52 protein-coding genes and 2 riboswitches are annotated in these 51452 nt (G+C 63.9%); of the genes, 28 read left to right on the top strand and 24 right to left on the bottom strand.

The features are described from left to right. The 10 genes from ABFC66_RS12005 to ABFC66_RS12050 form a co-directional block, all read left to right on the top strand. A partial coding sequence (locus ABFC66_RS12005; RefSeq protein WP_346741201.1) for a heme o synthase occupies nt 1-710 on the top strand: 710 nt, incomplete at its 5' end. A 5-nt stretch (nt 711-715) separates the two neighbouring features. Beyond that, a complete protein-coding gene (locus tag ABFC66_RS12010) occupies nt 716-928 on the top strand; it encodes a hypothetical protein (protein ID WP_346741202.1) in 213 nt (70 codons plus the stop codon). Between the two features lie 47 nt (nt 929-975). Then, nucleotides 976-1815 carry a cytochrome c oxidase subunit 3 gene (locus ABFC66_RS12015; RefSeq protein ID WP_346741203.1) on the top strand — a complete coding sequence of 280 codons (840 nt, stop codon included), beginning with the start codon at nt 976-978 and terminating at the stop codon, nt 1813-1815. A 72-nt stretch (nt 1816-1887) separates the two neighbouring features. Next, the gene (locus ABFC66_RS12020) at nt 1888-2262 is read left to right on the top strand and encodes a DUF983 domain-containing protein (RefSeq protein WP_346741204.1); all 375 of its coding nucleotides are present in this window, start codon (nt 1888-1890) and stop codon (nt 2260-2262) included. Continuing rightward, nucleotides 2262-3008 carry an SURF1 family protein gene (locus ABFC66_RS12025; RefSeq protein WP_346741205.1) on the top strand — a complete coding sequence of 249 codons (747 nt, stop codon included), beginning with the start codon at nt 2262-2264 and terminating at the stop codon, nt 3006-3008. Before ABFC66_RS12020 ends, ABFC66_RS12025 begins: the two co-directional genes overlap by 1 nt. Beyond that, nucleotides 3005-4516 (top strand): carboxypeptidase M32, encoded by a 1512-nt coding sequence (locus ABFC66_RS12030; protein WP_346741206.1) that lies wholly within the window; start codon nt 3005-3007, stop codon nt 4514-4516. The genes ABFC66_RS12025 and ABFC66_RS12030 overlap by 4 nt, the downstream gene beginning before the upstream one ends. 99 nt (nt 4517-4615) lie before the next feature. After that, nucleotides 4616-6022 carry a threonine synthase gene (thrC, locus tag ABFC66_RS12035; protein WP_346741207.1) on the top strand — a complete coding sequence of 469 codons (1407 nt, stop codon included), beginning with the start codon at nt 4616-4618 and terminating at the stop codon, nt 6020-6022. An 18-nt stretch (nt 6023-6040) separates the two neighbouring features. Further along, nucleotides 6041-7312 (top strand): pitrilysin family protein, encoded by a 1272-nt coding sequence (locus ABFC66_RS12040; protein ID WP_346741208.1) that lies wholly within the window; start codon nt 6041-6043, stop codon nt 7310-7312. Between the two features lie 65 nt (nt 7313-7377). Then, a complete protein-coding gene (locus ABFC66_RS12045; RefSeq protein WP_346741209.1) occupies nt 7378-7965 on the top strand; it encodes a GNAT family protein in 588 nt (195 codons plus the stop codon). Between the two features lie 20 nt (nt 7966-7985). After that, entirely contained in the window at nt 7986-10982 is a 2997-nt protein-coding gene (locus ABFC66_RS12050; RefSeq protein ID WP_346741210.1) for an EAL domain-containing protein, read from the top strand. Nucleotides 10983-10988: 6 nt separating this feature from the next. Here the strand turns inward: ABFC66_RS12050 and ABFC66_RS12055 are convergent, their stop codons facing one another. Further along, entirely contained in the window at nt 10989-11609 is a 621-nt protein-coding gene (locus ABFC66_RS12055) for a YqgE/AlgH family protein (RefSeq protein ID WP_346741211.1), read from the bottom strand. A gap of 173 nt (nt 11610-11782) precedes the next feature. Between ABFC66_RS12055 and ABFC66_RS12060 the strand changes: the two genes are divergently transcribed. After that, nucleotides 11783-12568, top strand: a complete 786-nt coding sequence (locus ABFC66_RS12060; RefSeq protein WP_346741212.1) for a protein-disulfide reductase DsbD domain-containing protein — start codon at nt 11783-11785, stop codon at nt 12566-12568. Between the two features lie 123 nt (nt 12569-12691). Continuing rightward, complete coding sequence (locus ABFC66_RS12065) at nt 12692-13177, top strand: peroxiredoxin (RefSeq protein WP_346741213.1); 486 nt, start codon at nt 12692-12694, stop codon at nt 13175-13177. A gap of 57 nt (nt 13178-13234) precedes the next feature. On the opposite strand, the gene rnhA is transcribed toward ABFC66_RS12065, so the two are convergent. Genes rnhA through ispH form a run of 3 tightly spaced genes read right to left on the bottom strand, consistent with a single transcriptional unit; the run spans nt 13235 to nt 15638 of the window. Then, entirely contained in the window at nt 13235-13687 is a 453-nt protein-coding gene (rnhA, locus tag ABFC66_RS12070; protein ID WP_346741214.1) for a ribonuclease HI, read from the bottom strand. Beyond that, nucleotides 13687-14649 (bottom strand): homoserine kinase, encoded by a 963-nt coding sequence (locus ABFC66_RS12075; RefSeq protein ID WP_346741215.1) that lies wholly within the window; start codon nt 14647-14649, stop codon nt 13687-13689. The genes rnhA and ABFC66_RS12075 overlap by 1 nt, the downstream gene beginning before the upstream one ends. A gap of 14 nt (nt 14650-14663) precedes the next feature. Then, a complete protein-coding gene (gene ispH / locus ABFC66_RS12080) occupies nt 14664-15638 on the bottom strand; it encodes a 4-hydroxy-3-methylbut-2-enyl diphosphate reductase (protein ID WP_346741216.1) in 975 nt (324 codons plus the stop codon). Nucleotides 15639-15892: 254 nt separating this feature from the next. Between ispH and ABFC66_RS12085 the strand changes: the two genes are divergently transcribed. From ABFC66_RS12085 to ABFC66_RS12110, 6 genes are all read left to right on the top strand, one after another. After that, nucleotides 15893-16513: a hypothetical protein gene (locus tag ABFC66_RS12085; protein ID WP_346741217.1), complete on the top strand. Its 621-nt coding sequence runs from the start codon at nt 15893-15895 to the stop codon at nt 16511-16513. 133 nt (nt 16514-16646) lie between these two features. After that, nucleotides 16647-16738, top strand: a riboswitch (glycine riboswitch). A 3-nt stretch (nt 16739-16741) separates the two neighbouring features. Beyond that, a riboswitch (glycine riboswitch) is annotated at nt 16742-16844 on the top strand. 65 nt (nt 16845-16909) lie between these two features. Then, nucleotides 16910-18052 carry a glycine cleavage system aminomethyltransferase GcvT gene (gene gcvT / locus ABFC66_RS12090; RefSeq protein WP_346741218.1) on the top strand — a complete coding sequence of 381 codons (1143 nt, stop codon included), beginning with the start codon at nt 16910-16912 and terminating at the stop codon, nt 18050-18052. Nucleotides 18053-18068: 16 nt separating this feature from the next. Next, a complete protein-coding gene (gene gcvH, locus ABFC66_RS12095) occupies nt 18069-18446 on the top strand; it encodes a glycine cleavage system protein GcvH (protein ID WP_346741219.1) in 378 nt (125 codons plus the stop codon). Between the two features lie 24 nt (nt 18447-18470). Beyond that, nucleotides 18471-19817, top strand: a complete 1347-nt coding sequence (gcvPA, locus tag ABFC66_RS12100) for an aminomethyl-transferring glycine dehydrogenase subunit GcvPA (protein ID WP_346741220.1) — start codon at nt 18471-18473, stop codon at nt 19815-19817. Between the two features lie 8 nt (nt 19818-19825). Continuing rightward, nucleotides 19826-21394 (top strand): aminomethyl-transferring glycine dehydrogenase subunit GcvPB, encoded by a 1569-nt coding sequence (gene gcvPB / locus ABFC66_RS12105; protein WP_346741250.1) that lies wholly within the window; start codon nt 19826-19828, stop codon nt 21392-21394. Then, nucleotides 21394-21951, top strand: coding sequence for a nucleotidyltransferase family protein (locus tag ABFC66_RS12110; RefSeq protein ID WP_346741251.1), 558 nt, complete (start codon nt 21394-21396; stop codon nt 21949-21951). Before gcvPB ends, ABFC66_RS12110 begins: the two co-directional genes overlap by 1 nt. 2 nt (nt 21952-21953) lie before the next feature. Here the strand turns inward: ABFC66_RS12110 and ABFC66_RS12115 are convergent, their stop codons facing one another. The 7 genes from ABFC66_RS12115 to ABFC66_RS12145 all read right to left on the bottom strand — a co-directional run bounded on the left by ABFC66_RS12115 (nt 21954) and on the right by ABFC66_RS12145 (nt 27142). Next, on the bottom strand, nt 21954-22736 hold the full coding sequence (locus tag ABFC66_RS12115) for a dienelactone hydrolase family protein (RefSeq protein ID WP_346741221.1): 783 nt from the start codon (nt 22734-22736) through the stop codon (nt 21954-21956). Between the two features lie 110 nt (nt 22737-22846). Beyond that, nucleotides 22847-23338 carry an ATP F0F1 synthase subunit B gene (locus ABFC66_RS12120; RefSeq protein WP_346741222.1) on the bottom strand — a complete coding sequence of 164 codons (492 nt, stop codon included), beginning with the start codon at nt 23336-23338 and terminating at the stop codon, nt 22847-22849. A 4-nt stretch (nt 23339-23342) separates the two neighbouring features. Next, entirely contained in the window at nt 23343-23984 is a 642-nt protein-coding gene (locus ABFC66_RS12125; RefSeq protein WP_346741223.1) for a F0F1 ATP synthase subunit B, read from the bottom strand. An 80-nt stretch (nt 23985-24064) separates the two neighbouring features. Then, nucleotides 24065-24289: a F0F1 ATP synthase subunit C gene (locus tag ABFC66_RS12130; protein WP_346741224.1), complete on the bottom strand. Its 225-nt coding sequence runs from the start codon at nt 24287-24289 to the stop codon at nt 24065-24067. An 89-nt stretch (nt 24290-24378) separates the two neighbouring features. Continuing rightward, nucleotides 24379-25161: a F0F1 ATP synthase subunit A gene (locus tag ABFC66_RS12135; RefSeq protein WP_346741225.1), complete on the bottom strand. Its 783-nt coding sequence runs from the start codon at nt 25159-25161 to the stop codon at nt 24379-24381. An 11-nt stretch (nt 25162-25172) separates the two neighbouring features. Beyond that, nucleotides 25173-25415, bottom strand: a complete 243-nt coding sequence (locus ABFC66_RS12140; RefSeq protein ID WP_346741226.1) for an AtpZ/AtpI family protein — start codon at nt 25413-25415, stop codon at nt 25173-25175. A 419-nt stretch (nt 25416-25834) separates the two neighbouring features. Next, nucleotides 25835-27142 (bottom strand): NtaA/DmoA family FMN-dependent monooxygenase, encoded by a 1308-nt coding sequence (locus tag ABFC66_RS12145; protein ID WP_346741227.1) that lies wholly within the window; start codon nt 27140-27142, stop codon nt 25835-25837. A gap of 121 nt (nt 27143-27263) precedes the next feature. On the opposite strand from ABFC66_RS12145, the gene ABFC66_RS12150 reads away from it, so the two are divergent. Then, nucleotides 27264-28160: a LysR family transcriptional regulator gene (locus ABFC66_RS12150; protein ID WP_346741228.1), complete on the top strand. Its 897-nt coding sequence runs from the start codon at nt 27264-27266 to the stop codon at nt 28158-28160. A 22-nt stretch (nt 28161-28182) separates the two neighbouring features. Here ABFC66_RS12150 and ABFC66_RS12155 read toward each other — a convergent pair whose 3' ends face one another. The 3 genes from ABFC66_RS12155 to ABFC66_RS12165 form a co-directional block, all read right to left on the bottom strand. Next, on the bottom strand, nt 28183-31641 hold the full coding sequence (locus ABFC66_RS12155) for an AAA family ATPase (RefSeq protein WP_346741229.1): 3459 nt from the start codon (nt 31639-31641) through the stop codon (nt 28183-28185). Between the two features lie 63 nt (nt 31642-31704). Next, a complete protein-coding gene (locus ABFC66_RS12160; RefSeq protein ID WP_346741230.1) occupies nt 31705-32418 on the bottom strand; it encodes a DsbA family protein in 714 nt (237 codons plus the stop codon). Nucleotides 32419-32505: 87 nt separating this feature from the next. Then, entirely contained in the window at nt 32506-33063 is a 558-nt protein-coding gene (locus ABFC66_RS12165) for a DciA family protein (protein WP_346741231.1), read from the bottom strand. A gap of 71 nt (nt 33064-33134) precedes the next feature. Here ABFC66_RS12165 and mutY point away from each other — a divergent pair, with 71 nt between their 5' ends. After that, nucleotides 33135-34241, top strand: coding sequence for an A/G-specific adenine glycosylase (gene mutY / locus ABFC66_RS12170; RefSeq protein WP_346741232.1), 1107 nt, complete (start codon nt 33135-33137; stop codon nt 34239-34241). A 43-nt stretch (nt 34242-34284) separates the two neighbouring features. On the opposite strand, the gene ABFC66_RS12175 is transcribed toward mutY, so the two are convergent. From ABFC66_RS12175 to ABFC66_RS12195, 5 genes are all read right to left on the bottom strand, one after another. Further along, on the bottom strand, nt 34285-34500 hold the full coding sequence (locus ABFC66_RS12175; RefSeq protein ID WP_346741233.1) for a DUF4287 domain-containing protein: 216 nt from the start codon (nt 34498-34500) through the stop codon (nt 34285-34287). Between the two features lie 67 nt (nt 34501-34567). After that, nucleotides 34568-35632 carry a site-specific DNA-methyltransferase gene (locus tag ABFC66_RS12180; protein ID WP_346741252.1) on the bottom strand — a complete coding sequence of 355 codons (1065 nt, stop codon included), beginning with the start codon at nt 35630-35632 and terminating at the stop codon, nt 34568-34570. A gap of 139 nt (nt 35633-35771) precedes the next feature. Then, entirely contained in the window at nt 35772-36443 is a 672-nt protein-coding gene (locus ABFC66_RS12185) for a ribonuclease HII (protein ID WP_346741234.1), read from the bottom strand. A 111-nt stretch (nt 36444-36554) separates the two neighbouring features. Then, nucleotides 36555-36842 carry a GIY-YIG nuclease family protein gene (locus ABFC66_RS12190; protein ID WP_346741235.1) on the bottom strand — a complete coding sequence of 96 codons (288 nt, stop codon included), beginning with the start codon at nt 36840-36842 and terminating at the stop codon, nt 36555-36557. A 55-nt stretch (nt 36843-36897) separates the two neighbouring features. Beyond that, nucleotides 36898-37983: a PA0069 family radical SAM protein gene (locus ABFC66_RS12195; RefSeq protein ID WP_346741236.1), complete on the bottom strand. Its 1086-nt coding sequence runs from the start codon at nt 37981-37983 to the stop codon at nt 36898-36900. Between the two features lie 195 nt (nt 37984-38178). Between ABFC66_RS12195 and ABFC66_RS12200 the strand changes: the two genes are divergently transcribed. Genes ABFC66_RS12200 through ABFC66_RS12210 form a run of 3 tightly spaced genes read left to right on the top strand, consistent with a single transcriptional unit; the run spans nt 38179 to nt 40342 of the window. After that, nucleotides 38179-38874, top strand: a complete 696-nt coding sequence (locus ABFC66_RS12200) for a TIGR04283 family arsenosugar biosynthesis glycosyltransferase (protein ID WP_346741237.1) — start codon at nt 38179-38181, stop codon at nt 38872-38874. Continuing rightward, nucleotides 38875-39483 (top strand): TIGR04282 family arsenosugar biosynthesis glycosyltransferase, encoded by a 609-nt coding sequence (locus ABFC66_RS12205; RefSeq protein ID WP_346741238.1) that lies wholly within the window; start codon nt 38875-38877, stop codon nt 39481-39483. After that, on the top strand, nt 39464-40342 hold the full coding sequence (locus ABFC66_RS12210; protein WP_346741239.1) for a class I SAM-dependent methyltransferase: 879 nt from the start codon (nt 39464-39466) through the stop codon (nt 40340-40342). Before ABFC66_RS12205 ends, ABFC66_RS12210 begins: the two co-directional genes overlap by 20 nt. Before the next feature lie 120 nt (nt 40343-40462). On the opposite strand, the gene mscL is transcribed toward ABFC66_RS12210, so the two are convergent. From mscL to ABFC66_RS12230, 4 genes are all read right to left on the bottom strand, one after another. Continuing rightward, the gene (gene mscL, locus ABFC66_RS12215; RefSeq protein ID WP_346741240.1) at nt 40463-40891 is read right to left on the bottom strand and encodes a large conductance mechanosensitive channel protein MscL; all 429 of its coding nucleotides are present in this window, start codon (nt 40889-40891) and stop codon (nt 40463-40465) included. Nucleotides 40892-40973: 82 nt separating this feature from the next. Further along, nucleotides 40974-41507: a molybdenum cofactor biosynthesis protein B gene (moaB, locus tag ABFC66_RS12220; protein WP_346741241.1), complete on the bottom strand. Its 534-nt coding sequence runs from the start codon at nt 41505-41507 to the stop codon at nt 40974-40976. 50 nt (nt 41508-41557) lie between these two features. After that, on the bottom strand, nt 41558-43447 hold the full coding sequence (locus ABFC66_RS12225; protein ID WP_346741242.1) for a lytic transglycosylase domain-containing protein: 1890 nt from the start codon (nt 43445-43447) through the stop codon (nt 41558-41560). 93 nt (nt 43448-43540) lie between these two features. Continuing rightward, nucleotides 43541-44425: a uracil-DNA glycosylase gene (locus ABFC66_RS12230; protein ID WP_346741243.1), complete on the bottom strand. Its 885-nt coding sequence runs from the start codon at nt 44423-44425 to the stop codon at nt 43541-43543. A 141-nt stretch (nt 44426-44566) separates the two neighbouring features. Here ABFC66_RS12230 and ABFC66_RS12235 point away from each other — a divergent pair, with 141 nt between their 5' ends. From ABFC66_RS12235 to ABFC66_RS12245, 3 genes are all read left to right on the top strand, one after another. Next, complete coding sequence (locus ABFC66_RS12235) at nt 44567-46237, top strand: electron transfer flavoprotein-ubiquinone oxidoreductase (protein WP_346741244.1); 1671 nt, start codon at nt 44567-44569, stop codon at nt 46235-46237. A gap of 262 nt (nt 46238-46499) precedes the next feature. Next, nucleotides 46500-48188, top strand: a complete 1689-nt coding sequence (locus ABFC66_RS12240) for a tetratricopeptide repeat protein (protein ID WP_346741245.1) — start codon at nt 46500-46502, stop codon at nt 48186-48188. A 4-nt stretch (nt 48189-48192) separates the two neighbouring features. After that, on the top strand, nt 48193-49053 hold the full coding sequence (locus ABFC66_RS12245; protein ID WP_346741246.1) for a 4-(cytidine 5'-diphospho)-2-C-methyl-D-erythritol kinase: 861 nt from the start codon (nt 48193-48195) through the stop codon (nt 49051-49053). Between the two features lie 10 nt (nt 49054-49063). Here ABFC66_RS12245 and ABFC66_RS12250 read toward each other — a convergent pair whose 3' ends face one another. Then, the gene (locus ABFC66_RS12250) at nt 49064-50083 is read right to left on the bottom strand and encodes a polyprenyl synthetase family protein (protein ID WP_346741247.1); all 1020 of its coding nucleotides are present in this window, start codon (nt 50081-50083) and stop codon (nt 49064-49066) included. Between the two features lie 151 nt (nt 50084-50234). Between ABFC66_RS12250 and ABFC66_RS12255 the strand changes: the two genes are divergently transcribed. Continuing rightward, entirely contained in the window at nt 50235-50444 is a 210-nt protein-coding gene (locus ABFC66_RS12255) for a DUF2007 domain-containing protein (protein WP_346741248.1), read from the top strand. Further along, nucleotides 50441-51289 (top strand): methyltransferase, encoded by an 849-nt coding sequence (locus ABFC66_RS12260; RefSeq protein WP_346741249.1) that lies wholly within the window; start codon nt 50441-50443, stop codon nt 51287-51289. The genes ABFC66_RS12255 and ABFC66_RS12260 overlap by 4 nt, the downstream gene beginning before the upstream one ends. Nucleotides 51290-51452 lie beyond the last annotated feature (163 nt).

Below are 51452 nucleotides of genomic sequence, written 5' to 3' on the forward strand. Positions count from 1 at the left end.
TGGCGCGTACCGCCGGCAGGCCCATTCCGGCCGGCCGGGTCACTCCGGGCGAGGCCTTCGCCTGGGGCATCACTCTTTCGGTCGGCTCGGTGCTGACGATGGCGCTGGCCGTCAATAACACGGCCGCCTTCCTGCTTGCCTTCACGATCTTCTTCTACGCCGTCATCTATACGATGGGGCTCAAGCGTCGTACGCCGCAGAACATCGTCATCGGTGGCGCGGCGGGCGCCTTCCCGCCCATGATCGGCTGGGCGGCGGTGACGGACAGCGTCACGATCCCCTCGATCGTGCTCTTCCTCATCATCTTCATGTGGACGCCGCCGCATTTCTGGGCGCTCGCCCTTTTCCGCTCGAAGGATTACGAGGATGCCGGCGTGCCGATGCTTCCCGTGGTCGCGGGCGAGGCGGAAACGCGGCGCCAGATCCTGATCTATTCGGCGCTTCTCGTGCCCGTGACGCTGGCGCCGGGCTTCCTCGGCTTTGCCGGGCTCATCTATACGGGTGTGACGGCGGTTCTCGGTATGGTCTTCCTGGTCTTCGCGTGGCGCGTCTTTGTTACGCGCGCCGACACGACGGAGGCGAAGGCCGCGCAGGACAAGGCAGCGAAGCATCTCTTCGCCTATTCGATCCTCTACCTCTTCCTCTTGTTCAGCACCTTGCTCGTCGAGCAGGCCTTCGGTCTGTCCATTCCGCTTGGGCTTGGAGCGTGAAACTGATGAGCGATGACAAGAGCCATGAAGCGCCGCATGTGCCGCATCAGTGGACGGAAGAACAGTTGAAGCGCCGCCGCCAGCGTAATCTGGCGTTGGCATGGGTACTCGGCGCGCTGGTGACGCTGTTTTTCGTCATCACCATCGCGAAGCTCGGCGGCAATGTCGCGAAGCGGCCTGTCGTCGGAGCTGCGGACAGATTTGAACTAGTTGGTTAAGAGCATTCGGCGGGATCTCGCCGGACGGGAAGTGGAGAACAGGGGAAATGGCTGACGCTCACGCCAAACATCACGACTACCATCTCGTAGACCCGAGCCCGTGGCCGTTCGTCGGCTCGGTCGGCGCCTTCGTTCTCGCCGTGGGTGCCGTGCTTTACATGCATGGCGATCCGCTGTGGTACATGGCGCCCGGCTTCGCCATCGTCATCTATACGATGATCGGCTGGTGGGCCGACGTCGTGCGCGAAGGCCAGCGCGGCGATCATACGCCGGTGGTGCAGCTTCACCTTCGCTACGGCATGCTCCTCTTCATCGCATCCGAAGTGATGTTCTTCGTCGCCTGGTTCTGGGCCTTCTTCGACGCGAGCCTCTTTACCGGCGAAGTGAAACAGGCCGCTCGCGCTGCCTTCACCGGCGGTCATTGGCCGCCCCAGGGCATCGAAGTCTTCGATCCGTGGCACATTCCGCTGCTGAACACGCTGATCCTGCTCACCTCGGGCACGACCGTCACCTGGGCGCACCATGCGCTGCTGCATGACGATCGCAAGGGCCTCATTCAGGGCCTGGCGCTTACGGTGATCCTCGGTCTGATCTTCACCTCGCTGCAGGCTTTCGAGTACTACCACGCGGAATTCTCCTTCGCGGGCAACATCTATGGCTCGACGTTCTTCATGGCGACCGGCTTCCACGGCTTCCATGTCATCGTCGGCACGATCTTCCTGATCGTCTGCCTGTTCCGCGCGATCAAGGGCCAGTTCACGTCGAAGGCGCATTTCGGCTTCGAGGCGGCTGCCTGGTACTGGCACTTCGTCGACGTGGTGTGGCTCTTCCTCTTCGCCAGCATCTACATCTGGGGATCGCATGGCGCTGTCGTTCACGGCGGTTAACGTCGCGAACGCTAAATGAACAAGGCGGCTCCGTTCGATACGGGGCCGCCTTTCTACTTTCTGGAGGTTGATATGGACGACCGCTTTTATCCGCCGCAATCCTCGCTGAAAGTGGGCCTCAGGAATTGCTGTCCGCGATGCGGCGAGGGAAAGCTCTTCACCGGCTTTCTCACCATTCCGCCGAAATGCGGCAAATGCGGGCTCGACTATAACTTCGCCGATGCCGGAGACGGTCCCGCGGTCTTCATCATGATGATCGCCGGCTTCATCGTTGTCGGCCTCGCGCTCTATGTCGAATTCACCTACCAACCGCCTTACTGGGTTCACGCGGTCTTGTGGATTCCGCTTACGCTGCTGCTGACCGTCGGCCTGTTGCGCCCGCTCAAGGGCTGGCTCATCGCCCAGCAATACAAGCACAGGGCCAGCGAGGGACGGCTCGAGAATTGATGGCGCGCGGTAACCCATACTTTCGGCCGCTGCTCTGGCCAACCGTCGCGACCGTCATCGCGTTGGCCATGCTTGTCGGCCTGGGTCTCTGGCAGATCGAGCGGCTCCATTGGAAGCTCGATCTCATTGCCACGATCAACACACGCATGGCCGCTCCGGCGGCGCTACCGCCTGCGCAGTCGGAATGGGCGAGCCTCGATCCGGCGGCGCTCGAATATCACCATCTGCGGTTGATCGGCACGTTCCGTCACGACAAGGAGCTCTACTACTTCGCGCAAGGCGAAGAGGGCGCCGCAGGCTATGACGTGATCACGCCGCTCGTTCTCAAGGATGGCGGCGGCATCGTGCTCGTCGATCGCGGCTTTGTGCCCGAGGAAATGAAGGACCCTGCGTTGCGCAAGGCGGGGCAGGTCGAGGGCGAGGTGACGGTGATCGGCGTCGCCCGCGCGCCGCAGGCCCGCGGCCAGTTCACGGCCGCCGACGATCCCGTGCGCAACATCTGGTTCACGCGCGATCCGAAGACGATGAGTGAGGCTGTCGGGCTCGGCAAGCTGGCGCCCTTCTATGTGGAAGCGGATGCGACGGCCAATCCGGGCGGCTGGCCCAAGGGCGGGCGCACGCGCGTCGACATACGCAACGAGCATTTCCATTACGCGCTGACATGGTTCGGCCTCGCGCTGGGGCTGCTCGCCGTCTATCTCTTCTATCATCGCTCGCAGGGGCGCATCGGACGGCCGAAGGCATGAACGCGCTCAACTCGATTTCCGCCTATGAGACATTGAAGGCGCGCTTCCACCGTCTCGCCGCCCTGCAGGGCGCGCAGTCGGTGTTGCATTGGGATCGCGCGACCATGATGCCGGAGGGCGGCGCCAAGGCGCGTGCAGAACAGCAGGCGGCGCTGGCGATGATCTGCCACGACATGTTGACCTCACCGCAGATGGCGGAGCTTGTCGCGAGCGCGGAAGAGACGGCGTCGTCGCTTGCCGAATGGGATCGCGCCAATCTCGCCGAGATGCGGCGGCTTCTCGTCCATGCCAATGCGACGCCTGCCGATCTGGTCGAGCGGCTGGCGCGGCAGCGCGCCGAAACGGAAATGGTGTGGCGTCATGCGCGCGCCGCAAATGACTATGCGTCGCTTGCCCCCGGTCTCGACAAGCTCATCTCGCTCGCCCGCGAGCAGGCGGCGGCAAAGGCCGAGGCGCTTGGCCTCGATCCATATGATGCGCTGCTCGACGGCTACGATCCGGGCCGCCGCTCTGCAGAGATCGACAGGCTCTTCAGCGAACTTGAAGGCTTCCTGCCATCGCTTCTGCAGGACGTCATGGAGGCGCAGAAATCCGCACCGCAGGCGCTGCCGATCGCGGGGCCGTTCCCCATTGCGCTCCAGGAGAAGCTCGGCCGCGAGATCATGGGCGTGCTCGGCTTCGACTTCCATCACGGGCGGCTCGACGTCAGCCACCACCCGTTCAGCGGCGGAGTGCCCGACGACAGCCGCATCACGACGCGCTACGACGAGGACGACTTCACCGAGAGCCTCATGGGCATCATCCATGAGACTGGCCATTCGCTTTATGAGCGCGGCCTTCCCGAGGAATGGCGGCACCAGCCGGTTGGCCGCTCGCGCGGCATGACGATTCACGAGAGCCAGTCGCTGCTGTTCGAAATGCAGGCGGCTCGGTGCGAGGCCTTCATCGGCTGGCTGACGCCGCGCCTCCGCACGGCGTTCGGCGGCGAGGGCGAGGCCTGGTCGGCTGAAAATATCCTCCGCCATTATCGCAAGGTCGGGCCGAGCTTCATTCGGGTGCAGGCCGATGAGGTGACCTATCCCTTGCATGTGATCCTGCGCTACCGCCTCGAACGCGCGATGATTGCGGGCGAGCTCGACGCGGCGGAGCTGCCTGCCGCCTGGAACGAGGGCATGGAGCGCTATCTCGGCATCACGCCGCCCGACGACGCCTCGGGCTGCATGCAGGACATTCACTGGCCTTCGGGGTCGTTCGGTTATTTTCCCACTTATACGCTTGGCGCGCTGGCTGCGGCGCAGCTCTTTGCGGCGGCCCGGACGGCGGTTCCCGGCCTTGAACGGGCGCTGGGGCAGGGCGAGTTTGCGCCGCTGCTCGGCTGGATCAGGGAAAATGTCCATGGGCGCGGCTCGTCGCTCACGCCCGATGAAATCATCATTTCTGCGACGGGCGGTCCTCTTGGAACGGGGGCCTTCCGGCGCCATATCGAGGCCCGGTACCTGGGCCGATGAGCCGGCCGGAGCCTCTTCACGCTCGCCCGTTTGCCTCCGTCCGTCCGGGGGGCTAGGTTACGGGCTGTCCGGCCCCCGGGTCAGGCTATCCTGGAGATTATGGTGAAGTACGTCAGCACAAGGGGCCAATCCCCCGAGCTTGAGTTCGAGGACGTATTGCTTGCGGGCCTGGCCCGCGACGGCGGCCTTTATGTGCCTGTGGAGTGGCCTCAACTGAGCGAGCGCAAGATCAGGGCGCTGGCCGGGCTCTCCTATCAGGAGGTCGCTTTCCGCGTCATGCGGCCCTTCATCGGGCCGTCTATCACGGACGCCGAGCTTTCGGCGATGATCGGCGAGGCCTATGCGAGCTTCGGCCACAAGGCCGTGGTGCCGCTGGTTCAGACCGGGTCGAACGACTGGCTGCTCGAGCTTTTCCACGGGCCGACGCTCGCCTTCAAGGACGTGGCGATGCAGATTCTCGCCCGGCTTTTCGACCATGTGCTGGCCAAGCGCGGCCAGCGGATCACGGTCGTCGGCGCGACCTCGGGCGACACGGGCTCCGCGGCGATCGAGGCCTTCCGCGGTCGCGACACGACCGACATTTTCATCATGCATCCCAAGGGCCGGGTCAGCGAAGTGCAGCGCCGCCAGATGACGACGGTGCTCGACGCGAACGTCCACAACATCGCCATCGAGGGCTCCTTCGACGATTGCCAGGCGCTGGTAAAGGCGATGTTCAACGACCACGCCTTCCGCGACGAGATTTCGCTGGCGGGCGTGAACTCGATCAACTGGGGCCGCGTCATGGCCCAGATCGTCTATTTCTTCACGAGCGCCGTGGCGCTCGGCGCGCCTGCGCGGCCGGTTTCCTTCTCCGTGCCCACGGGCAATTTCGGCGACATCTTTGCCGGCTATGTGGCGAGCCGCATGGGCCTGCCGATTTCGCGGCTCCTCGTTGCGACGAACCAGAACGACATCCTGGCGCGCACGCTGCACACCGGGCGCTATGAGGTCGGGCAGGTCCTGCCGAGCATGAGCCCGAGCATGGACATTCAGGTCTCGTCGAATTTCGAGCGTCTCGTTTACGACGCCTATGGCCGCGACGGCGCCGCCGTGCGCCGCCTGATGGAGAGCCTCGCGCAATCGGGCGCCTTCGAGATCGATGCGCTGCGGCTCGAAACGATCCGCGCGCTCTTCGCCGCGAAGCGCGTGGGCGAAGACGAGACCGCGCGGACCATTGCCGAGACGCTGGCGGAAACGGGCGAGCTCGTCGATCCGCATACGGCGGTGGGACTTGCCGCGGCGAAGGCCGAGCGCGGCGACCTTGCAACGCCGATGGTGACATTGGCGACGGCGCATCCGGCGAAGTTCCCCGATGCGGTCAAACAGGCGACGGGCGTTCATGCCGAACTTCCGCCGCGCATGAAGGATCTTTTCGAGCGTCGGGAGCGCCTCGATGTGCTGCCCAACGATCTGCAGGCAGTGGAGGGGTTCATTCGGGAGCGGGCACGGGCGGTTGTTGCGTAGCGGAGTCTGGAGTTTCTAATGGCTGTCAGTGTGACGAAGCTGGAGAGCGGTCTCACCGTTGTGACCGATCACATGCCGCATCTCGAAACCGCGTCGGTCGGCGTCTGGGTCGATACCGGCGCGCGCAACGAACGCGCCGATCAGCATGGCGTGTCGCATCTTCTCGAACACATGGCTTTCAAGGGGACGCAGCGCCGCTCCGCCCGCGCCATCGCGGAAGAGATCGAGAATGTCGGCGGGCATCTCAATGCCCACACGACGCATGAATCGACGGCCTATTACGCGCGCATCTTGAAGAACGACACGCCGCTCGCCGTCGATCTGATCTCCGACATTCTTCAGCATTCCGTTTTCGAGGCAGGCGAACTCGAACGCGAGCGCGGCGTCGTCATTCAGGAAATCGGTCAGGCGCTCGATACGCCGGACGACCTCGTCTTCGATCATCTGCTCGAAGCGGCCTATCCCGGACAGGCGCTCGGCCGCACCATTCTCGGCACCGTCGATACCGTGAAGAGTTTCGGCCGCGAGGCCTTGCAGGGCTACATGGACGAGCGTTATCAGGCGCCGCGCATGGTGCTCGCGGCGGCGGGCGGCGTCGATCACGACGAACTCGTGTCACTGGCGCAGGAAGGCTTCGCGGCGCTTCCCAGCGGGAAGGGCGAAGCGGCCGAGGCCGCAATATTCCGTGGCGGCGAGCGGAGGGAGACGCGCGATCTGGAGCAGGCGCATGTCGCTCTCGCATTCGAGGGACCGGCCTATGGCGATCCCGACTATTACACGGCGCAGATCTTTGCGAGCGTGCTTGGCGGCGGCATGTCCTCGCGCCTCTTCCAGGAAGTGCGCGAGAAGCGCGGCCTCTGCTACTCGGTCTTTGCGTATTCCTGGTCGTTCGTCGACACGGGCGTGCTCGGCGTCTATGCGGGCACCTCGCCCGACGACCTTGCGGAATTGATGCCCGTTCTTGCCGGCGAGATCGCGCGGCTTGGCGAAGACGCGACGGAAGAGGAAACGGCCCGCGCCAAGGCGCAGATGAAGGCCGGGCTTCTGATGAACCTTGAATCCTCGTCCACGCGCGCCGAGCAGATCGCACGGCAATACACGATCTATGGCCGGGTGCTGCCGCTCGACGAGATGATTGCCAAAGTGGATGCAGTTGATGCCGCGTCGCTCAGGCGCTTTGCGGGCCGCTTCCTTTCGAAGGCGGCGCCGGCTCTTGCCGCCGTCGGGCCCCTCGAAGGCGCGGGCGGCGGGCTTGAATCCTACGAGCGTCTCGCGGCAAGATTTGCGTAAGATCGTGTGAGGGCGCCGGCTCGATTGTGAGGCCCGACGGCTTCACACATCTGGAATCGGTGCGCATGGCCTTTCTGAGATCCATATCGAAAGCGGAGACCGCGCCGGTGATTCTCGGCGACGGCGTGTTTCTGCGCGGGCCCCAGATGGGCGATTATGCCGAGTGGGCGTTGCTGCGCGATCGCAGCCGCGACTTCCTCAGCCCCTGGGAGCCGACATGGCCGGTCGACGATCTCACACGCTCCGCATTTCGCAGGCGGATCAGGCGCTATCTGCGCAGCGTCAGAGAGGATCAGGCCTACCCATTCTTCATCTTTCGCGAGCAGGATGAGGCGCTGGTGGGCGGCTGCACGCTTTCCAACGTGCAGCGTGGCGTGCAGCAATCCTGCACGCTGGGCTATTGGGCGGGCGAGACCTTTGCCGGGAAGGGCTATGTCACCCAGGCGGTGCGGGCGCTCATCCCCTATGTGTTCGAGGAGTTGAAGCTCCACAGGCTTCAGGCGGCCTGCCTGCCGGAAAACGAGCGATCCAAGGCGGTCCTGCGCAAATGCGGCTTTCACGAAGAAGGCTATGCGCGCGGCTATTTGAGAATTAATGGGATGTGGCGCGATCACGTCGTCTTTGCCATTCTGCGAGATGATCCGCGGCGGTGATTGTGTAAGAAGGGGAAGCGATGCTGAGAGGCCAAAGGGGCATGCGCGCGCTTGGCGCGGCTGCCGCGTTGCTGTGCGCGTTGGTGCCCGGCACTTCCCATGCGCTTGACGCGGTGGCGCTCGACGATCCCCGGGCCGTGGTCGACCTGACACCCTTCACCGAACGCTATGAGGAGCATGGGCAGAAGCTGACCATCGAGGCGCCCGATAGCGGCGTCAGCGACGGACAGACACCGCCGCAACCGAAGGCTGCGGCACCTGCACCCTCCGCGGCGCCGGCGGGGCCGGCCGATGGCGAGAGCGCCGATGCCGAGGGCGAGGACAACGGTACCGTCACTCTTTCGGACGGGTCGCCCGAGGCCAATGGCGTGTGGCTCGCGACGGCGTTGCGCAACCGGGCGCAGGACCCGGTGACGCGCTATCTCGTCGCCGACCGCCGCGGCGAGGGCTTCCTCAATTTTCTCTGGCCTCATCCCGCCCCCGAAGTCGATCGCGCCTATGCCGCCGGCGCCGAAGACCCGATTCCGTTGCCGACAGAGGGGCGGGCGGGCTTTTCGGTTCTGTCGCTCACCGTCGATCCGGTGACGAGCGTGACGGTGGCGCTCCATTCCGAGAAGCCGGCGCCCGCCTCGCTCTATATGTGGAATCCCAATGCCTGGCAGGCGTTCAACCGGCGCCTCTCGCTGATCGAGGGAGGCATGCTGGGCGTCGTCGCAGCGCTCGCCATCTATCTGGCGGCGCTTGCCGTTCTGACGCGCGTGCCGGCGGCGCGGGCGACCGCGGCTCTTCTCGGCACGGGCTTTCTCGTCGAGCTCGCGGAGTTTGGCTATCTCTCGATGATGGTCGGCGCGTCGGGCAAGTGGGATCTCATATTCAGAAGCTCGACGCTCGCGCTGTTCGCCAGCGCGGTCTTCGCGCTGGAGCGGTTCTTTCTCGACCTCGAACGCCATTTCCCGCGCGCTTCGCGCATCGCGCGGATCATGAGCCTGGCCGTTCTCGTCAGCATTCCGGTTTCGATGGTTTCGCCTGAAGCAGGTGGATTGCTGGTGCGGCTTTCGCTCGCTCTCGCACTTTTCGGCGGCGCGCCGCTCGTCGTGCTCGCGGCGCTGCGGGGCATCAGGCCGGCGCAGCTTCTCATTCCGGGCACGGCTCTTTTCGGCCTCGCCGGCCTCGTCGGCGCGCTCTATGCGGCGAGCTGGTTGCCGGGCACCTTCGTCGGAACCTCGCTCGCCGTGGGCATCTTCACCATCGCGCTGGTGCTTTTCGCCTTTGCCGCCGCCTATCAGGCCCAGGGCGGCCGCCGCCGCACGGATGTTGGAACGGTGCGGAGTGAGCAACGTCATGCCTTTGCGCTGTCAGGCGCGCGGCAGGGCGTGTGGGACTGGGACATTGTGAACGACACGCTTTATGTCTCGCCCTCCGTCGAGGCGTCGCTCGGCCTCGAGGCGGGAACGCTCGGGGGCAATGAGCTCTCATGGCGCGAGCACATGCATCCCAACGATCGCGAAACCTATCGCAATGCGCTCAACTCATATATCGGGCGGGGCAATGTTTCCTTCTCGCTCGAATTTCGCATGCGCCACTCGGACGACTCGTTCCGCTGGGTGGCTCTCAACGCGAGCTGCATCGCGGGCGCCGAAGGATTCTCGATACGCTGCGTCGGTACGGTGAGCGATATCACGCCGCGCAAGCTCGCCGAGGAGCGGCTGCTTCACGACGCGGTGCATGACAGCTTGACCGGCCTTCCCAATCGGGCGCTCTTCATGGACCGCCTCGACCGCGCCATCCGCCGCGTCGGCCACATGGAGCGTCCTCGTGCGGCGCTGCTGTTGCTCGATCTCGATCGATTCAAGAACGTCAATGACAGCCTGGGCCATTCGGGCGGCGACGCGCTTCTCATCGCGGTGGCGCGGCGTCTCGAATCCATGGTGACGCAGGAAGACACGGTGGCCCGCATCGAGGGTGACGAGTTCGGCCTCCTGCTCACCACACGCACCTCGCGCGCGGACGTCAAGGCGTTCGCCGAGTCGCTCGAGGAATTTCTGTCGCAGCCGATCGAGATCGGCGGTCATGAAGTTTTTCCGACCTCGTCCATCGGTGTCGCGATTTGCGAGGATAACCACGAGCGGCCGGAGCAGCTTCTCATCGAGGCTGAAATCGCACTCTATCGTTCAAAGAAGTCGGGCAAGGCGCATGTGGAGATTTTCGAACCCGGCATGCGCGCAACCTCGGACGATCACCTGAGCCTCGATACCGATCTCAGGCATGCGGTGGAGCGCAAGCAGTTCGAGATTTACTACCAGCCGATCATGTCGCTTGCCGACGGGACCGTGTCCGGCTTCGAAGCTCTGGTTCGGTGGAACCACCCGGAGCGCGGGCTTCTGACGCCCGACGACTTCGTGCCGTTCGCGGAGGAAATCGGCCTCATTCACGATATCGGAAGGTTTGCGCTGAGGGCTGCGAGCGAAGAGCTGGCGACCTGGCAGAAGCTCTTTCCAAAGGACAAGGCGCTCTTCGTCAGCGTCAATGTTTCAAGCCGCCAGCTTCTGCGTCACGACATGATCGACGATCTGAAACGCGTGCTTCGCCGCATCGATATCGTGCAGGGATCGCTGAAGCTTGAGGTGACGGAATCTCTGGTCATGGAGAATCCGGAGTTCGCGGCCCAGATGCTCACGCGCGCAAAGTCGCTCGGCGCCGGTCTGTCGCTCGACGATTTCGGCACGGGCTATTCCAGCCTCTCCTATCTGCAGCGCTTTCCCTTCGACACGCTGAAGGTTGATCGGTCCTTCGTCGCAGGCATGTCTGCCGATCGGGAAACGCCTGTCATCATCCGGTCGATGGTGCGGCTCGCCCATGATCTCGGCATGGAGGTTGTTGCAGAGGGAACGGAGAGCGAGGAGCAGGCGCGCGATCTGGCGATCATGGGCTGCGATTATGCGCAGGGCTTTTACTTCGGCCAGCCCATGCGGGCGGCGGAGGCGCTCGATTTCATTGCCCGCAACTCACACCGGTAAACGCCATCAGGCGTGACCCGCCTCACCCGACAGCAGCGACAGGTCGATGCCGATCTTCGACAGAGCGGAATAATATTTCCGGTCGAGATTGTTCCCGAAGAGAAGCTCCGGGTCCGTATCGCAATGGAGCCAGCCATTGGCCTGTATTTCCGCTTCAAGCTGGCCCGGCGCCCAGCCCGCATAGCCGAGCGCGAGAAGGGCGCGGCTCGGGCCTCTGCCGCGGGCGATCGCGCGCAGAATGTCGAGGCTTGCGGTAAGGCCGACATCCTCGTCCACCGGCAGCGTCGAATCCTCGGAGAAATAATCCTGTGTATGCAGAACGAACCCGCGTCCCGCCTCGACGGGGCCGCCGACAAGCACCGGACAGCTTGTCTTGCCCGGAACGCGCAGCGGGCTTTCGCTGGGCACCGGGATTGCGAGTTGATCCAGCAGATCGGGCAGCGTGATGTTGGGTGCGGGCTTGTTGACCACGATCCCCATCGCGCCTTCTGCATTATGGACACAGAGATAGATGACGGTGCGATCAAACCGGTCGTCGCCGATCTGCGGCATCGCGATCAGCATCTTGCCCTCGAGGAAACCGTCCGCGCCGGGCTTACAGGTCTGAGGTGACGAAATCTGGCTCATGCAATTCTACTTGGGCTTGGCCACGTCGTTTTCAACGCCTCGTGGTAATATTGTTCTCCCTTGCGAAGCGCTTGTCACGCGGTAATCCCGGGTGGTGACGCCAGGCTACCTTGCCTTATCATTACCGGGCGATGTTACGGCTTATGGGCGCGACGATGAAGGAGGCGAGACGAGTGGCGGTCGCGGCGCGGATTGTCGCCATTTTTCTGCTGTTCGGCATCCTGCCGGCACAGGCGGACGATGCCGGTTCGCCGGCGCGGTTGCAGCTTGTCGCGGCGGTGAGCGGACACGGTGCCGAGCCGTTCCTTGCGGGCATTCGCATGGAGATGGCGCCGGGCTGGCACACTTACTGGCGCGTGCCGGGCGATTCGGGATTCGCGCCGAAGTTCGACTGGTCGGCGTCACGCAACGTGGCGTCCGTCGATCTGCGCTGGCCCGCGCCGGAACGCTTCGATGCGCCGGGCGACTCGACCTTCGGCTATGCGAAGGAAGTCGTCTGGCCGGTTCTCGTTACTCCGAAGGATGCCAAGAAGCCGGTCAAGCTCGCGCTGAAATTTTCCTACGGCATCTGCTCGAACATCTGCGTGCCGGGTGAAGCGGAGTTGACACTCGCCATTCCGGCGTCGACGGATGCGGCGCCGACGCCTGAAGCCGAGATCATCGATCGATTCCTCGCGCGCGTTCCGAGGGAACCTGCAGATCCTTCCCTCGTCTCTGTGCGTTCCGATGGCAGCGCGCTCCGCGTCCGCTACCGGGGGGCAGGCGAGGTGCCACAGCTCATTGTCGAAGGGCCGAAGGGCATTTGGTTTGGGAAGCCGCAAGCCGCGAGAACGGGCGATGCAATCGAATATGTCGTGCCGGTCGAAGTGCCGGCGGGGGTGCTCTACAGTGATACGCGGGTCAGGCTCACATTGTCGGGCCCGGAAACCGCCATCGAGGCCCTGCGTTCCGTCGAGTGAGCCATGCTCACGGCTTCGTGAGCGGAGGGTTTCATCACCGACTGGCGGCAGGCCGAGAATGCGGCTTTAATGCCCGCCGAACCGCGGGCCCCATGAGGCGCGCCACAAACATTGGAGGCAGGAATGACCATCAACGTCGGAGAAAAAATCCCGGACGTCACGCTGATGAAGCTCACCGAAAAGGGGCCGGTGCCGGTCAAGACCGCCGACCTCTTCAAGGGCCGCAAGGTCGTCGTCTTCGCGCTTCCGGGTGCCTTCACGCCGACCTGCTCGAACCAGCATCTTCCGGGTTTCATCCAGAAGGCCGACGAGATCAAGGCGAAGGGCGTGGACGAGATCGTCTGCCTCTCCGTCAACGACGCTTTCGTCATGGGCGCCTGGGGCAAGGCGCAGGGCGCGGGCGACAAGGTGACGATGCTCGGCGACGGCAATGGTGAGCTGACGAAGAAGCTCGGTCTCGACTTCGACGGTTCGGGCTTCGGCATGGGCACGCGCAGCCTGCGCTATTCGATGCTTGTCGATGACGGCGTCGTGAAGTCGCTCAACAAGGAGCCTAACCCCGGCGAGGCGAAGGTTTCGGGCGCGGAGAATATCCTGACGCAGATCTGAAGCGTTCGGCAAAAATGCAAAGGGCCTCGCGATGCGGGGCCCTTTTGTTTTCGGAGTTCATTTGCCCTTCTGATAGGGCTCCATGCCGCGCCGCGCGAGTTCGTCCGCGCGTTCGTTTCCGTCATGGCCAGCATGACCTTTCACCCAGTGAAAGCTGACGTCGTGCGTTTCGAGCGCCAGTTCCAGACGCTGCCACAGCTCGGCGTTTTTCACGGGCTTCTTGTCAGCCGTGCGCCAGCCATTGCGCTTCCAGTTGTGAATCCACTTGGTGATGCCGTCGCGCAGATAGACGGAGTCCGTGTGAAGCCGTGCATGGGATTCACGCTTCAGCGCCTCGAGCGCCATGATCGCGGCCATCAATTCCATGCGGTTGTTGGTCGTCAGCTTTTCGCCGCCGCAGATTTCCTTCTCGACGCCCTTGTAGCGCAGCAGCGCCCCCCAGCCGCCCGGCCCTGGATTGCCGGAGCAGGCGCCATCCGTATAAATCTCGATCGTCTCGTGGGTTGTCATCAGTCGAGGCCGTAGGCAGCGGGCGAGGAAAGGCTGCGGTGGAAGCGCAGGCGCTTGAGATATTCGAGCGGGTTCTTCGGTTTGACGAGCGCGCCCGGCGGATGGTGGAGCCAGTCGTAAAGCCGCGTCAGCAGGAAGCGCATGGCGCTGCCGCGCGCGAGCAGGGGCAGCGCCGCAAGCTCCGCCGCGTCGAGCGGGCGGACCTGATTATAGGCCTGCGTCAGCGCGCGGGCCTTGGTGATGTTGAACGAACCATCATGCTCGAAGCACCAGGCATTGAGGCAGATGGCAAGGTCGTAGGCGAGCGCGTCGTTGCAGGCGAAATAGAAGTCGATGAGGCCCGAAAGCTTCTCGCCGATGAAGAAGACATTGTCCGGAAAGAGATCGGCATGGACGATGCCCTGCGGCAGATCATGCGGCCAGCTCGCTTCGAGCGTCGAAAGTTCGTCGGCAAGCTCGGCGGCAAGTCCGCGTGACACTTCGTCGGCGCGGGCACGGCTCGCCTCGAAAAGCGGACGCCAGCCGGACACGGTCAGCGCATTGGCGCGGCGCAGCGGAAAGTCGGCACCGGCGAGGTGGAACCGCGCGAGTCCCGCGCCCAGTTCCGCGCAATGCTTCGGCTGCGGCTTGCGGACCGAAAGCCCTTCGAGAAAGCTGACGATGGCAGCCGGGCGCCCGGCGAGCTTGCCCAGCATCTCGCCCTTGCGGTCGCGGATCGGCACGGGGCAGGCGATCCCCTTCGAGGCGACATGGTTCATCAGCCCTAGGAAGAAAGGCAGGTCTTCCGGCGCGACGCGCTTTTCATAAAGCGTGAGGAGATAGGCGCCCGCCGTCGTGTGAAGCAGGAAATTCGAATTCTCGACGCCTTCCGCGATGCCCTTGTAGGAGCGCAACTCGCCAATGTCATAGGTGGCGAGAAAAGCTTCGAGCTCGTCGTCGTCGACTTCCGTGTAAACAGCCATTCGAGAGATTCCTGTCAGCCGGCGAGGGCGCGGGGCAGCTTGAACTGCACGGATTCGCGGGCGGCTTCCACATCTTCGACCGTCACGTCGAAATGTTCGCGGAAAGCGGCGATGACTTCATCGACCAGCACATCGGGCGCGCTGGCTCCGGCGGTGAGGCCTACGGTGCGCGGGTGCCCAAGCGCCGCCCAGTCGATATCGGCGGCACGCTGCACCAGCATGGATTTGGCGCAGCCCGAGCGTTCGGCCACTTCGACGAGGCGCATCGAGTTCGAGGAATTCGGCGCGCCGATGACGATGACGGCATCGGCGCGCGGCGCGATGGCCTTCACCGCTTCCTGCCGGTTCGTCGTCGCGTAGCAGATGTCTTCCTTGTGTGGGCCGACAATCCCGGGAAAGCGCCGGCGCAGCGCGGCGACGATTTCCGCCGTGTCGTCGATCGAAAGGGTCGTCTGTGTGACGAAGGCGAGCTTTGCCGGATCGCGGGGCTCGAAGGCTTCCGCGTCCGCCACCGTCTCCACCAGGTGCACGGCGCCCTCGGCCAACTGGCCCATGGTGCCGATGACTTCGGGGTGGCCTGCATGGCCGATCAGGATGATGTCGAGGCCGCGCTCATGGTGGCGCTCCGCCTCGACATGGACCTTGGAGACGAGGGGGCAGGTGGCATCGAAATAGATGAGCTCGCGGGCCTTCGCCGCCTCGGGCACGGATTTCGGCACGCCATGCGCAGAGAATATGACGCGCGCGCCTTCCGGCACCTCGTCCAGCTCCTCGACAAAGATCGCGCCCTTGCGTTCCAGCGTTTCCACGACGAAGCGGTTATGCACGATCTCGTGGCGCACATAGACGGGCGGGCCGAATTTCTCGATGGCCGTTTCGACGATCTGGATCGCCCGGTCCACGCCCGCGCAGAAGCCGCGGGGCGAGGCGAGGATCAGCGTCAGTTTCGGCTTCGGCTTCGGGGCTCGCTCGGTCATGGTCGTGCTCATGGGGACGTGCTTGTCTCGTGAGGCCGCCCGGGCGCGGTGAGCGCTCCGGCCCCCTGCTTGTGGCTTCGCCGACACTTCGATAAAGTGCCCGCGCCGCCTCAAGCGGCCCTGTTGACCTGCCTAACCATCTGAAAAGCAAGGCTTTCGGGGGTCTTCTCTGCCGGTAATAGAGGGGTCCGCCCGGCGAAAGTCAAGAAACCGGGCATGGGCGGCAGGCGAGGCTTTCACATCCTTACCCAGCGAGTGACACGACGATGCCGTTTCCGATCGACCCGACCGGCCTTCCGCGCCATGCAGGTGTCTTCTCCGTCCGGGGCCTCGGCCTCGCCGCGCTTCTCGTCATGCCGCTGGCGCTGGGCGGTTGCTCCATGTTCGGTGGCAGCGACGAAGCGGTCGACGTCGTCGAAAAGGACGCGCCAAAGCCCTGTCCGACGGTCGGCGTTCTCGACGGCGCGGACCATGTCACGCTCTTCAATGGCCGCGGCAAGGACCTGACGGACGTGGTTCTGCGCGCCGAAATCCGCAAATCCGCGCTTCAGTGCGAATATGATTCCGACAACTCCGAAATCTCGGTCAACGTCGCCTTCGACGGCACGGTCGATCTGGGGCCCGCCGCCACCTCGCGCGAGGCGAATATTCCGGGCTTTATCGCCGTCGTGCGCAACGGCTACATGGTCACCAAGAAGCCGCTCGACATTCCGGTCACCTTTGAAGGCTCGGCCCGGACGGTGAAGTTCCTCAAGACGGTCGACGACACGACGATCCCCATCGGCGGCGAGATCAACGGCGCCAATTATGAGGTCATTGTCGGCTTCCAGCTGACCCAGGAACAGCTCGACTACAACAAGAAGGTTCCGACGACGCCTTTGCGCTGAAAACAGCCGAAAAAGCCGATTTCCGTGGAAAACTCCGATTCGTTTTGGGGTTTTTCACAGGGCCGATTGACTCCACCGGGCCCCTCCATATGATCGGGCCCGGTTTCACCGATTGAAGCCAAACGTCATACAGATGATCCCTGCGGGAGAGATCGGATCGAGAGGTCCGGCGCCGAAGGAGCAACCGCCCCGGAAACTCTCAGGCAACCGGACCGCAGGGGGATGAATCTCTGGAAAGCAGGCCGTCCAATCTCGGATGGGCCTCACCGAAGGGCGTAAGCGGCGGGTCTCTATTCCCGTTCCGCGAAATCTCTCAGGTTCCGCGACAGAGGGGGCGCTGCCGGCATTTCGCCGGACGGCAGCCCTTGATGATTCGCGTGCAACCGAGAGAGGCACATGTCAGCTCCCCATTCCGAAGAGACGCTTCAGGTCACCCCGCTGCATGCGCTCCATATCGAGCTCGGCGCGAAGATGGTTCCTTTCGCGGGCTATGACATGCCGGTCCAGTACAAGGACGGCGTACTGGCCGAACACCTCCACACGCGCGAGGCGGCGGGCCTTTTCGACGTGTCGCATATGGGGCAGGCCTGGATCGAGGGGCCGGATTTCGAGACCGTTGCACGTGCGCTCGAGGCGCTCGTTCCCGGCGATCTTCTGGGCCTTGCGCCCGGCGCCATCCGCTACACGCTTCTGCTGAACGACAAGGGCGGCATTCGCGACGACCTCATGGTCACGCGCCCGGCCGAAGCGGCGCGCGCCAACTCGCTTTTCGTCATCGTCAACGCGGCCTGCAAGGAGGCGGACTTCGCGCATATCGCCGCGAACCTGCCAGCCGGTATCGCCCTGAAGCCGATCCGCGACCGCGCGCTCATCGCGCTTCAGGGACCGAAGGCCGTCGAGGTCTTCAAGCGTTTTGCGTCCGCCGGCGCCGACATGCTCTTCATGACCGCGCAGGCGATGGACGTCGCGGGCGTGCCCTGTCTCGTCAGCCGTTCGGGCTATACGGGCGAGGATGGTTACGAGATTTCGGTGCCGGAGAAGGATGCGGTCTCGCTCACGAAGAAGCTTCTTGGCGAGCCGGAAGTGAAACCCATCGGCCTTGGCGCGCGCGACTCGCTCCGCCTCGAAGCGGGCCTCTGCCTCTATGGCCACGACATTGACGAGACGACGACGCCCGTCGAGGGCGCGCTCACCTGGGTCATCGGCAAGCGCCGTCGCGAGGAAGCGAACTTCCCGGGCGCGAAGATCATTCTTGGCCAGATCTCGAACGGCGCGTCGAGGAAGCGCGTCGGTCTTCTGCCGGAAGGCAAGGCACCCGCGCGCGAAGGTACGGAGATCGTCGCGGACGGCAAGGTTATCGGCACGATCACCAGCGGCGGTTATGGCCCGACTGTCGGCGGACCGATCGCCATGGGCTATGTCGACACGAGCCACGCCAAGGTCGGCACGGAAGTTGAATTGATGGTGCGGGGCAAGGGGCGACCGGCAAAGGTCGTTGCGATGCCTTTCACCGAGAAACGTTTTCACAAGACGAAATAAGTCAGGGAATAGAGAGATGAGCGAGATCCGTTTCACCGACCAGCATGAATGGGTGCGCGTCGAAGGCGATGTGGCGACCGTCGGCATCACCGACTACGCGCAGGAACAGTTGGGCGATGTCGTCTATGTGGAACTGCCGGAAGTCGGCAAGACCATCGCGCAGGGCGACGAGGCCGCCGTGGTCGAAAGTGTGAAGGCGGCAAGCGAGGTCTATGCGCCTGTGTCCGGCGAAGTCGTTGAGGTCAATGGCGATCTCGAAGCGGCACCCGGCGGCGTCAACGAAGATGCGATGGGCAAGGGCTGGTTCGTGAAGCTGAAGCTTTCCGACAAGTCCGAGCTTTCCAAGCTGATGGATGAAGACGCTTACAAGAGCTTCGTCGAAGGTCTCGCCTGATTTTTTCAATGTAACGGTGCCCCCATGCGCTACCTGCCACTGACCCAAGCCGACCGCCGCGAAATGCTCGGCGTCATCGGCGCGAAGAGCGTCGACGATCTGTTCCGCGATGTGCCGGAACGCGCCCGACGCGATGGCTTCGTCGATCTGCCGCGGCGGCAGGGCGAGCTTGAAGTCGAGCGCGCGCTGACCAAGATGGCGGCGAAAAACATATCGGCGGATTCCGTTCCCTTCTTCATCGGTGGCGGCGCCTATCGCCATCATGTGCCGTCGGTGGTCGACCATCTGATTCAGCGTTCGGAGTTCCTGACCTCCTACACGCCCTATCAGCCGGAGATCACGCAGGGCACGCTGCAATATCTCTTCGAGTTCCAGACGCAAGTGGCGCTGCTGACCGGCATGGATGTCGCCAATGCGTCCATGTATGACGGCTCGACGGCCTGCGCCGAAGCCGTGCTGATGGCCCATCGTGTAACGAAGCGGAAGAAGGCGGTGCTTTCCGGTACGCTTCATCCGCATTACCGCGCCGTCGTCGAAAACCTTTGCGAGGCGGGTGGTGATCCCGTTGAGGCGCTCGCGCCAGCGCTGCCCGGCAAGACCGAAGACATCATTGCCCGCATTGCCGACGATACGAGCTGCGTCGTCGTGCAGACGCCGACCTATTTCGGCGAACTCATCGACCTGCGCGCCATTGCGGACGCCGCGCATGCCAAGGGCGCTCTGCTCATCGCGGTTGTTCCGGAGATCGTCTCTCTCGGCCTCGTCACACCGCCCGGCGAAATGGGCGCCGACATCGTGGTTGGCGAAGGCCAGTCGATCGGCAACGGGCTCAACTTCGGCGGACCCTATGTCGGCCTCTTCGCCACGCGCACGAAATATGTGCGCCAGATGCCTGGCCGACTCTGCGGCCAGACGGTCGATGCCGAGGGCAAGCGCGGCTTCGTGTTGACGCTTTCGACCCGCGAGCAGCATATCCGCCGCGAAAAGGCGACTTCCAATATCTGCACCAATTCCGGCCTTTGTGCGCTTGCCTTCACGATCCATCTGTCGCTGCTGGGCGAAGACGGCTTCAAGCGTCTCGCGCGCATCAATCACGCGAATGCGGTGAAGCTTGGCAAGGCGCTTTCGGGTGTTGCCGGCGTCGAGCTTCTCAACGACGCGTTCTTCAACGAGTTCACCATCCGTCTGCCGAAATCGGCGACCGCCGTGGTTGACGCGCTGGCCGACAAGGGCGTGCTCGGCGGTCTGCCGGCGGGCCGCCTCATTCCGGGCAATGCAACGCTCGATAATCTGCTCATCGTCGCGTCGACTGAAATCAATACCGATCAGGATCGCGCCGACTTTGTGGCTACGCTGAAGGAGGTGCTCTGATGTCCGGCATGAATAATCAGGGCCGCCCCACCGCTGCGGGCGAGGCATCGTCGAGCAGCTTCGAAACCTATACGGGCAACAAGGGGCTTCGCCTCGAAGAGCCGTTGATTTTCGAACTCGACAATCCGGGCGCGACGGGCGTCGATCTCGACGAGCCGGAGGGTTATGAGCCGAAGCTCGGCGCCTTCGAGCGCAAGGCGCGGATCGGCCTTCCCGGCATGTCCGAACCGGACGTGATGCGCCATTACGTGCGCCTCTCGCGCAAGAACTATTCGATCGACGCTGGCCTTTATCCGCTCGGCTCCTGCACGATGAAGCACAATCCGCGCCTCAACGAAAAGATGGCGCGGCTGCCGGGCTTCGCCGATGTGCATCCGCTCCAGCCGCAGAAGACGGTGCAGGGCGCACTGGAACTGATGGACACGCTTGCCCATTGGCTCAAGGAACTGACCGGCATGCCTGCCGTCGCCATGTCGCCCAAGGCGGGTGCCCATGGCGAGCTTTGCGGCATGATGGCGATCCGTGCGGCGCTGGTCGCGCGCGGTGAAGGCGACAAGCGCACGCGCATTCTCGTGCCTGAATCGGCGCATGGCACCAATCCGGCGACCGCCGCGCTTCTTCAGTACAAGGTCGATGCGATTCCGGCGACGGCTGACGGCCGCGTCGATCTCGCGGCCTTCAAGGCGAAGCTCGGGCCGGACGTCGCCGCGATCATGCTCACCAACCCGAACACCTGCGGATTGTTCGAGCGCGACATCATCGAGATTGCCGATGCTGTGCATGCGGCTGGCGCCTATTTCTATTGCGATGGCGCGAACTTCAACGCCATCGTCGGCCGGGTGCGTCCGGGCGATCTCGGCGTCGACGCGATGCATATCAACCTGCACAAGACTTTCTCGACGCCGCATGGCGGCGGCGGTCCGGGCGCGGGCCCGGTGGTGTTGTCCGAAGCGCTCGCGCCTTTCGCGCCGCTGCCTTATGTCGTGCACGGGGCGGATGGTTTCCGCCTCGTCGAGACGGTAGGCGAGGCCAAGGCCGACGGTTCGCATCCCTTCGGCCGCATGGTCGCCTTCCATGGCCAGATGGGCATGTTCGTGCGCGCCATGGCTTACATGATGAGCCACGGATCGGACGGTCTCAGGCAGGTCGCGGAAGACGCCGTGCTGAATGCGAACTACGTCCTTGCCTCGCTGAAGGATTATCTCTCCGCGCCTTTCGAAGGGCCCTGCATGCATGAGGCGCTCTTCGACGATCGTTTCCTGAAGGGCACAGGCGTCGAGACGCTCGACTTCGCCAAGGCGATGATCGACGAGGGCTACCATCCGATGACCATGTATTTCCCGCTGGTCGTCCATGGCGCTCTGCTGATCGAGCCGACCGAAACGGAATCGAAGCACACGCTCGACCAGTTCATCGGCACGTTGAAGCATCTTGCTCAGGCAGCGAAGGGCAACGACAAGTCGCGCTTCACCGGCGCGCCGCATTTCGCGCCGCGTCACCGCCTCGACGAGACGCTGGCCGCGCGCAATCCGGTTCTGCGCTGGCAGGCCGAGACGCCGAAGCAAGCGGCGGAATGATGGAAGAAAGGCGCTTCATCGATCTCGCGCTCACCAATGAGGTGAACGCGGGGATTATGGAGCGCCTTTCGTCTCTCGCACTGCCGGATGCCTGGCTCGTTTCGGGCTCGCTCTTCCAGACGGTGTGGAACGCGCTGACAGGCCGCGCGCCGGGCTACGGCATCAAGGACTACGACGTCTTCTATTTCGATCGCGACACGTCATGGGAAGCGGAAGACGCCGTCATTCGCCGCTGCGCGGAGACCTTTGCCGATTTCGATGTCGAGATCGAGGTTCGCAATCAGGCCCGTGTGCATCTCTGGTATCCGGAGAAATTCGGCATCGCCTATCCGGCACTTTCCTCTTCGACGGAAGGGATCGACCGTTTCCTCGCGCCGGCCTGCATGGTCGGGATTGCACCGGGGAGCCTGCACGTTTATGCGCCTTACGGTTTCGATGACATTGAGGCCATGACCATCCGTCCGAACCGCGTGGCGAATTTCAGCGCGGAGCGCTATGCCGAAAAGGCCGGGCGTTGGAAAGCGAAGTGGCCGGAGCTGACGGTGCTTCCAGCCTGACCTCAGGCGGATTTCAGCCGCTCCACGAAAAACGCGATCACGCGCTTGGCCGCTTCCTTTGTCGGCTGGCCGTCTTCGTCGATCAGGTCTTCGGTCAGCACCGAATGGGGCTTGGGCTCAGGCGATTTGGGATTGGCATATTTGTCGTCGATCTCGATTCCCTCGAAAGCATTGCCCAGCTCGCGACGAAGCGTCTCGAATCGTTCTCCCGGCGAGGTGACGTCGCCCTTGAAGCGCAGGCCGAGCACCTTGTCGCCCCTCATGCAGCGGTCCTTCAGGCAGGCAAGCTCCTCCGGGCTTACATGAAGCGCCGCCTTGCGCTCGGCGCCGAAAGGGAAGGGCAGCGAGGGTTGCGAGAGGACGGGGGCCATGAGCGCCGGCTCCATCATCATCGAGAGCGTAAAATTGCCGGAGAAGCACATGCCGATGGCGCCGACGCCCTTGCCGCCCGCCTCTTCGTGGGCATGGCGGGCGAGGGCGCGAAGCCAGTCGGTGACGGGGCTCGAGCGATGGCTTGCGAGCACATGGAATTCGCGGCTGATACAGACCCTGGCGAGAGACTTCAGAACGTAGCCGACGCTCGGTCCCGGTCCTGCGTCTCCGACGAGGAGCGGCATGTAGACCCGAAAGCCCGCCTCAACGACCCAGTCGGCGAAACGCACGACATTGGGCGTGATGCCGGGGATTTCATGGATCACGATGACGGCTGGGCCGTGCCCCCGCACATACACGGGCTTGGTCACGCCTTCATGGGTGAACTCGGACGGCGTGTAGTCGCTGAGCATGGCGCATCCTCCCTGAGCCTTGCGAGAAGGCTAGCGGAGGGAGGAAAGGCGACCAAACAAAAACCCCGCCACGAGGGCGGGGTTCTGGTCTCGGCGGGATTTCGAGAAGCTCAGTGCAGCTTCGTCGAGAGTTCCGCGATCGATGTTTCAACGATGCCGGCGTCCTTGGCGGCATCGACCTTTTCCGCAATCAGCTGCCGTGCGGCGCTGACGGCAACATCGGCAGCGACGGCACGAACTTCCTGCAGGGCCTGAGCCTCGGCCTGACGGATCTTGTCCTCGGCAACCTGCTGGCGACGCTCGACAAGCGCCTTGAGGTTGGCCTGGGTTTCGGCCGCGAGCCGTTCGGCTTCGGCCTTCGCCTGGACGACGATCGTTTCCGCTTCCTGCATCGCCTCTGCCTGCTTGCGCTGATAGGAGGCGAGGAGCTCTTGCGCCTCTTCGCGCAGGCGGCGGGCCTGCTCAAGCTCGTCGGCGATCTCCTTGGAGCGCTTGTCGAGCTGTGCCGTGAGCAGAGCCGGCACCTTCATGCGGATGGCAATAGCAAGGAAGATGATGAGGGCGGTCAGAACCCAGAATTCGCCGGTGGAAAGAAAATGCATCGGCTTAACTCCGCTTCAGCGCGGCATCGACCGCGCGTTCCGCCGCCGCCTTGTCAGCCTCTTCGCCGAGAAGGCGAGAGACGACGGCACCGGCCACATCGACCGCAACGAGGCGGACATTGGCGAGAGCCGTGGCCTTGGTCGCCGCGATGCTCGCCTCGGCGGAGGCGATCTTCTGGGCGAGGCTGGCTTCCGATTCCTGCCGCTGCTTATCGGTCTCGGCCGACAGGCGGTCGCGCGTTTCCTGCGCGATCGCATGGGCCTTGGCGCGCGCCTCGGCAAAGGCCTTTTCATAGGCCGCGATGGCATCGTCGGTCTGCTTCTTGGCGTTGGCTGCCGCTTCAAGATCGGACGAGATGCGGTTGCGCCGCTCCTCGATGATCTTGCCGAGGCGCGGCAGGGCAAGCCGCGACATCAGCACGTAAAGCACGCCGAAAACGATGACGAGCCAGATGATCTGCGACGAGAAGGTCGTTGCATTGAACGGGGGGAACCCCGCGCTATGCGCACCTTCCTGCGCGACGCCGGTCTCGCTATGGACCGCATCCGCAGCACCATGCTCTGTCACGGCAGTCGCCGCGTCGTGCATCGCACCGGCTTCGGTCTCGGTGGTCGCGCCGTCATTGACCGCCAGATCTTGGGCCATTTGTGACTCCAGTTAGGCTCCGTCCGTTCAACATCGGCTGGCCGCTGTTGAAAGCGGCCAGCGCTCAGTCGAAAGGTCGATCAGGCGAAGAGAAGGATCAGCGCGACGAGCAGCGAGAAGATGCCGAGCGCTTCGGTAACGGCGAAGCCGAAAATCAGGCGGCCGAACTGGCCGTCAGCGGCCGACGGATTGCGCAGCGCGCCGGCGAGGTAGTTGCCGAAAATCGTGCCGAGGCCGATGCCCGCGCCACCCATGCCGAGGCAAGCGATGCCGGCGCCGATGTACTTTGCTGCCATAGGATCCATAGTGAAGTGCTCCTTGAGGGTTGTCCGGTTAGTCCTTGGGAACGGCGATATGCCGAACCAATTGGTGAAATAGTTTATTGAATGCGGCCTCAGTGTCCCGGATGCATCGCGTCGTGGAGATACATGCAGGTGAGGATCGCAAACACATAGGCCTGCAGCGCGGCGACCAGGAATTCCAGAGCCGTCAGCGCCACGATCATTGCAAGCGGGAGCAGGGCGCCGGCATAACCGACCGCGCCCATGCCGAGGAACGTGATGACGAAGCCCGCGAAGACCTTCAGCGTGATGTGACCGGCGAGCATGTTCGCGAAGAGACGAACCGAGTGGCTGATCGGGCGCGAGACGTAGGAGATGACTTCAATCGCGACAACGAGCGGCAGCAGAACGGCCGGAACGCCCGACGGAACGAAAAGGCCGAAGAACTTCAGGCCGTGGAGGTAGATGCCCGTCAGCGTAACGCCGAGGAAAACGGTGATCGCGAGGGCAAAGGTGACGATGATGTGGCTCGTGACCGTGAAGGCATAGGGGAACAGGCCGACGAAGTTCGCCACGAAGATGAACATGAAGAGCGTGAAGACGAAGGGGAAGAAGCGAATCGCCTCATGTCCCGCATTGTCGCGCACCATGTTGTAGATGAATTCGTAGAACATCTCGGCGGCGGCCTGGAGACGTCCCGGGATCATCGCGCGGCGGCTCGCCGCGACGAGGGTGAAGCCGGTGATGAGGATGGCGGTCACCACCATCCAGAGGCTGGAATTGGTGAAGGAGGCATCGAAGCCCCCGATATGCAGCGGGTAGATCTGTTTGATCACAAACTGATGCAACGGATCGACCGGGAAACCACCCTGAGCATGTTCGGCTTCTGCTGCCACGGCTCCAGACCTTATCTTTTGTCGGCGGGCGACTGCCCGCTCTGATCCTGCTTCACTCCGCCGCTCTTATGGGCTTCGTCATAAGCCCTTGTCGCGCGGAGCACATTTCTTACACCGGCTACCGTGCCCAACCCCGTGAAAATGACGAGGCAGAGAGGCATGGTGCCGAAAACCCAGTCGAGGCCCCATCCGATGGCCGCCCCGACCACGACACCCGAAACGAATTCCGAGGACAGGCGAAGAGCGACGTTCATATCGGACGGCTTGCTCGGGGCCGTCTCCTTTTCCGGCTGAGGACGAGCCCATTTCGCCGTTTTGCGGGCCGTCTGAATTCGCTGATCCAGATCGGCAAGCAATTTGTCGTCAGCAGACGGCTGGCTTTCATCGTTCCGAATTATGGTGCCCTTTTTGTCAGCCAAACTTCCGCTCCGCCGTCAAAAAAGGCCCAGCAAACCGCTTCGAAACCACAAAAGCCCCGCCTCAAGCCGCGCGCACCCTACTTGCGGGGCAATAGGCTGTCAAGAACCGGGTAACTGTTATTAAGTCTTTGTGTTGAAACGATAAATCGGCGCTCTTTGGCGCTGCGGCAATCGGCGCGACGCCAAGGCCGAGTCGCGCCGCCGGAACCGGCCTCTTTGCGAGGGGGATTCCGGCGGAGGAAGGGGCGACGGGATCAGAATTCCCGGAGCGTGTCCTTGAGGAGGCTCTTCGTATAGGCGGTCCGGGTCAGGCCGCGCTTCTGGAGGGCGGGAATGAGGCCCTCCGTGATCTCGATGAGGTATTTGCGGTTGATCCGGTTCGAGGGCGCGGTGATGAGGAAGCCGTCGCCGCCCACGGCCTCCATGGCCTCGCCCATCATGTCGGCCACGTCGTCCGGCGTGCCGACCAGCTCCAGCGAGGCGGAATTGCCGCCCTCGATGGTCAATTGACGCAGCGTCTTGTTGCTTCCCCACTGCATGAACTTGTCGAGCGATCCCTGCTCGCCATTGGTGGTGAGCTTGTAGGGGAGCGGCTTGTCGAGATCGAAGGGCGAGAAATCGACCTCGGTGAAGGAGCCGTAAAGCGCCAGAGCGCGCTTGAGGAAGAGATCGGAGTGGAGGAGGCGCTCATGCTTGGCGCGCGCCTCCTCTGTCGTTTCGCCGATGGTCGGGGCGATGAGGAAGAGCACCTTGATGTCGTCCGGGTTGCGCCCGGCCTCGACGGCCTTGGCGCGCACGTCGTCGCGATAGGCCTTCATGCCCTCGACGCCGTTCGCGACCGCGATGATCGAATCGGCATGTTTGCCCGCGAAGGCGCGGCCGCGGGGCGAGCCGCCGGCCTGGAGGTAGGTGGGCTTGCCCTGCGGGCAACGCACCGTGTTCAGCGGCCCGCGCGAGCTGAAATATTTGCCCTTGAAGTGGATGGGCCGAACCTTGGTGAAGTCGGCATAGGTGTCCGTCTCGTAGTCGCGGACGACCGCATCCTCGTCCCAGGTCGCGAAGAGCTGGTTGACGAGTTCCACATATTCATCTGCCATCTCGTAGCGCAACTCGCGCGGCGGCAGCTTGTCCATGCCGAAATTCTGCGCCGCCAGGTCTTCGCCCGAGGTCACGATGTTCCAGCCGAAGCGGCCATGCGCGATGTGGTCGAGCGTGGCGCAAAGGCGCGCGAGCAGGAATGGCGGATATGCCATGGTCGAAAGCGTCGCGATGACGCCGAGATTTTTCGTGGCGGAGCCGATCAGCGCGGCGAGCGGCGCCGGATCGTGCTTCGGCGCCATGATCGCCCATTTCAGATAGGCCTCGGTGCTGTGCTGGTAGACATCGGACAGCATCAGCGTGTCTTCGAGCATGATGAAGTCGAAGCAGGCGCGTTCGAGCTGCTTCGCCATGTCGACATAGAACTCGCCGTCCCACGGCATGCCGCTCGAATGGAACTGGGCGTTCCATTCATCGACGCCGAAATTCGTGAACCAACCCAGATGAAAACGCTTGTCCGACATCGGATACCTCAGGTGAACGCAACGCAGTTGCAGAAAACATGTCGGGCGAGGCGTTGCTTGAAAAGCATCAAATTGTTTGCAAACCTCTACCCAAAAGGCATCGATCGGAAAGAGGTCTCCCTTGTTGCATTCGCGTCTGCTGCGTTATCTCGACGAGGTCGCCCGTAGCGGCTCGATCCGCAAGGCGGGGCACAATCTCAATATTGCCGCGCCCGCCATCAACCGGCAGATACTTGCGCTGGAAGAGGAACTCGGCACGCCGATCTTCGAGCGCCATCCGCGCAAGATGGTGCTGACGGCCGCCGGCGAAATTCTTATCGACCATGTGCGGCAGACCTTGCGCGCCATGGACCGCGCGCAAAGCGCCATCGAGGAGTTGAAAGGCTTGCGCCGCGGCGAAATCTCGCTCGCCATGGTGAGCGGGCTCGCCGCCACGCTGACGCCACTCGCCATTGCGAAATTCCGTGAGGCGCATCAGCGGGTGAAGATCAATGTCGCGCTGGTCGACGAGCCGGAAATCCTGAAACGACTTTCAGCGGGAGAGGCCGATCTCGGACTCGCTTTCGATCTGAAGCTCGGCGCGCGGGTGCAGCTTCTCGCGTCCACGCCCTCCAGGCTTGGCGTTGTGGTGAGCCCGCGTCATCCGCTCGCGGCGAAGGCGTCGCTCCGCGTCAGCGATTGCGTGGGTTACGCGCTTTGCATTCCCGATCGCAGCATGACGATGCGTGCGCATATCGACGCCGTTTTCGCGGAAGCGTCTATCGAGCCGGAACCGCTCATCGAGACGAATGCGATCGAGGTCATGCGGCACATGGCGATGACGGAAAACTGCGTGACGTTTCTGAGCCAGTTCGATGTCCATTACGAACGCGCGAACGGGCAGCTCGTCTATATCCCGCTGAAAGGTCTGAAGCTCCCGCCGGAAGTTCTGATGCTTGTCGGCAATGCGCGTCGCATGACGCCATTGGGGCGGGCGATGGCAGAGAATTTCAAGGAAGTCATGGAGTCGCTTCGATAGCGACACCATGAGCCATTGAACATCAGGAAGCTTCGAGGAAGCGTTCGGCGCGTTCGAGATCGACCGACACCAGTGTCGAGACGCCGCGTTCCTGCATGGTGACGCCGAAGAGGCGGCTCATGCGGGCCATGGTCAGCGCATGGTGGGTGATGATGAGGAAGCGCGTTTCGGTCGTGCGCGTCATCTCTTCCATCAGGTCGCAGAACCGCTCGACATTGGCGTCGTCGAGCGGCGCGTCGACTTCGTCCAGCACGCAGATCGGCGAGGGGTTTGTGAGGAACACCGCGAAGATCAGCGACATGGCGGTCAGCGCCTGCTCGCCGCCGGAGAGCAGCGACATGACCTGAAGGCGCTTGCCCGGCGGGCGCGCATAGATTTCGAGACCGGCTTCGAGCGGATCGTCCGACTCGGTCAGCTTCAGATGCGCCTCGCCACCGCCGAAGAGATGCGTGAAGAGACGCGAGAAATTGGCGTTCACATTCTCGAAGGCTTCGAGCATGCGCTCGCGGCCTTCGCGATTGAGGCTGCCGATGCCCTGACGCAGCTTCGCAATGGCGCTGACAAGGTCTTCGCGCTCGGTCGTCATGGTTTCGAGCTGCTCGGTCAGCTCGCGCGATTCTTCTTCGGCGCGCAGGTTCACGCCGCCAAGGCTTTCGCGTTCGCGCTTGAGCCTGTCGAGCTTGGCGTCGATCTGCTCGACGGTCGGCAGCTCGGTGCCTTCCTCGAGATTGGCCTGGGCGAGCGCTTGCGCCGGTTCGCATTCGAGCACTTCGCGCACCCGCGCTTCCGATTCCGCAAGACGTTCGCGCGCGCCTTCGACGAGGCCGTCGATGCGGGCGCGGTCCTCGCGCGCTTCGGCAAGATGCGCCTGGAATTCGCGGGCGAGCTTCGCGCAGTCGGAAAGGCGGCGTTCGGCTTCGGCCAGCGCGTCGGCGGCGCTGCCGCGCGCGGACTCCGCCTCGCCGATGAGATCGAGCAACGCATGGCGCTTCGCCTCGATTTCGGCGGGCACGCCTTCGAGCGCCTGCAATTCGCCGAGCGCTTCATCCTGACGCTCTTCAAGCGTTGAGATCTGGCGCTGGGCGTTCGCGGCGCGGTTCTCCCATTGCGAGCGTTCCTGCGCGATGGTTGCGAGGCGGCGCGTGCGTGCTTCGGATTCGCGGCGCAGGCTTTCGTGCTGGGCGCGCGCTTCGGCGAGGCCGATGCGGAGCGCTGCCACCTGATCGCGCAGTTCGCCGGCGCGGACGCTCAGGTCGGCGGCGGGCTGAAGACCGGCAAGCGCGATCTCGGCTTCTTCCAGCGTGCGCGTCGCTTCGCCGAGGTCGCCGGAGAGGCGCTCATGCGCTTCCGCGAGCGCGGCGAGGCGGTTCAACTGTGCCGAGGCCGCACGTTCGGCGGCGGCGAGCTGCTCGCGGATACGGTTGTGTTCGGACTGGGCGTCGCGCTGGGCGCGGCGGGCTTCCTGTTCGGACGCGGCGGCGGCTTCCGCCATGACACGCGCTTCCTCGAAGGCGGCGCGCGCTTCGGCGGCGGTTTCGCGCGCGGCCTGAAGTTCGATCTGGAGATCGGCAAGGCGGTTGCGCTGTTCGAGGCGGCGCGCGGCGGCGGTGGGCGCGTCGGCTGCGGCCGTGAAGCCGTCCCAGCGCCAGAGCGCGCCTTCGCGCGTCACGAGGCGTTGGCCGGGCTTCAACTCGCGCTGCAGGCGCTTGCCGTCGGCAGCTTCAACGACGCCGATCTGCGAGAGGCGGCGCGAAAGAGCCTCGGGCCCCTTGACGAATTGCGCGAGCGGCGTCGCACCATCGGGCAGCGACGGTGCAAGATAAAGCGCGGGCAGCGTGTCCCAATGGACGGGCGCCGCGACATCGCCGGGGACGGCAAGATCGTCGCCGAGCGCGGCGCCGAGGGCCGTTTCGAAGCCATGCTCCACCTGCACGGCATCGATCATCGGCGGCCAGAGGTCGCTTTCGCCGCCGCTGAGAAGATCGGCAATGGTCTTTGCCTGTGCGGCGAGGTCGCCGGCATTGCGTTCGGCGAGCTGCATCGGCTCGCGCGAGGCTTTCTCGGCCTCCTGCGCCATGCGGCGGGCGTCTTCGGCTTCCAGTGCCGCGCGCTCCGCTTCCTCGACGCGGCCTGCGGCCATTTCGAGTTCGCTCGACTGAAGGGCGATTTCGGCCTGCTTTTCGGCGGCGTCGGACAGCGAGACCTGCTCGAGAGCAATTTCCTCGATCTGGCGCATCAGCTTCTCGATCCGCGCGCGCGCCGTCTCGATGGCGCGCTCCAGGCTCTGGCGCTCGGCGGTGAGACGTGCGATCTCGCGGTTGAGGCTATCCAGCTCGCCTTCGCGCGTGGCCAGCGAGCCTTGCGTCTCCTCGACGCGCATCTCGGCCATCATCTGCGCTTCACCCTGACCGTCGGCGGCGACGTTCAGTTCTTCCGCTTCAGCGTCGAGGCGCTGGATCGCGCTCTGCGTGTCCTCGATGAGGTGACGTTCGCGGGCGAGATCCTGCCCGATCTGATCGAGACGCGCGGTCAGGCGCTGCGCCTCCTCGCGGGCGCGGGCTTCCTCGGCATCGAGATTGCCGCGCTCGATGGAAAGGCGATGGAGCTTGGCCGCTTCCTGCGCTTCAGCGTCGCGGAGCGCGGGCAGCGCGGTGGCGGCATCCGCCTCGGCAACAGAGGCCGCGGCTGCCTCGCGCGTGAGTTCGGTGACGCGCTGGTCGGTTTCGACGAGGCGATCTTCCTCGCGCTTCAGACCCTCGACGGCCTGCGTCCATTTCAGGTGAAGCTGGATCGCTTCCGTCTCGCGGATCTGGCCGGAGAGGTTACGATAGCGCACGGCCTGCCGCGCCTGCCGCTTCAGGCTGGCGAGTTGGGATTCGAGCTGGGCCACCACGTCGTCGAGGCGGGTGAGGTTGGTTTCGGCGGCCTTGAGGCGCAGTTCCGCTTCGTGGCGGCGCGTATAGAGGCCGGTGATGCCTGCGGCCTCTTCAAGAATGCGGCGGCGGTTGATCGGCTTCGAGGAAATGAGCTGCGCGATCTGACCTTGACGGACGAGGGCGGGCGAATGCGCGCCGGTCGAGGCATCGGCGAACAGAAGCTGCACATCGCGCGCGCGGACTTCGCGTCCGTTGATGCGATAGGTCGAGCCCTGTTCGCGCTCGATCTTGCGCGAGACTTCGATGATCTCGCAGTCATTATAGGCGGCGGGCGCCGAACGGTCGGCATTGTCGATAATGAGCGTGACTTCGGCATGGTTGCGCGCAGGGCGCCCCGCCGTGCCGGCGAAGATCACGTCTTCCATGCCGGTGCCGCGCATGTTCTTGAACGAGTTTTCGCCCATCACCCAGCGCAGCGCTTCAAGCAGGTTCGACTTGCCGCAGCCGTTCGGTCCCACGACGCCGGTCAGACCGGGCTCGATGATGAGATCGGTCGTATCGACGAAGGACTTGAAGCCTGAAAGACGCAGCCGGTTGAACTTCACGTTGGTCTCGATCTTTTGCTTGGTATTGGGCTCGGTACTGAACTCGAAACGGGTATCAGTCGATTATTGCTGCGGTTCCGCCGGCGTCGACTCTCCGGACGCTGGAGCCGCGGGCGCCGACTTGTCGCCGCCGGGCAGGTGCTTCTTCAGAAATTTCTCGAAGTCCGCATAGGGGATCGCGCCTTCGACCTTCTCGCCATTGATGAAGAAGGTGGGCGTCGAGCGCACGCCGAACTTCTGGCCGCCGCGCTCGGCAACCGACTTCACATGGTCGAAGACGGTCTGATCCTTCATGCAGGCCTCGAACTTTTCATCCGAGAAGCCGCCCTGCTTGGCGAGGTTCTTCAGCGCATCCATGGGCGTGTCGACGAAGGCCCACTGCGCCTGGCTGGCGAAGAGCACTTCGATGAAGCCGAAATAGCGCTCCGGCCCCGCGCAGTGCGAGAGCATGAAGGCCGCCGTCGCGACCGGGTCGAAGGGGAAGTCGCGCAGCACGTAATAGACCTTGCCCGTGTCGATGTAGTTCTTCTTCACCAGCGGGAAGGTGTCCTTGGAGAACTCCGCGCAGTGCGAGCAGGTGAGCGACGCATATTCATAGATGGTGATCGGGGCGTTCTTGTCGCCAAGGGTCATGTCGCCGAGCGGACCCGGCACGGCCAGTTCCTTCTCGAAGGCGGACACGTCCTTCTCGCTGAGCGAGCCGGTGTCGGCGACTTCCTTCTGTCCGAAGGTCCGCCAGCCGGCATAGCTGAGCGCCGCAACGGCCAGAACAGCCACGACCACAATCGCGATAACCCGATTTTGATTCACTTTGAGCGATCCCCACTAGATGTTGAGGCATTATGGCCCCGAGCGCCGGGCCCCTCAATCAAAGCTTTCGGTTGCGCGCGCCCGAGAATCGGCCTGCCGGGCACTTGTCCCCAGGATTCTTTGGCCGAGCCGTTCGAGCGCTGACCGGACATCCGGCTCGGAGATGGGCGCGAGGCTGTGGATAAGCGCGTCGCGCTCGGTCTGCGTGAGCGGGCGGAATTTCTTTCGGCGGCTTCGCGGGCGGGGGGGCAGGGGTCCCTGCACCAGCTTCAGGCGGGCAACCGCAGAGTATCCATAATATCCGTTTATCCGCTCGATGATCTGGGGTTCGAGGTGGCGGATTTCCAGCGCCACCGGGCCGTCGACCCGGATCGTGAGCGTCGCGCCCTCCAGCGGCCCTCGGCCTTCATTGGGCGTCCGGGGGAAGGCGAGCTTTTCGGGCGAGGAATATTCCGCCAGCGTCTCGCCGATGATGGCGGGCCAATGGGCGAGGATGTGGTTCTGGCCGAAGCCGCGCTTTTTAAATATGTCGCGCGTGATCCCGGCGACCCGCGCGCCGACGGGCGGCGTGGCGTAGCGCATGGGGGCGATGGGGCGGCCATATTGGGTCATGGGCGCATTCTGACTCGAAAACGCGTCCAATGCGAATTGACGCCGCCCCGGCGCCACGCCATCACTGAGCCATGGCCAAGCGTTCTCCCGATATAAGAAGTGAAGCCCCTTCCGTCGCTGCGCGGCTTCTCGCCTGGTACGACGTCCATGCCCGGGTGCTGCCCTGGCGGGCGCGGCCCGGCGTGTTGGCGGACCCTTATGCCGTCTGGCTTTCCGAGGTCATGCTGCAGCAGACGACGGTGGCGGCCGTTGGCCCCTATTTCATGCGCTTCCTTGCCCGCTGGCCGAATGTCGCCGCGCTTGCCGCCGCGCCCATCGACGATGTGATGCGGGAATGGGCGGGGCTCGGCTATTACAGCCGGGCGCGAAACCTTCATGCCTGTGCCGCGACAGTGGCGAGCGAGCATGGCGAAGAATTTCCGGATACGGAGGAAGGGCTGAGGTCGCTTCCGGGCATCGGGCCCTATACGGCGGCGGCGATCGCGGCGATTGCATTCGGTCGCCGCGCGACGGTCGTGGACGGCAATGTGGAGCGCGTCGTCTCTCGGCTTTTTTCCATCGAGACGCCATTGCCGGCGTCGAAGCCTGAAATCCGCGCGAAGGCCGATACGCTGACGCCCGATGAGCGCGCAGGTGACTTCGCGCAAGCCATGATGGATCTCGGCGCGACGATCTGCACGCCGAAGCGGCCCTCATGCAACCGCTGCCCGATTGCGCCGCTCTGTTCCGCCCGTGCAGCGGGCATCGAGGAAACCCTGCCGCGACGCATGGCGAAGAAGGAGCGGCCCGTCAGGCGCGGCGCCTGTTTCGTTCTCACGCGAGCCGATGGCGCGGTGCTTCTGCGCAAGCGCCCGGCAAAGGGGCTTCTCGGCGGAATGATGGAAGTGCCGACGACGCCATGGGATGGCGCGGAGATCGACGAGGCAGCGCTACTCCTGCATGCGCCCGCAAAGCTCTCATGGCGTCGTGTGCCGGGACTTGTCGAGCACACCTTCACGCATTTCCATCTGCAACTCGCCGTCTTCGAGGCGAAGGCGAGCGCGAAAGCGGCAAGGGATGCGGAAGGAATATGGGTCGAAGCGAACGACCTCGGCGGCGAGGCGCTGCCTTCGCTGATGCGCAAGGTCGTCGATCACGCGATGCCGGATCTGGGACCGCTGTTCGCCCACCCCAAATAATGCCGTCTCACGCCCGGCGCGGCCCAAGTGAACGGGCCAGCCGCTATTTCTTCTTGCCTGCGAGATAGTAGGCAACGATCGCATTGGCGTGCCCGTGACCCATGCCATGTTCGGCCTTGAGCCAATTCACCATCTCCATGTGCTTCATGTCTTTCAACTGACTTATGCAATCAAGCCAGTGAGCAATCGGCTTTCCGTATTTCTTTTCGATGGAGGGAAAGTATGAGGCTGGGCCTTTCGGCCTCTCGTCTGTTGCCATGACTGCGCTCGCTATATGCTTCTATCGCCATCATCCCTGGTCCAGAACTTTCACAATATCAAAAAGCCTACCCCTCACCCATCTCCGCGCGAACCTTCTGGCGCAGTATGTCGATGGGCTTCAGCTTCCCATCGGTCTTGAAGTGCCAATAGGTCCAGCCGTTGCAGGCATCGAGGCCCTGCACATGGGCGCCGATCTTGTGGATCGAGCCCGTGGCGTCGCGGCAGACGATGGAACCATCGGCGCGGACGCGGGCGGCGTGGCGGCGCGAGGGGTCGGTGAGCACGGCGCCGGGTTCGAGAAGGCCACGCTCGACGATGACGCCGAAGGGAACGCGCGGTTCGGCCTTCTTCGATGTCGTGACCTTCAGGTCTTCAGCCGCGCCCGGAATGATGCGGGCGATGCGCTGGCGCGCGACTTTCAGATAGCGCTGGTCGCGTTCGATGCCGATGAACTTGCGGCCGAGCTTCTTCGCCACCGCGCCCGTCGTGCCGGTGCCGAAGAAGGGATCGAGCACGGTGTCGCCGGGATTGGTCGTCGAGAGCAGGACGCGGTGGAGCAGGGATTCCGGCTTCTGCGTCGGATGCGCCTTGCCGCCCTCTTCGTCCTTCAGCCGTTCGCCGCCCGTGCAGATGGGCAGAACCCAGTCGGAACGCATCTGCAGATCGTCGTTCAGCGCCTTCATGGCATCGTAGTTGAATGTGTATTTTTTCTGGTCGGCGTCGCGCGTCGCCCAGATCAGCGTTTCATGCGCATTGGTGAAGCGCGTGCCGCGGAAGTTCGGCATCGGGTTCGACTTGCGCCAGACGACGTCGTTCATGATCCAGAAGCCCAGATCCTGAAGCGTCGCGCCGACGCGGAAGATGTTGTGATAGGAGCCGATGACCCAGATCGCGCCCGTGTCCTTCAACACGCGCCGCGCGGCCTTCAGCCAGTCGCGGGTGAAGCGGTCATAGACTTCGAAGCTCTCGAACTTGTCCCACTCGTCATTGACCGCGTCGACCTTCGACTGGTCGGGCCGCGTGAGATCACCGCCGAGTTGCAGGTTGTAAGGCGGGTCGGCGAAGATGAGATCGACCGACTTTTCGGGCAATGCGTTCATTGCCTCGATGCAATCACCCTCGATGATCATTTCGGCCGAAGTCTTGGCCGTACCGCTTTGCGCGCGCCCCACGATGAACCCCTCTTTGAAAATAGGGCGCGATCATGAGTCAGTGGTGATTCTGCGTCAAGAATCAAAGGGTTAAGCGATTCTCGACCACAAGATCGAGTCATTCCGGAATCGTGGGACTCAACATGTTGCGTATGGGCGCGAAGCCTTTGCGGTGGTGCGGCGTGAGCCCGAGCCGATTCAGTGCATCGAGATGCTCCGGCGTGCCGTAGCCGCGGTTCGTTTCCCAGCCATAGCCGGGGTGTGCGCTCGCGAGTTCGTTCATGATCCGGTCGCGTGTCACCTTCGCCACGACGGAGGCCGCCGCGATCGACACGACGCGCGCGTCGCCACCGACGATTGCGCGGGCGGGGCAGTCGAGTTTCGGCACCCGATTGCCGTCGATGAGCGCGAAGCCGGGCGGAACTTCAAGCGCGGCGCAGGCGCGGCTCATGGCCAGCATCGTCGCCCAGAGAATGTTGAGCTCCTCGATTTCCTCGACGCTCGCCATGCCGACGCCAATCTCGGCGCAGGCCGAGAGTTCGGCGAAGAGCGCCTCGCGCTTTGCCTCATCGAGCTTCTTGGAGTCGTCGAGACCTTCGGGGCAGTTCTCCATGTCGAGCACGACTGCTGCGGCGACCACCGGCCCCGCCAGCGGCCCGCGCCCAGCCTCGTCGATGCCGCAGATGCGCAACTGCGGCGCGCCATGCGCGGCTTCGAAGGAATAATCGGGCTTCGAGATGATCATGCGCGACGCACGCTTCACACGAGCCTTCGGCTTCGCATCTGTCAAATCTGCTTTCGGGGGGCGAGTCATGCGGCGGAGTTTGCCGCATAGGCAATGGCATGTCACGCCGGTGGAGGCCGTGTTGTGTCATCCCGGCGAAAGCCGGGATCCACTCGCCTAGCAGTTGAACGAGACGTAGAGATCATCCCATTCGGGATTGGCGCTCTCGATCAACTGTATCTTCCAGGAGCGCTTCCATTCCTTGATCGCCTTCTCTCGCCAGATAGCTTCCCCGACATCCCCGTGTTCCTCTGCATAGACGAGCATATGCACGCGATATTTCTTCGTGAATTGCGATCCCGTGCCCGCGCGATGTTGGGCAATGCGGAGTGCGAGGCTGTTCGTCACGCCGACATAAAGGGTTCCGTGCTTGCGGCTGGCCAGGATGTAAACGTGGTAGCTCATTGATTGTGGCGCAGGCCAATGGATCCCGGCTTTCGCCGGGATGACACGTAGGGAATTATAGAAGCGCCAGTTGATCCCCCACACGCGGGGGCACCTTGAACTTTGTGCAGTCGAGTTTCCATCCGCCGCGGTCGAGGCCAAGGCGCTTGGTTGCAATCTCGAAGCGGCGGCCGATCTGCCAGGCATAGGGGCCCGCGCCGCGCATGCGCTTGCCCCATTCGGCGTCGTAGTCCTTGCCGCCGCGCATGGAGCGGATGAGCGACATGACATGTTCGGCGGCATCGGGGCGGTTCTCTTCCAGCCATTCGCGGAAGAGGTCCTTGATCTCGAGCGGCAGGCGCAGCAGCACGAAGCCCGCCGATTGCGCGCCGGCATAGGCCGCGCCGGTCAGGATCTTCTCGATCTCGCTGTCGTTGAGAGCGGGGATCACGGGTGCGACCATGACGCCCGTCGGAACGCCTGCTTCGGAGAGGAGCTTCATCGCTTCCAGACGGCGCGACGGCGTCGAGGCGCGAGGCTCCATCGTCCGGGCGAGCTTCGCGTCGAGCGTCGTCACCGAGATCGCGACCTTGACGAGACCGCGCCTGGCCATGTCGGAAAGAATGTCGAGGTCGCGCGTCACCCGCGCCGACTTTGTGACGATGGTGACCGGATGATTGAAAGCCGACAGTACTTCAAGAACGCTGCGCGTGATGCGATAGCGTTGCTCGATGGGCTGATAGGGATCGGTGTTCGTGCCCATGGCGATGGGCGCGACTTCATAGCCCTTGCGCGAAAGCTCTCTCTCAAGAAGCGCTGCCGCATTGGGCTTCGCAAAGAGGCGGCTTTCGAAATCGAGGCCCGGCGAGAGACCCATATAGGCATGGGTCGGCCGCGCGAAGCAGTAGACGCAGCCATGCTCGCAGCCCCTGTAGGGATTGATCGAGCGGTCGAATGGAATGTCCGGCGAGGAATTGCGCGTGATGATGGTGCGCGGGGTCTCGTTCGCCACATGAGTCTTGAGCGGTGGCGGCGCGTCATTCGTGCCCCAGCCATCGTCGAGCAGGACACGGCGCTCGGCTTCGAAGCGCCCGCTCTCATTGGTAAGCGCGCCCCGGCCGCGGCGGCCATTCTGCGGAACCCCCAGCGGTGCGAGAGGCATGGGGTCCGTCAGGCGGGGAGGCCGAGCTGCCGGGGTGGGGCCGATCGGGGAATCGGCCCGTGCAGGGCGGCCGGGGCGTGCTATGTCGCGACTCGCTGTCATGCTCAAAAAACTAGCGCAAAAGAGAGAACATAACAAGAACATTACCGCTCTTTGTCTCGCCTTCGCACACGCAACAGCTATGATGGCCAACGCATGATCAGTGTTGTCATTCCCACATTGAACGCCGAGACGAGCCTGCCGCGCGTGCTTTCCGCGCTGGTGCCTGCGGCCGTGCGGGGAACCGTGCGCGAGGTCGTCATCGCCGATGGCGGTTCGACCGACGAGACGGCGGAGATTGCGGAAGCGGCGGGCGCGAAGTTCATCCGCGCGCCCCGCGGTCGCGGAAGCCAGCTTGCCGCCGGTGCGAAGGCGGCCAAGGGGACCTGGCTTCTTTTTCTTCATGCCGACACGGTGCTTCAGCCCGGCTGGGAAAGCGAAGTCGAAAAGCTGTTCGAGCAGATCGGCAATGGCCGGTTCCGCGGACCGGAACTCGCCGCCGCCTTTCGCTTTACGCTGGATGATTTTTCGGGTGCGGCGCGTTTCGTCGAGCAGGCGGTGGCGCTGCGCTGCGCGCTCTTCAAGCTTCCCTATGGCGACCAGGGGCTGCTGGTGAACCGTCGTCTCTATGACAAGATTGGCGGCTATCGCGAAATGCCGCTGATGGAAGACGTCGATCTCGTTCGCCGCATCGGACGTCGCAGGCTCGTGATGCTTCGTGGCCGCGCGGTGACGAGCCCCGAGCGCTATGTGCGCGACGGCTTCGCGCGGCGCATTGCCCGCAACGCGCTTTGTCTCACGTTATATTATCTGCGTGTGCCGCCGCGCGTGATCGCGCGCATCTATTCCTGAATGTCGCTGAAGCGCCAGCTCGTCGTGATGGCGAAGGCGCCGCGCATGGGCCGTGTGAAGACGCGGCTCGCAAGGGGCATCGGCGCCGTCGAAGCCATGCGCTTCTATCGCGGAGCGGCCTTCGATCTTCTCCGCCGCGTCGGCACCGATCCGCGCTGGCAGACCGTGCTTGCGCTATCGCCTGACAGGTCCGTGCATGAAAGTGGCGTTTGGCCCGCGCACCTGCCGCGCATCGCGCAAGGGGAGGGCGATCTCGGGCAGCGCATGGGGTGCCTCATGCGCGATTTGCCGCCGGGCCCCGTCGTCATCATCGGCTGCGATATTCCGGACATTCAGGCCCGCCACGTCGCGCAGGCGTTCAACGCGCTGGGACGTGCCGATACCGTGTTCGGTCCGGCGGAGGATGGCGGCTATTGGCTGGTGGGATTGCGGAGACGTCCGCGCGTCGTCGAGATTTTCGGGCATGTGCGCTGGTCGAGCGAGCGCGCGCTGGCGGACACTCTCGCAAATGTGGCCCATGCGGGCCTTGGCCATGCGATGCTCGACCGGCTTTCGGACATCGATACGGCTGAAGACTATGCGCGGTGGAATGATGCTGATAAGCGATGAAAGCCCTGGCGACATTCCGGTAATCAGCAAACTCGTCATTGAAGCCTTTCGCACTGCGCCCCATTCCAGCGGCACCCAGGCGCAATGCCATGCATACAAGGGAGTTTCTGCAGTGGACATTCCACGGATATTCAACGTTACCGAAAGTGCTCATCGCATCCACAATCCATTCACACCGGAAAAGCTCGCCACTCTCGGCGCTGCGTTGCGCTTGGAACCGGGAGCCCGGGTGCTCGACCTCGGAAGCGGTTCGGGCGAAATGCTGTGTACCTGGGCACGCGATTACGGAATCGGTGGCGTCGGAATCGACATGAGCCAGTTGTTCACCGAACAGGCGAAAATCCGCGCCGACGAACTGGGCGTCGCCGATCGGGTCGAGTTCGTTCACGGAGACGCCGCCGGCTACGTCGCCGACGAAAAGGTCGATGTGGCAGCCTGTGTCGGCGCCACCTGGATCGGTGGGGGAGTTGCTGGCACCATCGAGCTTCTCACGAAGAGTCTCCGCAGGGGAGGGATCATCCTCGTCGGCGAGCCATACTGGCTGCAATTGCCGCCGACAGAAGAGGTCGCGAAGGGATGCCGCGCCGGTTCCATCTCGGACTTTCTCATGCTTCCGGAACTTCTCGCGTCTTTCGGCAACCTCGACTACGACGTGGTGGAAATGGTTCTGGCAAACCAAGACAGCTGGGACAGGTATGAGGCGGCCAAGTGGCTCACGATGCGCCGATGGCTCGAAACGAATTCCGACGATGACTTCGCGAAGGATGTTCGAGCCGAACTGACCTCGGCGCCCGGCCGCTACGTCACATATGCCCGTGAATACCTGGGCTGGGGTGTATTCGCGCTCATGTCACGTTGATGAGAGACGACTGCCGCGCAATGGCTGGTAGGGAGCTTCATTCGGTTGCACGCCGATGCGGCAAAAGATCGCCGAGATGCGCCGCGAATACGGCTACGTCTTCTACGTATTGGCGCGTGACTAGCCGCGCGCCTTCAGCAGGTCGCGGATTTCTTCCAGCAGCACTTCCTGGCGCGGCGTCTCGACGGCAGGCGCCGCTTCCTCGCCCTTCGCGATGCGCTTCTTCAGATTGTTCATCTGGCGGATCACGATGAAGAGGGCGAATGCCACGATCGTGAAATTGATCAGGGCGTTTATGAACTTTCCATAGGCGAGCACGGGAACGCCGGCTGTCTTCGCCGCTTCGATAGAGGCGGGCGCGTGGTCCATGGTGAGCGCGAGGAAGTAGTTCGAGAAGTCGACGCCGCCCAGAAGCACGCCTATCGGCGGCATGAGGACGTCATTGACGAGCGAGGTGACGATGCCGGTGAAGGCCGCACCGATGATGATGCCGACCGCCATATCGAGCACATTGCCCTTCAGGGCGAAGTCGCGAAATTCCTTGAACATTGTTCCTGTCCCGTGTGATCGAGCCTGTCCGCCGGCTTTCATACAGATTGAAGCGCGCGGCGAGCGGGATCAAGCCTGCATCTTACTTGTGTTCCTGCAGGCGCGGCAGGATTTCGACGAAGTTGCAGGGGCGGTAGCGATTGTCGAGCTGATATTGAAGAATCTCGTCCCAGCCATCCTTGCAGGCGCCCGGCGAGCCGGGCAGGGCGAAGAGATATTTGCCATGCGCGACGCCTGCGGTGGCGCGGGACTGAATGGTCGAGGTGCCGATCTTCTCATAGCTGATGCGGTGGAAGATCGCGGAGAAGCCGTCGATCTCCTTTTCATAGACCGATTTGAAAGCCTCCGGCGTCACGTCGCGGCCGGTGAGGCCAGTGCCGCCGGTCGAGATCACGATGTCGACGCCCGCATCGGCGATCCAGGTACGAAGCTGATTGCGGATCATCTGCAGATCGTCGGTGACGATGACGCGGTCGGCGAGATGATGGCCCGCCTTTTCGATGCGTTCGGCGAGCACGTCACCCGACGTGTCGGTCTCGCGCGTGCGGGTGTCGGAAACCGTCATGACGGCGATGTTCAGCGGAATGAAGGAGCGTGACGTGTCGATGCCAGGCATGGGGGTGCCTTTCGTGGTTACTGCGACATGGATGGGGCGGCGCGCACTGCTCAGCGCAGCGAGAGCGATCCGTCCGGGGATTCTGCGGTGTCGTAAAGCGGCCAGTCGCCGGAGGCGCTGGTGTCGAGAGAGTGAAGCGGCTGGCCGAGCCTTGCGCGATAGATCCAGAAATTCGTGAGTACGCGCTCGATATAGCCGCGCGTCTCGGGCGCCGGAATGCTCTCGATGAAGAGGAACGGATCGCCCTTGAAGTTGATGCTGTCGAGCCAGCGGGTCAGATTTCCGGGGCCGCCATTATAGGCCGTCGTCAGCATATAGAGATTGCCGCGCGGTTCGGCGGAATTCATCAGCGTTTCGAGATATTGCTGGGCGAGCGCCAGATTGTAGGACGGGTCGAAAAGCTTGTCCTTGTTGGCGCTGGCAAGCGTCGTGTCGCGGCTGATGTGGCTCGCAGTGCCGGGCATGATCTGCATCAGGCCGCGCGCGCCTGCGGGCGAGGTGAGGTCCGGGCGGAACTTGCTCTCCTGCCGCATGAAGGCGAAGAAAAGCGCGCGGTCGACGCGGAAACCGTCCGCCGGGCGATAGTCGGGCACGGGGAAGAGCCCCGAATTGATCGCGATCTGGCCATTCTCCGGGCGAAGGGGCGGCAGGTTGGCGGCGCTCGCGACCTGAAGCTCCACGGCAGAGAGATCGAATGTCGAGGCAAGCGCGATGAGGGCGCCGTCAAGCGACGGATCGAGCCAGCCATGGGCGCGTACGAGTTCCTGCTCGGCGAGGTCGCGGCGGTTGATCTGGGCAAGCGCCACGGCGCGGGCAACGGCGGGATCGGCAATCAGGGCTTCATAGGCCGCACGGTCGAGCTTGGGTTCGACCCATGTGAAGCTCGGCTCGCGGCCAAGCTGCCGCGTAGCAAGCAGGCCATAGAAAGTCGCGCCGGTGTCGGCGGCGGTTTCGAGCATCGCGGCCACGCGCGCAGGCTGGCGGTTGGCGAGATAGGCGCGCGCCGCCCAGAAGCCGCCCGCGGCCTTCGACCAGTCCGCCACGCTCGTGGACCGTGCGAGGCGCTCGAAATGCCGCGCCGCATCGGCGTAATGCTCCATGCGCCACGCGGCGAGGCCCGCATACCAGTCCGCCAGCAGGATCTGCCGCGCATGGCGGTCCGCGATTTCGTTCGCGACCTGATAGGCGCGCTCATTGTCGTTCTCGATGAAGAATGAGCAGGCGACGCGTTCCATCACCTTGTCATATTCGACATCGGTGAGGGCCATGCGTGCCGAGGTCGACTTCAGATAGTTGAGGGCGTCGGCGGCCTTCTGGTCGCGCACCATCTCGCGCACACGCGCGTCGATCTTGGCGAAGCGTTCGGAATTGACGATCTCCATGCCGTCGTCGACCGAATAGAGGGCATGAGCGGGCTGGCGGAAGCGTTGCACCGCCGGGCGTTCGGGTGCGGCTGCCTTGTGCGGCTTCTTCTTCATCGCCAGCGCGAAAATCCTGCTGGCGCCCGGCACGTCCGAATAACTGGCCATCCAGGCCTTGAGGTCGGCGTATTTCGCCTTCGCGCGAGGGTCGAGATAGCGCTGCTGAAGGACGTAAGGCATCAGCCGCCTGTCGGAGAGCGTGGCCGCGATCTTGTCGGCCTTCTTCCAGTCGGCCCGTGTCTGGGCGGCGAATATCGTGAGATAGCGCTCGCGGTCCGCGCCGCTGAGCACTTCGGGGCTCCAGATGCGGGCGCTGGCGGGCTGGGGAGCGGCGGCGGGCTTCGGCGCGGCTTCGCCGAGGCTCAACGTCCCGAGCGTACCGGCTGCGGCAACCGTGGGTAGAGCCGGGATGGCGACGAGGCAGCCGAAAACGAGAGCGACGGCGCCGGCAAGCCGACGGCCATACGCCCCACATGCAGCGATCCTGCCTTGCGACAGGATCGCATCGTTTTGAGACACCCCCTTATTCATGGGGAGTCATATTAGCTGTGGAGATACCCCTCACAAGCACGCATGAGTTGAATCTTTTTGCGAGTGCGAAGAGTTTTCGGCTCAATCGCGCGGCGGCAGGGAATCAATCCGCGCCTTCAACGAAATGAGGTCGCGCCAGGCGAGCCTCTTCTGGGCGGGTTGGCGCAGCAGATAGGCCGGGTGGAAGATCGGCAGGGCCGGGATTTCGCGGTCGCCCGCGCGATAGCTCGACCAGCGCCCGCGAAGCCGCATGATGCCGGTATCGGTATTGAGAAGCTGCTTGGCCGAGACGCCGCCGACCAGCACCAGGATTTCCGCCTTCGACAATTCGATCTGGCGCTCGATGAAGGGGGCGCAGATGGCCTGTTCGGCGGGCGTGGGGGCGCGGTTGCCCGGTGGCCGCCAGGGGAGGGTGTTGGCGATATAGACCGTCGTGCGGTCGAGGCCGATCGAGGCGAGCATGCGGTCGAGCAACTGGCCCGAACGGCCGACGAAGGGCAGTCCCGCCTGGTCTTCGTCCTTTCCCGGCGCTTCGCCCACCAGCATGATGCGCGCCTCGGGGTTGCCATCGGCGAAAACGAGGTTCTTGGCCGTGTAGCGCAGCGCACAGCCCTCGAAACCGGCGAGCGCGGCCTTCAGTTCGTCGAGCGTCCGGCAGCTTGCGGCCAGCGCCCGCGCGCTCGAGACGGCTTGCTTGTCTTCGAGCGGGATCGTTGTCGGCGGATTGGCGCGGAGAGGTTCGGGCGCTTCCGCGCGCGCAATCGGAGCGCGGCGGGGCTCGGTGGACGGCGCCTGTTGCCGGGCCGCCGGCGCGGGTTCGGCGGCGACCGTCTGGGCGGGGAGCTGGTAGTGGTCCACCGCCTCGTCAGCCAGCGCCTCGGTCACGCCGGCCTCCACATAGAAGGCGAGCAGGGCCGCCGCCTCTTCAGGCGTCAGAGGACCGGAAGGTTTCCCCAACTGCGGCATAAGGTTAAGGCTCTGCTGGATCGGATTTGAACAGGGTGGGGCACAGACTAGCACGACCCTCCCGACTTGTTGACCAATCAGATACGAAGCACCATAAAGTGCCCGCATATAGAGGCCCCGACGGTCCCAGGAGATATTGTGATGAGCGAACCGCTGCCTGAACGCGAATATATGGAATACGACGTTCTCGTCGTCGGCGGCGGCCCGGCCGGCCTGTCGGCTGCGATCCGCCTGCGCCAGCTGGCGGCGGAGCAGGACTTCGACATCTCGGTCTGCCTCATCGAAAAGGGCTCCGAGGTCGGTGCGCATATCCTGTCGGGCGCGGTCATCGATCCGATCGGCCTCAACAAGCTGATCCCCGACTGGAAGGAACAGGGCGCGCCCATCGACACGCCCGTGACCTCCGACCACTTCATCGTTCTCGGGCCGTCCGGCAGCCTGAGCATTCCGAGCTTCCTCTACCCGCCGCTGATGAACAATCACGGCAACTACATCGTCAGCCTCGCCAGCGTTTCGCGCTGGCTGGCGACGAAGGCGGAAGAGCTCGGCGTCGAGATCTATCCGGGCTTCGCGGGCGCCGAGGTTCTCTACAATGAGGACGGCAGCGTGCGCGGCGTCGCCACGGGCGACATGGGCGTCGGCAAGGATGGCGAGCTGAAGGACAGCTACACGCGCGGCATGGAGCTTCGCGCGAAGTACACGCTGTTCGCCGAAGGCGCGCGCGGCTCGCTCTCGAAGGAGCTCATCCGCAAGTTCAAGCTCGACGAGGGCCGCGAGCCGCAGAAGTTCGGCATCGGCCTCAAGGAGCTTTGGGAAATCGATCCCGCCAAGCACAAGAAGGGCAAGGTTCAGCACACGCTCGGCTGGCCGCTCGACAATGCGACCGGCGGCGGCTCGTTCCTCTATCACTTCGGCGAAAATCTGGTGTCGGTGGGCTTCGTCGTCCACCTCAACTACAAGAACCCCTATCTCTCGCCCTTCGACGAGTTCCAGCGCTTCAAGCAGCATCCGGCGATCCGCGAGACGCTGGAAGGCGGCAAGCGTATCGCCTATGGCGCGCGCGCCATCACCGAAGGCGGCTTCCAGTCCGTGCCCAAGCTCACCTTCCCGGGCGGCGCGCTGATCGGCTGCTCGGCGGGCTTCGTCAACGTGCCCCGCATCAAGGGCAGCCACAACGCCATGCTGACCGGCATGATGGGCGCGGAAGCGGCCTTCGACGCCGTGAAGGCGGGACGTCAGGCCGACGAACTCACGGCCTATACGGAAGCTTACGAGCACAGCTCGGTCTACAAGGACCTCAAGCGCGTCCGTAACGTGAAGCCCTTCCTGTCGCGCTTCGGCACCATCGTCGGCATGGCGCTGGGCGGCCTCGACATGTGGATGAACAATCTTGGGCTCGGCCTGCCCTTCACGCTGAAGCACGGCAAGCCGGACCACGAGTCGCTGAAGAAGGCGTCGGAGTGCAAGCCGATCGATTATCCGAAGCCGGACGGCAAGGTCTCCTTCGACAAGCTTTCCTCGGTGTTCCTGTCGGCGACCAACCATGAAGAAGACCAGCCGGTCCATCTGAAGCTCAAGGATCCGGCGATTCCGATCGCCTACAACCTGCCGACTTTCGACGAACCCGCGCAGCGCTACTGCCCGGCCGGCGTCTATGAGGTTGTGCGGGAAGCCGACGGGTCCAATCCGCGCTTCCAGATCAACGCCCAGAACTGCGTCCACTGCAAAACCTGCGATATCAAGGACCCGACGCAGAACATCACCTGGACGGTTCCGGAAGGCGCCGGCGGGCCGAATTATCCGAATATGTGATCGGCGATCCTTACGCCGCTCATATCGCAAGCGCGACGAATGCGTTAAGCTCACGAACAAAGGGGCCGGCGCGCCCTGAGTGGGTCGCCGGCCTTTGTGTGCCTGCAAGGGTGGTTTTGAGCGCGGATTCGGCAGGGCCTTGGCAAAGCCAGGGCTCGCCTGTTCAGAGGCAAGGCGTTAAATGGCGTCCATCTTCATGGCTCCGGAGGTGTCTCGGAGCACCACTCGCCACCTGGGTTTGCCTCGCCGGGTGGCCGGCGCTGTGGCGCTGCTTGGACTTGTCTTTCTTCAGGGCTGCGCGAGCCTGCAGGGCGGCGACGGCCGTGAGGCGACTTATGGCGACTATCTCGCCGCGCGCTTCGCGGGCAGCGAGCACGAAACGAAGATTGCGGACAAATATTTCGACCGCACGCTCGATGCCGAGCCGAACAATCCGGTCATTCTGGAACGGGCCTTCATGGTCTCGCTCAATGGCGGCGACATGGAGCGCTCGGTTACGCTCGCCCGGCGCCTGGTCAAGCTCGTGTCGGATCATCGGCTGGCGCGCCTCGTGCTCTCTCTCGCGGCCATCAGGGACGGCAATTACAAGGACGCGCAGAAGGAAATCGGCAGCGCCGAACAGGGAGCCTTTATCGCGCTTGTCGGCTCGCTCACCGAAGCCTGGGCAGCGGCCGGCGATGGCAATGAGACGCTGGCGCTCGACAAGCTGAAAGCCTTCGAAGGCAAGCCCGCCTTCGGTCTCTTCCGCGCCTATCATGAGGCGCTGATCGCCGATCTGCTCGGCGACGCCAAGAAGGCGGAAGCCGCCTATCGCACCGCCATGGAGGCGAGCGGCGGCACGTCCATCCGCATCGTTCAGGCCTATGCGAGCTTCCTCGCCCGGCAGGGCCGCATCGACGAGGGGCGCGCTGCCCTCGATCAATATGCCACCCTGGCGCCGGATCACCCGCTGGTGAAAAGCGCCCTGAAGCAGCTGAACTCGGGCAAGCCGGTCCGGCCGCTCGTTGCCAACGCGGCCGAAGGCGTCGCGGAGGCGCTTTACGGTCTTGGCAGCGCGCTGGCGCAGGATGCAACCAACGACGTCGCGCCGCTCTATCTGCAGCTCGCAATCTGGATGCGCCCCGATTTCGACGTTGCGCGGACGCTGCTTGCCGACAACTACGAGCAGAAGAAGCGCTGGGCCGACGCCATCGCCATCTATAACGCGGTGGACAAGGACTCGCCGCTCTACGGCAATGCGCAGATTCAGAAGGCGCTGGACCTCGACAAGCTGGACCGGCAGGACGAAGCCGCCGCCGTGCTGCGCAAGGCGCAGGCCGACAATCCGAAGGCGGTCGAGCCGATCATCGCGCTGGGCGACATATATCGCGGCAAGGAAAAATATGCAGAAGCCGCGCTCGAATATACGCGCGCGCTGGCGCTTGCCGGAAAGCCGGATCCTTCGCACTGGACGATCTATTATGCGCGCGGCATCTGCAACGAACGGCTCGGCAAATGGCCGCTTGCCGAGGAGGATCTGAAGACGGCGCTGAAGCTTTCGAGCGAACATCCGCTGGTGCTCAACTATCTGGGCTATTCCTGGATTGAGCAGGGGCGCAACCTCAAGGAAGCGCTGGCCATGATCGAAAAGGCCGTCGAGCTGCGGCCCAATGACGGGTTCATCGTGGACAGTCTGGGCTGGGCGCTCTATCGCCTCGGCGATTATCCGAAGGCGGCCGAATATCTGGAGCGTGCCGTCGAGCTTGAGCCGGGCGATCCGACCATCAACGAGCATCTGGGCGATGCCTTGTGGAAAGTGGGCCGGAAGATCGAGGCGCGCTTCCAGTGGAGCCATTCGCTCGACATGAAGCCCGAGCAGAACCGCATCACGTTGCTCAAGAGCAAGCTTGAACTTGGCCTCGACGCCGCCGAACGCGCCGTGCCGCGCGAGACTGCACCCGCCGGTTCCTGACGTCATGGGCGCCGCGCCAACGGTCGGGGAGTTTGCGCCGGCGAAGGTCAATCTCTCATTGCGTGTGCTGGGACGCCGCGGCGACGGCTATCACGAACTCGAAAGCCTCGTCGTCTTCGCAAAGACCGGCGACGTGATCACGGCAGGAGCCGCCGACGATCTCGAGCTTGATCTCTCGGGTCCGTTCGGCGCCGCGTTGGAAGGCGAGGGCGACAATCTCGTGCTCCGCGCGTGCCGTCTTCTCGCAAGCGAACTGGGGCGCGAGGCGGGCGCGCATCTTCATCTGGAAAAGAATCTTCCGGTCGCTTCCGGCATCGGCGGCGGCTCTGCGGACGCGGCGGCGACGCTTCGGGCGTTGGCGCGTCTCTGGAACGCCGAACTCGACGAGGGGCGCCTCGCCGCGCTTGCGCTTTCGCTCGGCGCGGATGTGCCCGTCTGTCTCGATGCGCGGCCGGCCTTCATGCGCGGGCTGGGCGAGCGGATCGAACGGCTCGATGGCTTGCCGAATTTTACGCTCGTGCTGGTCAATCCGGGCATTGCAGTGCCGACTGCCGCCGTTTTCAAGGCCCTCGCCGCGCCGATGCTCGCCGATGATCCTGCCGCAACGGAGCCGCCGACCGCGTCGTCGCTGGATGGGCTGGTCGCATGGCTCGGCGCGCATGGCAACGATCTCGAGCCGCCAGCGCGCCGCATCGCGCCGGTGATCGGCGACGTCATCACGGCGATCGGCGCGACGAAGGGCTGCCGCCTCGCGCGCATGTCGGGCTCGGGTGCGACATGCTTCGGCATCTATGCGAATGAGGGCGAGGCGCGGGCCGCGGCGGACGCGCTGGCGCGGCCCGGCTGGTGGGTCGCCGCAGGCTGAGGCGCGAGCCTCAGTAGGTACGGCTGATGCAGAAATCGACCAGATCGAGAAGTGCGCCCGAATAGGCGTTCTCGGGGAAGATCGCGAGCGCGTCCTTGGCGATGGCGCCATAATGGCGGGCGCGCGTGATCGTGTCTTCGATCGCGCCGTGCTTCGCCATCAGTCCCTGTGCGTGTTCGAGGTCGCCATCGCGCTGGTCGCCTTCGCGCAGCGTGCGTTCCCAGAAAGCGCGTTCTTCCTTGCCGCCGCGCCGGAAGGCGAGGACGACCGGCAGCGTGATCTTGCGCTCGCGAAAATCGTCTCCGACATTCTTGCCGAGCGAGGCGGCACGGCCGCCATAGTCGAGCGCGTCGTCGACGAGCTGGAAGGCGATGCCGAGATTGCGGCCATAGGATTCGAGGGCGGCGGCTTCACCCGCGCCACGTGCGGCGACGACCGCGCCGATTTCCGCGGCGGCGGCGAAGAGGGCCGCCGTCTTGGCGGCGATGACGCGCATATAGGCGTCTTCGGTTGTGCCCGTGTCCTTTGCGGCGGCGAGCTGCATCACCTCGCCCTCGGCGATGATCGCCGCGGCGTTGGAAATGATTTCGAGCGAGCGAAGGCTTTTCGTCTCGACCATCAGGCGGAAGGCGCGGCCGAGCAGGAAGTCGCCCACCAGCACGCTCGCCTGATTGCCCCAGAGCATGCGCGCGGTCTTCGCGCCACGGCGCAGATCGCTCTCGTCCACCACGTCGTCGTGAAGGAGCGTCGCCGTATGCAGGAACTCGACGCTGGCCGCGAGCTTGATGTGGTCCGTGCCTTCATAGCCGCAGAGCCGCGAGGCCGCGATCGTCAGCATCGGCCGGAGCCGCTTGCCGCCGGAATTGATGAGGTGGCTGGCGAGTTCGGGAATCATGGGAACGTCCGAAGCCATCCGATCACGGATGAATTCGTTCACGTTTTCCATGTCCTCACGCACGAGGGCCTGCAACTGCGCTACGGCGTTCTGGCTCCGTGCGCGTTCGTCCTCGAGGGGGACAACGACGCCCAATTTTTACTCCTGAAGAATGCAGGCCGGGAAACTACAGGCCCGGACTGTGTTAGCCTCTTTTGCAGCATAAGTGGGCCTTACTCCTGCGGCAAGTGTGGCGGCTATGCCGCTCCTGCCATGTGACCATGCGAAAACGGGGACATTGAGCGACATGGAAGAGCTGATTCGAACAAACGATATCGTGCTCATCTCCTATCTGGAGCACCGGCTTCGCGAGGCGGGCATAGAGCCGCTGGTTCTCGATGCCCATATGAGCATTGTGGAGGGCTCGCTCGGCGTCCTGCCGCGGCGTATCATGGTTGCGCCTGAGGATCTGGAGGCGGCGCGGCGCATTCTCGACGATGTCGGCGAAGGTGTATGAGCGCCGGTGAACGGACGGAAGACATGAACCGATTGCCGGACGAGACTGCGGAAAAGGCGCCTGCGGCAGAGGCTTCTTTCGCGAGCGCCTATACAGATGACGGCTTTCTTGGCGGGCGCCTGCATCTTCTGCAGCCGGCGAAGGGGTATCGCGCGGGGATCGATGCCGTCCTGCTGGCGGCCTCCGTGCCGGCGCGTCTTGGGGAGCATGCGCTTGAGGCAGGTTCAGGCGTCGGCGTCGCTTCGCTCTGCCTTGCGGCCCGTGTGTCTGACGCCGTTATCGCGGGGCTCGAACTGCAGCCGGAACTTGCGCGGGTGGCGCAGGAAAACGCGCGGCGCAACGGCCTCGGCGACAGGGTTTCGTTTCATGAGGGCGATGTGGGCGCCCGGGTGCGCGATCTTGCCGCATTGGGGCTCGAACCCCAGAGCTGGCACCACGTTTTCATGAACCCGCCTTTTCACGATGCGGCGGCCTCGACTCTGCCGCCCGATGCGGGCAAGGCCCGGGCGCATATGACGCTCGGCTCCGACCTTGCCGACTGGGTGCGCTTTGCCTGTGTCATGGTGCGGCCCAAGGGCACGGTGAGCATCGTGCATCGCGCCGATGCGCTTTCGCAGATACTTGTCGCGCTGGAAGGGCATGTTGGCGGCATCGAGGTATTTCCGCTCTGGCCCGCGGCAGGCAAGCCTGCCTCGCGCGTGATCGTGCGGGGCATTCGCGGTTCGCGCGCGCCGCTGACGCTCAGGCCGGGGCTTGTGCTGCATGGCCGCGACGGGCGCTTCACCGAGCGCGCCGAAGACATTCTGCGCCATGGCGCGCCGCTATTGCTCGATCAGCCTCTTTGAAAGCCGACATGAAAAAACTGATTGTCTCTCTGCTTCCCGCCGCCTTCCGCAAGCGTCTCGACCCCGAATGGAGCCCGCGCGTGACCATTGCCGTGGTCAAGCTGAATGGGCCGATCGGCATGTCCGTGCCGCTGCGTGGCGGCATCGATTTCGCCTCCGCCGT

This window comes from Parvibaculum sp. (assembly GCF_039680535.1).
Classification (GTDB): Bacteria; Pseudomonadota; Alphaproteobacteria; order Parvibaculales; family Parvibaculaceae; genus Parvibaculum.

What these genes read in the sequence shown, in the direction of transcription:
- ABFC66_RS12010 (WP_346741202.1), top strand. Translation starts at nt 716, where the DNA reads ATGAGCGATGACAAGAGCCATGAAGCGCCGCATGTGCCGCATCAGTGG.
- ABFC66_RS12015 (WP_346741203.1), top strand. Translation starts at nt 976, where the DNA reads ATGGCTGACGCTCACGCCAAACATCACGACTACCATCTCGTAGACCCG.
- ABFC66_RS12020 (WP_346741204.1), top strand. Translation starts at nt 1,888, where the DNA reads ATGGACGACCGCTTTTATCCGCCGCAATCCTCGCTGAAAGTGGGCCTC.
- ABFC66_RS12025 (WP_346741205.1), top strand. Translation starts at nt 2,262, where the DNA reads ATGGCGCGCGGTAACCCATACTTTCGGCCGCTGCTCTGGCCAACCGTC.
- ABFC66_RS12030 (WP_346741206.1), top strand. Translation starts at nt 3,005, where the DNA reads ATGAACGCGCTCAACTCGATTTCCGCCTATGAGACATTGAAGGCGCGC.
- thrC (WP_346741207.1), top strand. Translation starts at nt 4,616, where the DNA reads ATGGTGAAGTACGTCAGCACAAGGGGCCAATCCCCCGAGCTTGAGTTC.
- ABFC66_RS12040 (WP_346741208.1), top strand. Translation starts at nt 6,041, where the DNA reads ATGGCTGTCAGTGTGACGAAGCTGGAGAGCGGTCTCACCGTTGTGACC.
- ABFC66_RS12045 (WP_346741209.1), top strand. Translation starts at nt 7,378, where the DNA reads ATGGCCTTTCTGAGATCCATATCGAAAGCGGAGACCGCGCCGGTGATT.
- ABFC66_RS12050 (WP_346741210.1), top strand. Translation starts at nt 7,986, where the DNA reads ATGCTGAGAGGCCAAAGGGGCATGCGCGCGCTTGGCGCGGCTGCCGCG.
- ABFC66_RS12055 (WP_346741211.1), bottom strand. Translation starts at nt 11,609, where the DNA reads ATGAGCCAGATTTCGTCACCTCAGACCTGTAAGCCCGGCGCGGACGGT.
- ABFC66_RS12065 (WP_346741213.1), top strand. Translation starts at nt 12,692, where the DNA reads ATGACCATCAACGTCGGAGAAAAAATCCCGGACGTCACGCTGATGAAG.
- rnhA (WP_346741214.1), bottom strand. Translation starts at nt 13,687, where the DNA reads ATGACAACCCACGAGACGATCGAGATTTATACGGATGGCGCCTGCTCC.
- ABFC66_RS12075 (WP_346741215.1), bottom strand. Translation starts at nt 14,649, where the DNA reads ATGGCTGTTTACACGGAAGTCGACGACGACGAGCTCGAAGCTTTTCTC.
- ispH (WP_346741216.1), bottom strand. Translation starts at nt 15,638, where the DNA reads ATGAGCACGACCATGACCGAGCGAGCCCCGAAGCCGAAGCCGAAACTG.
- ABFC66_RS12085 (WP_346741217.1), top strand. Translation starts at nt 15,893, where the DNA reads ATGCCGTTTCCGATCGACCCGACCGGCCTTCCGCGCCATGCAGGTGTC.
- gcvT (WP_346741218.1), top strand. Translation starts at nt 16,910, where the DNA reads ATGTCAGCTCCCCATTCCGAAGAGACGCTTCAGGTCACCCCGCTGCAT.
- gcvH (WP_346741219.1), top strand. Translation starts at nt 18,069, where the DNA reads ATGAGCGAGATCCGTTTCACCGACCAGCATGAATGGGTGCGCGTCGAA.
- gcvPA (WP_346741220.1), top strand. Translation starts at nt 18,471, where the DNA reads ATGCGCTACCTGCCACTGACCCAAGCCGACCGCCGCGAAATGCTCGGC.
- gcvPB (WP_346741250.1), top strand. Translation starts at nt 19,826, where the DNA reads ATGAATAATCAGGGCCGCCCCACCGCTGCGGGCGAGGCATCGTCGAGC.
- ABFC66_RS12110 (WP_346741251.1), top strand. Translation starts at nt 21,394, where the DNA reads ATGGAAGAAAGGCGCTTCATCGATCTCGCGCTCACCAATGAGGTGAAC.
- ABFC66_RS12115 (WP_346741221.1), bottom strand. Translation starts at nt 22,736, where the DNA reads ATGCTCAGCGACTACACGCCGTCCGAGTTCACCCATGAAGGCGTGACC.
- ABFC66_RS12120 (WP_346741222.1), bottom strand. Translation starts at nt 23,338, where the DNA reads ATGCATTTTCTTTCCACCGGCGAATTCTGGGTTCTGACCGCCCTCATC.
- ABFC66_RS12125 (WP_346741223.1), bottom strand. Translation starts at nt 23,984, where the DNA reads ATGGCCCAAGATCTGGCGGTCAATGACGGCGCGACCACCGAGACCGAA.
- ABFC66_RS12130 (WP_346741224.1), bottom strand. Translation starts at nt 24,289, where the DNA reads ATGGATCCTATGGCAGCAAAGTACATCGGCGCCGGCATCGCTTGCCTC.
- ABFC66_RS12140 (WP_346741226.1), bottom strand. Translation starts at nt 25,415, where the DNA reads ATGAACGTCGCTCTTCGCCTGTCCTCGGAATTCGTTTCGGGTGTCGTG.
- ABFC66_RS12145 (WP_346741227.1), bottom strand. Translation starts at nt 27,142, where the DNA reads ATGTCGGACAAGCGTTTTCATCTGGGTTGGTTCACGAATTTCGGCGTC.
- ABFC66_RS12165 (WP_346741231.1), bottom strand. Translation starts at nt 33,063, where the DNA reads ATGACCCAATATGGCCGCCCCATCGCCCCCATGCGCTACGCCACGCCG.
- mutY (WP_346741232.1), top strand. Translation starts at nt 33,135, where the DNA reads ATGGCCAAGCGTTCTCCCGATATAAGAAGTGAAGCCCCTTCCGTCGCT.
- ABFC66_RS12175 (WP_346741233.1), bottom strand. Translation starts at nt 34,500, where the DNA reads ATGGCAACAGACGAGAGGCCGAAAGGCCCAGCCTCATACTTTCCCTCC.
- ABFC66_RS12180 (WP_346741252.1), bottom strand. Translation starts at nt 35,632, where the DNA reads ATGATCATCGAGGGTGATTGCATCGAGGCAATGAACGCATTGCCCGAA.
- ABFC66_RS12190 (WP_346741235.1), bottom strand. Translation starts at nt 36,842, where the DNA reads ATGAGCTACCACGTTTACATCCTGGCCAGCCGCAAGCACGGAACCCTT.
- ABFC66_RS12195 (WP_346741236.1), bottom strand. Translation starts at nt 37,983, where the DNA reads ATGCCTCTCGCACCGCTGGGGGTTCCGCAGAATGGCCGCCGCGGCCGG.
- ABFC66_RS12200 (WP_346741237.1), top strand. Translation starts at nt 38,179, where the DNA reads ATGATCAGTGTTGTCATTCCCACATTGAACGCCGAGACGAGCCTGCCG.
- ABFC66_RS12205 (WP_346741238.1), top strand. Translation starts at nt 38,875, where the DNA reads ATGTCGCTGAAGCGCCAGCTCGTCGTGATGGCGAAGGCGCCGCGCATG.
- ABFC66_RS12210 (WP_346741239.1), top strand. Translation starts at nt 39,464, where the DNA reads ATGATGCTGATAAGCGATGAAAGCCCTGGCGACATTCCGGTAATCAGC.
- mscL (WP_346741240.1), bottom strand. Translation starts at nt 40,891, where the DNA reads ATGTTCAAGGAATTTCGCGACTTCGCCCTGAAGGGCAATGTGCTCGAT.
- moaB (WP_346741241.1), bottom strand. Translation starts at nt 41,507, where the DNA reads ATGCCTGGCATCGACACGTCACGCTCCTTCATTCCGCTGAACATCGCC.
- ABFC66_RS12230 (WP_346741243.1), bottom strand. Translation starts at nt 44,425, where the DNA reads ATGCCGCAGTTGGGGAAACCTTCCGGTCCTCTGACGCCTGAAGAGGCG.
- ABFC66_RS12235 (WP_346741244.1), top strand. Translation starts at nt 44,567, where the DNA reads ATGAGCGAACCGCTGCCTGAACGCGAATATATGGAATACGACGTTCTC.
- ABFC66_RS12245 (WP_346741246.1), top strand. Translation starts at nt 48,193, where the DNA reads ATGGGCGCCGCGCCAACGGTCGGGGAGTTTGCGCCGGCGAAGGTCAAT.
- ABFC66_RS12255 (WP_346741248.1), top strand. Translation starts at nt 50,235, where the DNA reads ATGGAAGAGCTGATTCGAACAAACGATATCGTGCTCATCTCCTATCTG.
- ABFC66_RS12260 (WP_346741249.1), top strand. Translation starts at nt 50,441, where the DNA reads ATGAGCGCCGGTGAACGGACGGAAGACATGAACCGATTGCCGGACGAG.